Source organism: Roseiflexus sp., assembly GCF_057785375.1.
Window position 1 is genome coordinate 1 of the sequence record NZ_JBYNRX010000090.1, and the last position, 55,057, is coordinate 55,057.

The window sequence follows — 55,057 nt, forward strand, 5'->3', positions numbered from 1 at the left end:
GCCACGACCACCTTCCACCTTCCCACGTGCAATGCGCACCATGCAACGCAAGGGCGCGCCAGCGGCGCCCCTACGACAACCGGCAACCTTCGCACTGGAGACGTTGCGATGCAACGTCTCTACTGATTCACCTCTCGCCTCCCACCTCCCACCTCCCACCTCTCACCTCTCACCTCTCACCTCTCACCTCTCACCTCTCACCTGTCGCGCTCTTGCATATGCATTGTGTCACTTTTGTAAACCTTGACTTAACCTGCCAAATCTACTATAGTGAGCGCGGATTTGACAAGATTTGACTAGATTGATATGTCCATGACCGCGATGCATTCGACATCGAGGGTGGCGTTGTTCCCCGATGACCGGTCGCACATTGTTGTCATCGGCGGCGGGATCAGCGGTATGAGCGCAGCGTATGAACTGGGACGCGCAGCGTCCAACGGCGCTCCGCCGGTCGCCGTGACGCTCATCGAGCGCGAGGCGCGCCTGGGTGGCAAGATCGTCACCGAGCGCAACGGGTCGTTCATCATCGAAGGCGGACCCGACTCGTTCATGGCGCAGAAACCGTGGGCTGCCGAACTTGCGCGTGAGATCGGTCTAGGTGAGGAGTTGATGGTCGCTGCGCCGATGCGTCGCACTACCTGGGTGCTGACCCGTGGACGACCGCAACCGCTTCCTGAAGGCATGCTCCTGATCGTTCCGACGCGCATTGCGCCCTTTGCGTTTTCGCCGCTCATTTCGCCGTTTGGAAAGCTCCGCATGGCGCTCGACCTGTTCGTTCCGGCACGCCGCGATGATGGCGATGAGACGCTCGCCGACTTCATTCGTCGTCGCCTGGGGAATGAGGCGCTCGACCGTCTGGCGGAACCAATTCTCTCCGGCATTCACAGCGCCGAGTGTGAGCGTCAGAGCATTATGGCGACGTTTCCCCGCTTCCGCGATCTGGAAAAACGTCACGGTAGCCTGATCCGTGGCATGCTGGCGGCTCGTCGCTCTGCACCGCCATCTTCTTCGGCGCATCAGTCGCCCTTTATGACCCTGCGCGGCGGCATGGGCTCGCTGGTCGAGCGGCTGGAACAGCATCTGACCGCGCGTATCCTGACCAACCGCCGGGTGGTGGCGCTGGCATACGATCCAACTGCTGCGCGTCCGTATCGCCTGCGGCTGGACGATGGCGCCACCCTGGATGCCGATGCGGTCATCCTGGCGACGCCGTCCTATGCCGCTGCCGACCTTGTGGGCGAGTCGTTCCCGGCGCTGGCGGAGGCGCTGCGCGCCATCCGGTACGTTTCGACAGCAACCATCTCGCTGGTTTACCGACGCAGTGAGGTCGGGACGCCGCTTGATGGCTATGGGCTGGTCATTCCGCGCAGCGAACAGACCTGGATCAACGCCTGCACCCTCTCCTCGGTCAAGTTTCGCCATCGCGCTCCCGATGACTATCTCCTGCTGCGCTGCTTCGCCGGCGGGTCGCGGCGGCCAGAACTACTGGCATGCGACGATGACGAACTGATGCGTCTGGCGCAATCCGATCTGCGTGCCATCCTGGGCATTACTGCTGCTCCGCTGCTGACGCGCGTCTATCGCTGGAACAACGGCAACCCGCAGTACGACGTTGGCCATCTGGAACGAATCGCGGCGCTCGAAGCGCTCTGTCCCGACGGTCTGCTGCTGGCCGGTGCAGCGTATCGCGGCGTCGGCGTGCCCGACTGCATCAAACAGGGGCGCGAGGCGGCGCGTCGGGCGCTCGAGGTGGTCGCCGCTGCGCGACATACGTCGCCATAATCAACAGCGAATAAAGATTTCTCAACTTGCGATATGTTGTGAAAGTTGTAACATGTTATCGCCATGAACGATGCGGGGTCAGCCGACAATGAATGGCTTTCGCTTGCCGAGGCGAGCGCCCTCCTTGGAGTAGCGGCATCAACGCTGCGCCGCTGGGGGGACACGGGGAGGGTGCCGATGAAGCGCACCCTTGGCGGTCATCGTCGCTTCTCACGGACAGGACTGCTGAAGGCGATGGAAGAAGCGCAGCAGCATGATCGACCATCCACACCGCCGCCGCTGTCGTTGCTGCGCTTCGATGCGCACGCCATGGCGCGCGCCGACTGGCATTCACGCCTGATGACGCACTCGAATGCCGAGCGGATGCGCGGTCTTGGGCAGCGTCTTCTTGGCTTGTTGATCCAGTATATCAATCGCCAGGAAGAAGACGAACGGTTCCTCAACGAAGCGCGCGCGATCGGGTGCAGTTATGGGCGCGAAACGCGCGATGCCGGAGTCAGCATGCACGATACGGTGCAGGCATTCCTGTTCTTCCGCAATTCGTTTTCACGGCTGGCAATGCCGGTGCCTGGCATTGCCCAACCGAACGATCTCGATCAGGCAGTCGCTCTCCATGCGCGTATCGACCACTTCATGGACGCGGTGCTGCTGGGGGTGATTACCGGATATGAGCAACAAGAGCGAGGTGATCGGGTATGCAGATAACCCTGATCGGTGTGCATCAGCGCACAACGCCGGTGATCGTGCGCGAGCGACTGGCGTTCAGTCTGAATGAGTTGCCCGGTGCGCTCCTGGCGTTGCGCCAGCATGTCGATGAGGGGATCATCCTCTCGACATGCAATCGGGTCGAGGTGTGCGCCGTGACGCATGACGGTGTGGTTGGCGATGAGGTGTTGAAAACGTTCCTTGGTGAGCAGCGCGGCGTTGATCGGGAGGTGTTTGCGCCATCACTCTACACGTATCACAATGAAGCCGTTGTGCGCCATCTCTATCGGCTGGCCGCCGGTCTCGACTCGATGGTGCTCGGTGAGGATCAGATCGTCGGTCAGATCAAGGAGGCGCTTGCAATTGCGCACGCTGCTGGAGCGATCGGTCCGGTGCTGCATCGCGTGTTGCACGGGGCGCTGGCAGCGGGGAAGCGGGCGCGCACGCAAACCGGCATCGCCGCCGGTCACGTGTCGGTGGTGTCGGTCGCGGTCGATGCGATGCGTCAGTTCCCCGATCTGCTGAAACGGGGGCGCGTGCTGGTCATCGGCGCGGGGCATATGGCGGAACTGGCGCTGAAGCACCTGCTCGCCGAGGGGTGCAGGAACATCATCATCGTCAATCGCACGGAGGCGCGCGCGCGCGCACTGGCGCAGCGGCACGGCGTCGCCTGGCGACCGTGGGACGATCTGAGCGATGTGGTGGCGATGAGCGATATTGTGGTCAGTTGCACCTCGGCGCCGGGCATTGTGGTGTCACGCCAGATGGTGGAGCGCGCCGCAGCCGGGCGCTCCGCGCCGCTGCTCCTCTTCGACCTGGCAGTGCCGCGCGATATTGAGCAGCGTGTTGCGGATATTCTCCATGTTCATCTCCAGGACGTGGACGCCCTGGAGCCAATCTGCACAACCAATCGCGCGTTGCGCGCTGCCGAGGCGCAACGCGCCGAGGCAATCATCGATGGCGAAGTGGCGAAGTTTATCGAATGGTGGGCAGTGCAACAGGCGGTTCCAACCATCCGCGCTCTGCGCGAACGCGCCGAATCCATCCGCGATGCCGAAATCCGGCGGGCGCTGGCGCGTTGCCCCGAACTCTCGCCGCAGCAGCGCGAAACCGTGGTTGCGCTGAGCACGGCGATTATCAATAAACTGCTGCACGAGCCGATCGTTGCGCTGCGCGACCCGGAGGCGGGCAGTGAACTGGTGACGGCAGTGCGCCGGCTGTTCAATATTGATGATACTCCCTTTCATGCTCTGCACAGGTGACAGAACATACGCAATCCGCCTGGAGAGGAACACGAACATATGGCTGATCAGGAGAACATCAGCGCAAACACAACTCCCTGGTTTGTTCAGTTTACGGCGTTCAGGGTCGATCCTGCCTGGCGTCGTCTGCCACATAACGCGCGCGCCGATGGCCGTGAGGCGTTCGCCAGCGTGGCAGAGGAGTATGCCTCCACCATCACGACCTGGGCGTACAGCGGCATTGGCCTGAAGATCGGCGTCGATCTCCTGCTCTGGCGGCGCGGCGTCGATCCCGTATCAATGCAGGAGATGACCTCGCGGCTGCTGAAGAGCGGTATCGGGTGCTATAGCGAGATTTCCTATCAATTGTTCGGCTATACCCGCTCCTCGGTCTACACGCGCCGCCCAACCAGTCAGGAACAGGCGATCGATCTGAATGATCGCCAGACGTATCTGATTGTGTATCCGTTCAGTAAAACCACGGAATGGTATTTGATGAGCCGCGATGCTCGTCAGGGGATGATGAATGAGCATATGCGCGTTGGTCATGAGTATGCCGACATCCGGCAGGTGCTGTTGTACGCAACCGGTCTCGACGATCAGGAGTTTGTTGTTGCGTATGAAACGGAAGACCTGCCGCGGTTCAGTCAGCTTGTCACCGACCTGCGCGCAACTGAAGCGCGCCGGTACACCTTGCGCGATACGCCGATCATTACGGCGATTCATCGTCCGCTGCGCGAGGCGCTGGCGCTGATTGGATAACCTATGACGCTCCATCGTTTTCTGGCGGCATGCCGTCGCCAGCCAGCCGATGCCACGCCGGTCTGGTTTATGCGCCAGGCAGGGCGTTATATGGCGGAGTACCGCGCCATCCGCGAACGTTACGGCTTTCTTGATATGGTGAAAACGCCGGAACTGGCTGCTGAGATCACCATGCAGCCGCTCCTTGCCTTTCCGCTCGATGCTGCGATTATCTTTGCCGATATTCTGCCGCTGCTCGAGGGGATCGGGCTTCAGTTGACCTATGAACAGGGCGAGGGTCCGGTCATTCACAATCCACTGCGCTCATCCGCCGACATTGCTGCCCTGCACGACGCCGATCCGCGCGAGACGGCGGCGTACACCATCCAGGCGATTCGGTTGGTGAAACGTGAACTGGAAGGGCGCGCGCCGCTGATCGGGTTCAGCGGCGCGCCGTTTACGCTGGCGGCGTATGCCATTGAGGGCGGATCGTCGCGCGATCATCGTCTGACGAAGGCGCTCATGTATGCTGAGCCACAGGCGTGGCGCGACCTGATGGAGCGCCTGACGACCCAGGTGAGCGCCTACCTGATCGCGCAGATCGAAGCCGGCGCCGATGCGGTGCAACTCTTCGATAGTTGGGCGGGCGCACTGGCGCCTGGCGATTATGCCGAGTATGTGCTGCCGTTTGTGCAGAAGTGCATCATCCAGGTGCGCGCCGGTTGTGGCGTCGTTCCGCCGCCGCCGATTATCTACTTTGGCGTCGGTATGTCGGGGATGCTCGGTTTGCTCCGTCAGACCGACGCTGATGTGATCGGTCTCGACTGGCGCATCTATCTCGACGATGGATGGGCGCAGGTCGGTCCGGGCGTCGCTGTACAGGGTAACCTCGACCCGCATACGCTCCTGGCGCCCTGGCCCGAAGTCCGTCGTCGCGCCGCCGATATTCTCGACCGCGCCGCCGGTCGTCCAGGGCATATTTTCAATCTGGGGCACGGAATCGTTCCCGAAACGCCGGTCGATACAGTGCGCCGCCTGGCAGAGTTTGTGCATGAATATTCAGCGGAATAAGAACTATGACTGATCACACATCGCCAACGGGCATTTTCCTGCTTGCCTACGGCACGCCGGAGAGTCTCGACGATGTCGAGCCATACTTTACCCACATTCGCGGAGGACGCAAGCCGTCGCCCGAAGCAGTAGAGCATTTGCGTGAGCGTTACCGGCTGGTCGGCGGTCGCACGCCGCTCAAGGACCTGACCTTCGCCGTCGCCGACAAGTTGCAGGCGCGGCTCGATGCACGTCGGTATCGCGTCTATGTCGGCATGAAGCACTGGCATCCGTTCATTGCCGAGACTGTGCCGCGGATTGCGAGCGATGGCGTGCAGGATGTTGTTGCGCTCGCGCTTGCGCCGCACTATTCCAGAATAAGCATTGGCGGCTATCGCTCATATCTCGATGCGGCGAACGCCGCACTCGAACGACCGCTGCGGGTCACGTTCATCGAACGCTGGCACGACTATCCGGGTTTCCGGCGGCTGATTGCGGATCGGATTGCTGCGGCGCGCGCCGAATTACCCCCCGATCTGCGCAATGAGGCGCTGGTGCTCTTCAGTGCGCACAGCCTGCCGGAACGCATTCTGTCCTGGAACGACCCGTATCCTGATGAATTGCGCGAAAGTGCGGCGGGTATCGCTGCACTGCTGAAATTAACCGACTGGCGCCTCTGCTACCAGAGCGCCGGGATGACCGGCGAACCGTGGCTTGGTCCCGACATTCTCGATTATCTGGAAGAATTGCACGGTGAAGGGGTACGTGCCGTCATCAGCGCGCCATTTGGCTTCGTCGCCGACCACCTTGAAGTATTGTGGGACATCGACCGTGAGGCGCAGGAGAAGGCTGCGGAGTTGGGCATGACGCTCCGCCGTATTCGGATGCCGAATGCCGATGACGAGTTCGTTGATGTGCTGGCGTCGCTGCTGCACGATGTGCTGGAAAAGCGCGTATGAGGGAGACGCTGACTATCGGCACGCGCGCCAGCAAACTGGCGCTGGTGCAGACGCATATGATCCGCGATGCGTTGCAGGCGGCGCATCCTGGATTGACCGTCGCCGTTGAGCATATTACGACGCGCGGTGACATTATTCTCGACCGACCGCTGAATGCCATCGGCGACAAGGGGCTGTTCGTTGTCGAAATCGAAGAGGCGATGCGTGCCGGCAGGGTCGATCTGGCGGTCCACAGCGCCAAGGATCTGCCATCGACGCTGCCGCCCGATATGACGCTGGCTGCCTGCCCGCGGCGCGCCGATCCGCGTGATGCACTGGTGGCGCAGCCGGGCATGACGCTTGCGACGTTGCCGTCTGGAGCGCGTGTCGGCACGAGCAGCCTGCGGCGCGCCTGTCAGTTGCGCGCCTTGCGCCCCGATCTGACGCTGGTCGACCTGCGCGGGAATGTCGATACGCGGCTGCGCAAGTTGCGCGAAGGGCAGTATGATGCCATCGTGCTCGCCGCAGCCGGCTTGAAACGGCTTGGTCTCGAGGATGTTATCACGGAACTGATCGAACCGGATGTCTTGATCCCGGCGGTCGCTCAGGGGATCATTGGCGTCGAGGCGCGCGCCGGCGACGATACGGTGCTGCCTTTGCTCGTAGCGCTCGATGATCCGGCGGCGCGCGTTGCGATTACCGCCGAGCGCGCATTCCTGGCGCGCATCGGTGGCGGGTGCCAGGTGCCGGTCGGGGCGCTGGCGCAGCTCGAAGGCGACGAACTGCTCCTGTATGGCATGATCGGCGCGCGGGACGGGCGTATGGTGCGTGGTATGCGCAGCGGATCGGCAGCGGATCCGGCAGGTTTAGGATCGGCGCTGGCGGAGGAATTGCTCGACGCAGGCGGGCAGGCATTGCTTGCAGGGTGCGTTGGCTGAGCCTGTCGAAGCCAACATTCGCCAGAAACACCATCGTGTATCTCGAAACGGCGCCGGAATATGTGTTGGCTGAGCCTGTCGAAGCCAACGTTCGCCAGAGATGCGGATAGAGCGAGAAAAACGGCAGGTATGACAGAACCGACCGGTCGATTGCAAGGGAAACGGATCGCAGTTACACGCGCCGCCGAACGGGCTGAGGGTCTGGCGTCAGCGTTGCGCAATCAGGGAGCGGACGTGCTGGTCTGCCCGACAATTGCCTATGCGCCGCCTGATGATCCGACGCCGCTCGAAGCAGCACTGGAGCGTCTCGCCGGGTACGACTGGATTATCTTTACCAGCGCCGCCGCCGTTGATGCGCTCGCAACGTATCAGGCGCTGCCGCCGCCGCTGCACGTGCGGGTGGCGGCGGTCGGCAAAGCGACGGCTGCCGCCATCGAGTCGCACGGCGGGCGAGTCGATCTGCTGCCGGCGCAACAAAACGCGGAAGGGTTGCTGGCAGAACTGCGGAATGTCGCCGGGCAACGCTTTCTGCTGCCGGTCTCCGACATCGCACGCGATACGCTGGCGGTCGGTTTGCGAGCGCGAGAGGCGTTCGTCGATGTGGTGACCGCCTACCGGACGGTTCCCGGTCCGGGGGTGCGTGATCTGATCGATCCGCTCTGCCGCCGCGCCATTGATGCCGTCGTGTTCAGCAGCCCATCGACATTGCGCCACCTGATCGACGGCATGGAACAGTTCGGCATCGACCGTTCCGTGGCACGCGCCCTGTTCGACGGCGTTGCGTTGATTGCGATAGGACCGACGACTGCACAGGCGCTGCGGGATGAAGGGCTTCCCATAGCGGCGCAGGCGCCGAGTCCGGCGTTGGAAGGAGTGGTGGAGGCGGTGTGTGTGGGGTTGGAGGCGCGAGGCAAGAGGCGAGAGGTGAGAGGTGAGAGGTGAGAGGTGAGAGGTGAGAGGTGAGAGGTGAGGGGTGAGAGGTGAGGGGTGAGAGGTGAGAGGTGAGAGGTGAGAGGTGAGAGGTGAGTGACGCCTCTTTTTTGTGGCTTTCGCGCCTTTGCGCCTTTGTGTGAGTTTGTCAGTCATGATGGTGAGAAGTGCAGCTGTATCGAAATGCCAGCCCTTAACCCCTGATCCATAGGAGGCTTCCATGCTCATCAACCGTCCGCGGCGATTACGTCGCACACCTGCATTGCGTCGTATGGTGCGCGAAACTGTGTTGAGCGCCGATGATCTGATCGCACCGCTCTTTGTTGTCGCCGGTAGCGGCATTGTGCGTCCAATCCGTTCGATGCCAGGGCACGCGCAGCTTTCGGTCGATCAACTCGATCTCGAGATCAACGAAATTGCCGAACTCCAGATTCCGGCAGTCCTCCTCTTTGGCATTCCCGCGCACAAAGACCCGACCGGCAGCGGCGGGTGGGATCCAGAGGGTCCGGTGCCGCAGGCGATCCGTGCCATCAAGCGGCTTGCCCCACAGTTGACCGTGATTGCCGATGTGTGCGTATGCGAATATACCAGTCACGGGCACTGCGGCATCCTGGCGGAAACGCCTGGCAATGGCGACGTGCTCAACGATCCGACGCTCGACATCCTGGCGCGGTGTGCAGTGGCGTATGCTGACGCCGGCGCCGACATCGTCGCTCCCAGCGCTATGATGGATGGGCAGGTCGCCGCCATTCGCGCCGCTCTCGATGCCGCAGGCCATGCGCAGGTGGCGATTCTGTCGTATGCTGCCAAGTTTGCGTCCGCTTTCTATGGTCCGTTCCGTGAAGCCGCCGAGTCTGCTCCGGCATTCGGCGACCGGCGCGCCTACCAGATGGACCCGGCGAACGGGCGTGAGGCGTTGCGCGAAGTGGATCTCGATGTTGCCGAGGGCGCCGATATGATCATGGTCAAACCGGCAGGCGCGTATCTCGACGTTATCAGTGCAGTGCGGCAGCGCTACCATCTGCCGTTGGCGGCGTACCAGGTGAGCGGCGAGTATGCTATGATCAAAGCAGCGGCGCAGCTCGGCTGGCTCGACGAGCGCCGTGCCGCGCTCGAAAGCCTGGTTGCCATTCGCCGCGCCGGAGCGGATATGATCATCACCTACTTTGCCAAAGATGCCGCGCGCTGGATAGCCGCGGAATGAGACGAGAGGCAGGAAGCAAGAGGCGTGCAGGTAGAGATGTTGCACGGCAACGTCTCCACACATCGCACATTGTCCGTGTGAAGGTTTGCAGTCGGGAAGGTGGAAGGCGGTCGTTGCATGTTGCACGTGGGAAGGTGGAAGGTTACAGGCGGGAAGGGTGCAGATTGAGGAAAGCGATCTAACTCCTAACCCCTATCATTTGATGGTCTGGTCATACCTATGAATACTATTCGTTCCGAGTCACTGTTTACCGAAGCGCGCTCACTATTCCCTGGCGGCGTCAACAGTCCGGTGCGCGCCTTTCGCGCAGTTGGCGGCATCCCGCGCTTCATCGCACGCGGCGAGGGGGCGTTCCTCTTCGATGTCGATGGCAACCGCTATATCGATTACGTTCTCTCCTGGGGTCCTCTGATTTTGGGGCATGCGCACCCCGATGTCGTCGCCGCTGTCACTGAACAGGCGGCGCGTGGTACGTCGTTCGGCGCACCGACCGAACTCGAGAGCGAACTGGCGCGCCTGATCACGCAGGCGATGCCTGCTGTCGAAATGGTGCGGTTCGTTTCGTCGGGCACTGAAGCGGCGATGAGCGCGCTGCGCCTGGCGCGCGCGGCAACGCGCCGCGACAAGGTTATCAAATTCGCCGGATGCTACCATGGGCACTTCGACGGGTTCCTGGTACAGGCTGGCTCCGGTGTTGCGACGCTGGGGCTGCCCGATAGTCCGGGAGTCACGGCGGCGACTGCTGCCAGCACGTTGACCGCGCCGTACAACGACCTTGACGCAGTCGAGGCGCTGTTGAAGGCGAACCCTGGCGAAGTGGCGGCGATTGCCGTCGAGCCGGTCGCCGGAAACATGGGGCTGGTTCTGCCGCAACCCGGCTTCCTCGAAGGTCTGCGCCGCTTAGCCGACGAATACGGCGCCCTGCTTATCTTCGACGAGGTCATGACCGGTTTCCGCGTTGCGTGTGGCGGCGCCCAGGGGAAGTATGGCGTGACGCCCGATCTCACCTGTCTTGGAAAGGTGATCGGTGGCGGATTACCGGCTGCCGCCTATGGCGGACGACGCGAGTTGCTGGAACTGATCGCGCCTGCCGGTCCGGTCTATCAGGCAGGAACCCTTTCCGGCAACCCGCTGGCAATGGCAGCCGGGATTGCGACTCTGCGCGCGATTGGCGCACCCGGCGTCTTCGAGCAATTGGAACAGGCGACGGCAACCCTCTGCGCCGGTTTCGCGCAGGCTGCCGCTGAGGCGGGCATTCCGCTGCGCACGGCGCATGCTGGCAGCATGTGGGGCTTCTTCTTCACTAATGAGCCAGTTGTTGATTATGCGTCGGCGAAGAAGTCCGACACGCAGCGCTATGCGCAGTTCTTCCACGCCATGCTCGAGCGCGGCGTCTACCTGGCGCCAGCGCAATTCGAGGCGGCATTCGTGTCGCTTGCCCATCGTGACTCGCTCATTCAGGATACAATTGCCGCTGCCGCCGATGCAATGCGTTCAATCGCATACTCGTCCGCCGCTTGACCTTCGGGCTAATCGCGCGGTGGCTCTTGTCGTCCTGATCGTGCCCTGAACCAGTTTTTCCCTTGCAATGCGCACCTCCGTGTAGTACGATACGGGGTAAGCATTCACTGCGTGTCTGTAGATCATTCTCCTGTTTTGTCTCACAGATGCTGTCAGAGGTGCGCCCCGCGTTTACACGAAGAGAGGGTGCAGGTATATGAAGCAGGTCTACCGGTTTGTGTCGGTTCTGACGCTCATCAGCATCATCTGGTTCACCTCAGCATCGTTTGGACCGGCGCGTGCAAGCGCGCCATCGCACGAAGTCCTGGGAATATCCCCTGCATATGTGCTGGAAGCAGAGAGCACAGGCGCAGAACGTGAACCCGCGCTGACATCGGTCGCGCAGACCGGCTGGGGCGCCTGGGAGACGGTTCCCGGCGCAGTGCTGGCGACATCGGCGCCGACAGCCACAACCTGGAGTCGGGATCGCCTGGAAATCTTCGTTCGTGGCGATGGCGGCGCACTCTTGTGGCAGACGTTCGCCGGCGGACGCTGGTCGGGCTGGCGCAACCTTGGCGGCGGTCTGGCGTCGGCGCCATCGTGCGCTGCGTGGGGACAGAACCGCATGAGTTGCTTCGCATTGCGCGCTGGCAGCAGCGCCGTCTGGCACATCTGGTGGAATGGCGAGCGCTGGAGCGAATGGCAGAACCTGGGAGGCATCGCCACCTCCGCGCCGGCTGCCGTCTCGTGGGGTTCACAGCGGGTGGGCGTCTTTGTGCGCGGCAGCGACAATAAGATGTACCAGGCATACTACGATGGTCAGCGCTGGATCAACTGGATCAACCACGAAGGCATCCTTACCTCTGCGCCTTCCTGCACCTCGCCGGGCGACAATCAGGTGCAGTGTTTCGTGCGCGGCAGCAACAACAAACTCTACCGCCGCGTCTGGAATGGCGTCCAGTGGACCATCTGGGAGGACCTGGGGGTGAGCGGAACGTCGGCGCCGTCTGCAGCATCGTGGGGACCGAACCGGATCAGCCTGTTCGTGCGCGGCGACAATGGCAATCTGCTGCATCGCTACTGGGATGGAACGCGCTGGATCGGCTGGGAGGACCTGGGTGGCAACATCGCCTCATCGCCTGCCTGTGTCTCGTGGGGCGCCAACAGCCTCGACTGCTTTGCACAGACGGTTGATCCGGTTTTCAACACCGATCAGGGGCTGATCCGGCGGTTCTGGCGAGGGTAAGCGCCATTTCTACGGTATTTTCGTCGCACTCGTGTATAATTATCTCTCAGCTTAGAGCCTATCCGAAACATCGCTGACTGAAGTGCGACCGGGTAGGCGAAAGCAATGCCTTCGCTTACCCAACTTATGACGCCCGAAGGAGGATAATTGTGGTCGGACTTTCCGCCTCGAACACGCCAAACGCCGCCCGAATTTACAGTTATACCCTGGGCGGTTCGTACTATCTGCAGGTTGATCAGGCGGCTGCCGAGTACATGTTTTCTCTCGTGCCCTCCACACCAAAGTGGGTACGCATGCTGCGCATGTTTCTCCAGCACGCGGCGCGTCGGCTCTGGGAGGAAGGATTGACCCATTTTGTCGACTTCGCGTCTGGTCTTCCAACCGAGGATCATATCCATCACGTGCTTCCCGATGCTCGCGTCGTCTACTCGGATCTGGACCCCGATACCTGTGAACTGGCGCAGCAGTTAGTCGGATCCTTGCCGAATGTGCTCTACCTGAAGCATGATGTGCGTGAGGCGCGCTCGCTGCTCGAGTCGCCGGAGGTGCAAAACTTTCTTGGCGGCGAACGGCGGGTCGCGTTCGGGTTAAATGGGATCACCGTGTTTCTCTCGCCAGAAGAGATAGCACGGGTTTTTCATGATCTCTACGAGTGGGCGGCGCCGGGTTCCCGCCTCTATATCACCTATGAAACCAAACAACCGGGGTTGATGACTCCTCGGATGGAACAGTTTATCGAGATATTTCGTCAGGCAGGATCACCCTTCTGGCTCTACTCACTCGAGGAGTGCATCGCATTCAGCCAGCCATGGCAGATTCCTTCGTCGGGGTTGATGCCGCTGCACGAGTTTCTCGGGCTGCCGCCCGACTATGTCACTGAGGCGGATCACGAGGGGGTCGGATTGCAGTTCTACGCTGCTATTCTCGCAAAACCGCTGTAGCATCGAGACTATAGGCTGGATGACCGCCGTGCCTGAAGGCAAGATCATTGAAACGTAGTGCGGAATTAATTCTACGTATAGGACGCATAACCCTCGACTTCCGCGCCCGAAGGCGAGCAATCGTGGCTTGCTCTCCAAGCCGGCACGCGCTAGAATCAAGGAGGAGTCATCACCATGTTTCAATGAATATATGTCGCAATGCGATAGAATGACAGACGCTCCAGTTGTCCACATTGGCAGAGTTATTCGTTATGCTGTTGCATTCAATACGCAGCGCTGGCAGGGAACAGAGTTCAAAGTGGATCATTTACTCGATGCAGTAGCCGAATTATTTAAGGTACTGCGGGAGCGCCGGGTCAATTACGCTCTAGTTGGCGGCATTGCGCTCTTGAAGTATGTTCAGGGGCGAAATACTGAGGATATTGACCTGATCCTGAGTGTTCGTTCACTGAAGAAACTTCCTGAGATTGTCGTTACTCACAAGGATGTCTATTTTGCCCGCGGAAATTACAAAGGTCTCCAGGTTGATTTCCTCTTAACGAAGAACCGGTTGTTTTCCCACGTCAAGAAACATCACGTGATCACGCAAGATTTCTTTGAGCAATCTGTTCCTTCGGCCACAGTTCGTGGACTGATACTGCTCAAGCTCTACGCATTACCTTCGATCTACCGCCAGGGAGATTTTGTTCGTGTTGGGTTATACGAGAACGATATCGCCACGTTGATGTTTTATTACACGCCCAATATGCAGGAGATACTCGACGAACTGACCCCCTTTGTGAGTTCACAGGACAGAACTGCAATCCAGGATGTGATTGCTGACCTTGAGCGGCGAATCGCTCGCCTTCAAGGTGGGAAGGTGTAATTTGCGATGAGGCGGAGCGTTTGTGGCACAACACAAGACGTGAAAGAAGAGGAAAGTTTTACAGATTCGCCTCGAAGATCACTTCTTCGCTTGGTTGCGCAGCAGTATCGACCTCGTCCAGTGTAATCATCACCTGATTGTAGGCGTCCATCGGTTCAGGGGCGTCAACGACAAATTCAGCAACTCCGTCAGGTCCAACCGTCACCGTGCCGATTGCGATCGCCTGATCCTCTTTTGCCAGCCAGAGGCGGTAGACCTTGCCAGACTCAGCGGATTTCAACCCGTAGATCAATAACACAAGTCGGTTGTGTCCCGGTTGCATGAACATGCGCGCACTCGCCTCTTCAGGCGCCCGCTCGGTTGTTCCGAGCAATTGCGAAACCGTCTGTGGCGCAGCGATGAATGACACCAGTTGCTCGTCGGTGCTGCTCGACGCCTGGATTTCCTGCAACTCGCGCTGACTGGCGGCGAGTTGAATGCGCGTTTCGTTGAGTTCGCGCTGGCTGGCAGCCAGTTGCATCTGGGCAGTTTGTGCCGTCTGCCGCACCTCGGCGATCTGCGCCTCCATCGAACGCATGATCTGGCGGTTCGTCGCAAGTTCCGCTGCCATGGCATCGGCGCGTCCACGCGCCTCGAATGTCACCGCCCCCAATCCCACGATCAGCGCCAGCATGATCGCCAGCATTGGTGCAAACCAGCGTCCTGGCAGGGATGTTCGCGCGGCCGGTCGCTGCGGTTGCGCAACGGCGTGTGTGGAAGAGTTCTCGCTTACGGCAGCGATGCGTGCAAACAACTGGCGTTTAACGTGCGGCGGCGGATCGAGCGATCCTGCTGCATAGGGCAACAGCCCCATAACATCGCGGAACGATTCTGCTTCTGCGCGGCAGCGAGGGCATGCAGCGACGTGGGCTGCCACACGCGCGGCTTCGTCGGCATCAAGCACGCCCAGAACAAAAGCAGGGATGAGTTCTATAATCTCGTCGCAGTTCGGCAATGTCATTAAGGCGCTCGTTCATTCAATCGTGCAGATCGTCGGCCCCAATCTTCTGGTTGTGCAACAAGTCACGCATTTTTTGCAGAGCAAGCCTGGTGCGCGTTTTGACGGTGCCAATGGGGCTATTCAGGCGCTGAGCGATTTCGCTTTGCGAGAGTCCGCCAAAATACGCCAGTTCCAGCACTTCGCGCTGCTCGGACGGGATCTGCGCCAGCGCCTCAAGAATGATGCGTCGGCGCTCACGCTCGATAGCCGCGTCTGCAACATCACCCTGCAAATCTGGCTGTTCAAGCATTGCCTGCTCTTTGTGCTCGCTCTGAACGGTTGCCGGGCGTGCGCGCTGGCGACGCAATTCATCGATGCACAGGTTATGGGCAATGCCAAAGATCCACCCGGCGACCTGTCCGCGCCCGACCGTGAACGATGTACTTCGCCGCCAGACGCGCCAGAATGTTTCCTGGACGATGTCCTCAGCCAGTTCGGTATTGCCGAGCATGCGGAGCGCCGTGGCATACACGATGCGCGCATATCGATCATACAGGTGCTCGAGTGCGCTGCTATCGCGATGCGCAACACGTGTGATCAACACCTCGTCATTCAGCGCAGACGAGTCAGCGGCTGGCATCCTGACCTGACTCATCGCACTGCCCCGCAGTGTTGCACTGTTTCTTGCATAATCATACGGTTAATCTTTACAACCGGATGTCCGCCCTATTATAGCAAAAGCACAACCCTGCCATGTCGCTGTTATGGCAGGGTTGCGTCGGTTCTGTCAGGGCGCTCGCGCGCTGTCGGGGTCTGACGCGCGTGATGCTCATACGTCTGACTCCGAGGCGAAAGGAGCGTGCAGGCGACCAGTGGTTGTCCAGACCCGGCACAGCATTCGGAGCGCGTTGCTGCGTCGTTTGCCCATCATCGTGTGCTGGTCAGTTCATCCAGGAATGCGGTGATAATCGGCGATTGTTGATCAATATCGACAAGAAATGCGTCGTGACCGGCGAGTGAGTCGATTTCGACATGTTCAACCGGTTTCTGGACGCGGCGGAGCGCGTCGGCGATGGCGCGTGACTCCGCCGTTGGGTAGAGCCAGTCGCTGCTGTACGACAACACCAGGAAGCGTGACCAGGTACGGGCGAATGCCGCCTCCAGCGAACCATAGCGCGCCGGCAGATCCCAGTAGTCCATGGCTTTAGTGATGTAGAGATACGAATTGGCGTCGAAGCGTGCATTGAAACTGGCGCCCTGATGTTCGAGATAACTTTCGATGACAAATTCCTGTGCCATAGTGTACGACGGTCCGCCGCGCTGAAAGGCGCGTCCGAACTTGCGCTCCAGGGAAGGTTCGCTCAGATAGGTGATGTGTCCGATCATCCGTGCCGTCGCCAGACCATCGACCGGCGGCTCGTGACCGTAGTAGTCGCCGTTGCGCCAGCGTGGATCGGTCATAATGGCGCGCCGCCCGATGGCGTTCCACGCGACCGTTTGTGCCGATGAGCGCGCGGCTGTTGCCAGCAGAATGGCGCCGTGCACCCGTTCTGGATATGCTGTCGCCCATTCGAGCGCCTGGAAGCCGCCCATCGAACCGCCGACAACCGCGAGCAATTGATCGATCCCCAGGTGGTCAATCAGGCGTGTCTGGGCACGCACCATATCGCCGATAGTAATGACCGGGAAGCGCAAGCCATACGGTTTGCCGGTCGTCGGGTCGATGCTGGAAGGTCCGGTGCTTCCCTTGCATCCGCCGATGACATTCGAGCAGATGATGAAATAGCGGTCAGTATCGAAGGGACGCCCGGGACCAACCATTGCATCCCACCATCCCGGTTTGGGGTCAGTCGAACTGTGACGCCCGGCAACATGCGCATCGCCGGAGAGCGCGTGCAGGATGAGAATAGCATTATCGCGCGCCGGGCTGAGTTCGCCATAGGTCTCGAATGCCAGCGTCAGCGGCGCGAGGTGCGCGCCGCTCTCGAGCGGCAGCGGCTCAAGCCAGGTGGCGTAGCGCGTCTGAACGAGACCAACGCCAAGCGGTGCACGCTCTGTCGCACATGCAATCATAGGATGCCTTCCTGGTTCGATACACACATTTCCACGTTCGATATTCGACGCTTCCATCCCTCTGGTGGCGCCGTTGCATTGCAACGGCGCTGCTGCTTCTCTTATACCTGCGCCAGCGCCTGATCCAGATCGGCGATGATGTCGTCGATCGTTTCAATCCCTACCGACAGGCGCACAAAATCGTCGGTGACGCCGGTGAGTCGCTGTTCATCCGGCGTCAACTGGCTGTGGGTTGTGCTGGCGGGATGGATGGCGAGGCTTTTGGCATCGCCAATGTTTGCCAGGTGCGAGAAGAGACGCAGGCTATTGATGAACTTCGCCCCGGCTGCGCGCCCGCCTTTGATTCCGAAACCGAGAATGCCGCTCTGTCCTTTCGGCATATACTTCTGCGCCAGCGCATAACTGGGGTGATCGGGCAAACCGGGATACAGCACCCAATCCACCTTGCTGTGCTCCTTGAGGAACTGTGCCACTGCCAGTGCATTCTGGCTATGGCGCTCCATTCGCAGACCCAACGTCTCGATGCCCTGGAGCAGTAGGAAGGAGTTGAATGGGCTGAGGCATGCGCCGATGTCGCGCAGGAGTTGCACACGCACCTTCAGAATGTACGCCAGGTTGCCGAACGCCTGGGTGTAGACCAGCCCGTGGTAGGACGGATCAGGCGTGGTGAACTCCGGGTAGCGCCCGTTCGTCCAGTCGAATCGGCCGCTATCGACCAGCAGCCCGGCGATGCTGGTACCGTGCCCGCCAAGGTACTTCGTGCCGGAATGGATGATGATGTCGGCGCCCCACTCGAATGGACGGCACAGGTAGGGAGTCGCTGTCGTCGAGTCGACCATCACCGCCACACCGCGTTCGTGCGCAATAGCGGCAATGGTTTGAAGATCGACGATATCCAGGCGCGGGTTGCCGACCAGTTCGAGAAAGACCAGTTTCGTGCGGTCGTCGATTGCCTTGCGGAAGCCCTCGTGATCGCGTGCATCGACGAAGCGCGTTGTGATGCCGAGTTTAGTCAGCGTATGGCGAAAGAGATTATAGGTGCCGCCATACAGATCGCTCGACGACACGATGTTGTCGCCGGCGCCTGCCACATTCAAAATACCCAGCGTCTCCGCCGCCTGCCCTGATGCAAGCGCCAGCGCGCCAACGCCGCCTTCGAGCGCCGCGATGCGCTGCTCGAGCACGTCAGTCGTCGGGTTCATAATGCGGGTATAGATATTCCCGAATTCCTGCAACCCGAACAATCGTGCGGCGTGATCGGTGTCCTTGAACTGATACGAGGTCGTCTGATAGATTGGCACGGCGCGCGCGCCGGTGGCAGGGTCGGGTTGCTGGCCTGCGTGAAGCGCCAGCGTCTCGAAGCCGGTGAAGCGGATGTCGTTGCTCATGGGTATCCCGTCTCCTTCGTTACATTGAGTGTGCGATAGCATTTCCTGGCAACAGCAAAGCCAGGGCAGCGCACTGTATCTACAGTGCTATGACTGCCGTTCGCGCGAACAATCTCTCGTGCAGCGTGAGGGCGACAAATTTGCCCTCATCTGTACGATGAGGGCTTCTCTGTGAGCTTTGGGGGATACCGTCGTGTGGGCATCAACTCCCGCAGCGCACGCCTCTCATCTTCCAGATACACTCTGCCGGAATTGGCACCTTCCAGCCGAAAAAAGAAGTGTCAGATCACTCGCCAGGAGAGCGGCATCATAATTGATGCCTGTTGGCGCCTGCACTTCTTATCCCTGACCGGTGGTTGCCGAGGCTTCATCGGGCCGGTCCCTCCGCCTCTCTGGATAAGAGTTGCGCTTATTGACTTGTTATCGAGATAGTATACGACTCTGGCGGGATTGTCAAGTGGGATACGTCTGGCGCAAATCCTCGACGTATGCTATACTTGGTCATGTCTTTTCAAGGTTTGGTTTTTGCGGGCTGCTTCTGCACCTCCTGACTCCTGCAGGCGCGGTGTCTCCAGGCTCATTCCCCCCAAACCCCAAGGACTCGGTATCATACGGTTATCATCACACAAGGAGCAGGCAAGCGATGAGCTTTACAGACAAGACACTCACCTGTCGGGATTGTGGCGTGGATTTTGTGTTCACTTCCGGTGAGCAGGAGTTTTACGCCCAGAAGGGATTCGCCAACGAACCAACGCGCTGTCCATCGTGTCGGCAGCAGCGCAAAGCGTCGGGCGGCGGGCGCAGCTATGGCGGACGCGGCTACAGCGAACGCAATGAGTATGACCGACACGACAGTTATGGCAACGGGCGTGGCGGTTATGGCGGCGAACGCCAGATGCATACCACAACCTGCGCTGCCTGTGGCCGTGAGGCGCAGGTGCCGTTCGTTCCGCGCGGCGATAAGCCGGTCTACTGTTCGGATTGCTTCCAGGAGCAGCGTCGTAGCAGCAGTGGCCGCGGGCGCTGGTAAATCTTCGTCTCATAAGGGTGACGGTTGTGATATGACCGTCACCTTTGTTTTTCGCTCCGCACCTGTTTAGGCTTCTCCCGGGAGCGCGCACATCTCTCCTGTCAGTGACAGGACTTACACGGTGGTGCATTTTCTGGCTTCGCCAGAGCCTGTGGCAGCGTGGCGCTCCCAGTTAAGGCGGTGTGGTGCGGCGGCTTTGCCGCCGCAACGCACCGCAAAAGAAGGCAAGTACCGCTCTGCCGAAGGCAAAAAGAGCCGTCACGCGGCTCGTCGGTAAGGCGACTGCGTAACTCCTGTAAGATGAGCAGTATCGTTTCATCGCAGCGTCCATCCGTTGATCATGATCAAAGTCGATCACCTATGAGCGATGTGAGCCATGCAGCTAACCTCCGGTCCTGTCGATAGTGACCTGCTCTCTGCAATCTGGCAGCAGTTTGTCGCCACAGGCGAGCTCAACTCCGCACTCGACCCGATTGTAGCGATGTCCTGGCAGCGGTGCATCCTGCGCTGCAACCCGGACGCTGTCCGGGACCTTCCCTGCATATCCGGGACGGAACTTGCAGATCGTCGTTCCAAACTCGCAGATCTCATTGCGCTGGCGCGCCCCTTCATGGAAGACATCTACCAGTTCGTTGAAGGCGCTGGCTATGTCGTTGTGTTGCTCGATGCATCAGCCTGTGTGCTGGATGTCCTGGGCGATGTCGCCGCGCAGCGCCAGGCAGAGGCGTTGGGGTTGCGTCCCGGCGCTTACTGGAACGAGGGATACGCCGGCACAAATGCGTTTGGGCTTGCGTTGTATGAACGGTGTCCTATCCACGTTGTCGGCGCTGAGCATTTCTTTCGGCGTTTCCACGGCTTGAGCGCCTCGGCAGCGCCTATCTACCACTGGGAAGGGCGACCTATCGGCATCCTGGGGATGGCGAGTCTGACCTCTGCCAGCAATCCCTCAACGCTGGCGATTGTCCATGCCGCAGCCCGGGCCATCGAACATCAACTGCATGCCGAAAAACTCTTCAATGAGTTGAACACGCAGCGCACGCAGTTGAGCGCTATTGTGGAAGCGATGGCAGATGGGTTGATCGTGTGCGATCAGGCAGGGTTGGTCGTGCATATGAACTCGTGTGCAGCGCAGATCCTGGAGGTCAAGCGTGAGACGGCGGTCGGTCGTGCACTGGACGCCTCGGTGGAGTTGCCGCCGGTGGTGAGAGAGGCAATGCATCAGTGTGCGACGCTGACCGATGCTGAGGTCAGTTTTCAGGTTCAGGGGTTGCAGGTCGGGTGTCTGATCAGTCTGATCCCGATCCAATGGCAGCTCGACCGCATGAATAATGTCGAGGGGTTTATCCTGGCGCTGCGACGCCTTGAGCAGGTGCATCGGATGGTGCAGCGCATGGTCGGAGCGCGCTCCAATTTCACCCTCGCCAGCATTATCGGCTCGTCGCATGCGATCAATCAGGTGCGCCGGCAAGCGCAGGCGGCAGTCCGTAGCAGCGCGCCGGTTCTGATCGTCGGTGAGAGCGGCACGGGCAAAGGAGTGCTGGCGCGGGTGATTCACAATGAGAGCGTCCGCGCTGAAGGTCCCTTTGTGACCGTCAATTGCCGGGTCCTGCCACGCGACCTGATCGTGGGTGAGTTCCTGGGGTACGACATCGGTGCATTTCATGGCAATGGTCTTCAGGGGCGCCCGGGGAAGTTCGAACTGGCCCATGGCGGCACGCTGCATCTGGAAGAGGTCGAGGCGCTGCCGCTCGACATGCAGACAGCGCTGCTGCGCGTCATTGAGACCGGTGAGGTGATGCGCCTGGGTGGGCATCGTGTGACCTGCGTCGATGTGCGGCTGATTGTCACAACGTCCCTGAACCTGGAGCGACTGGTGCTGCATGGCGATTTTCGCGCCGATCTGTACTACGCCCTCAGCCGCATGACCATCCGGTTGGCGCCGTTGCGTGAACGTACGGCTGATCTTCCACTGCTCATTCGTGATGTACTGGAACGGATGCACCGTCAGACCGGCAGAGCCATCAGCATCTCGTATGACGCGCAGCAACTCATGCGCTGCTATCCCTGGCCCGGGAATGTGCGTGAGCTGGAAAATGTCCTCGAACGAGCAGCGAGTCTGTCGGACACCGGGATGATCGACGTCTGGCATCTCCCCGATGCCATTCGCGGACGCCCCTCTGAGCCGGACGCGGCGCCTGACCAGGATGTTCCGGCGCTGCACGAAGCGGAATACGATGCGATTGTCCGCGCCGCCCGCGTCTGCCAGGGAAATGCGAGCAGAATGGCCCGCGTGCTGGGCATTGGTCGCACCACCCTGTGGCGCAAACTGAAGTCCGCTAATATTTCTCTCGATGATTTTAAGGCGCCTTCCCCCACGAAACGCTCCTCCCGCCGCTCACGATAACTATCAGATTGTTTCATTATGGAACAATACCTGCCTCTGGAAGTTCCACCATGAAACGAATTGTTGAGATGGTATTGACAGCGTCTGCAGTCACCCATAGAATGTGAGCGTCTGGCATATTCGCAACGTCAATATCCCTGTCCGCGTCGACAAACGGTTCACGTTGCAATAGATCGCATCCGTCGTCAGAAATACGAATGGCTGGCCAGCGTTCCCGGATGCGTTCTATTGGCGTGAGGCGTTTGTGAGGGCAACGCAGGTGGTGTGTCCGACCTGGAAGTCGCTGATTCCGGATAATGCGCTCCAGTTGTGGGTGCTGCCTGTGTAACGCTCGTGCTCGGCGCCCGGGTTTCCTTTTGTTCGCCTGAACGCCAAGCGTCCATGCTCATGGGGTCATCAGTTCAGGCGGCAGGAGAGATATGTGATTCGCCTGTTACGCATACGGAGGACCACGGTATGTCACCGTTCCTTGGCGAAGTGATCGGGACGATGCTCCTCGTCCTGTTGGGCGATGGCGTGGTTGCGAACGTGGTATTGAGCAAGACGAAGGGTAATAGCAGCGGATGGATCGTGATCACCACAGCGTGGGCCCTGGCGGTGTTCGTCGGCGCCTACTCGGTTGCAGCGGTTAGTGGAGCGCATCTGAATCCAGCAGTGACCATCGGACTGGTTGTCGCAGGCAAGTTCGATGCCGCCAGTGCGCCGATCTACATCGCCGGGCAGTTCCTTGGAGCATTCATCGGCGCTGTGCTCGTGTTCCTGCACTACTATCCGCACTGGTCTGCAACGCAGGACCCTGGGCTGAAACTGGCAGTCTTCAGCACCGGACCGGCGATCCGCAACACGGCGTGGAACCTGGTGAGCGAGATTATCGGAACGTTCGTGCTGGTCTTCGGCATCCTTGCGATCGATGGCCCATCGATGCAGAATGGCAGTTTCGGCGCACTTGGCATTATCCCAGTGGCGTTTCTGGTCTGGGTGATCGGTCTGTCGCTAGGCGGCACGACCGGGTATGCCATCAACCCTGCACGTGATCTTGGCCCGCGTATTGCGCACGCGATCTTGCCCATTCCTGGAAAGGGCGACAGCGATTGGGGCTATTCCTGGATCCCGGTTGTCGGTCCGGTCATTGGCGGCTCGATTGCAGCCGGGTTGTATGTGGCTCTGGGTGCGTTCTAAGGAGTTCTGCGCCGTTGACTCAGCCCGCAGATGTGCAGGAGCCTGGCAGCATCACGCGCAATGGCGCTCCTGACCAGCAGTTCCTGCACATCCGTTCCGCTCAAGGCTTCGGACAATGTTAGAGGAGAGTGAGCATATGAAGAAGCTGATCAACAAGCCCGAGGATGTCGTCGTTGAGGCGCTGAAAGGCATCGAGCATGCACACCCCGATCTGGTGAAGGTGCACTACGAACCAAACTTCATCTACCGCGCCGACGCGCCGATACAGGGCAAGGTGGCGGTTGTCTCCGGCGGGGGCTCCGGTCACGAACCGATGCACGGCGGGTTCGTCGGCATTGGGATGCTCGATGCGGCCTGTCCGGGAGCGGTGTTTACCAGCCCGACGCCCGACCAGATGCTGGAAGCGACGAAGATGGTCCATGGCGGCGCGGGAGTGCTCCATATCGTCAAGAACTACACCGGCGACATCCTCAACTTCGATATGGCCGCCGATCTGTCGCGCGCCGAGGGGATCGAGGTTGAGTCCGTCGTGACGAACGACGATGTGGCGGTGCAGGATTCGTTGTATACTGCTGGTCGGCGTGGTGTGGGCGTGACGGTGCTGGCGGAGAAGATCTGCGGCGCTGCCGCCGAGGAGGGGCGCTCACTCAAGGATGTGGCTGATGTGTGCCGGAAGGTGAATGGGTGGGGGCGCAGTATGGGTATGGCGCTGACCAGTTGCACCGTGCCGCACGCAGGCAAGCCCACCTTCGACCTGCCAGACGATGAGATGGAGATTGGCATCGGTATTCATGGTGAGCCGGGACGCACCCGGATGAAACTGAAATCGGCTGATGAGATCACCGAAATGCTGATGGAGCCGATCCTGAACGATCTGCCGTTTCAGGCGGGTGACCATGTGTTGCTGTTTGTCAACAGCATGGGCGGCACACCGCTGATCGAGCTCTACATCGTCTATCGCAAGGCGTATGAGATCGCTACGAAGGCTGGTCTCAGAGTGGTGCGCAACCTGGTTGGCCCGTATATTACATCGCTGGAAATGGCGGGATGCTCTATCACGCTGCTGAAAATGGACGATGATCTGATCCGGCTCTGGGATGCGCCGGTCAAAACGCCTGCTCTGCGATGGGGGATGTGATCTATGCCTATCAGTCGCGACGACGTGATTGCCTGGCTCTCGGTGTATGGCAAGCTTCTGGAGGACAACAGGGACTATCTGACGCAACTCGACTCCAGCATCGGCGATGCTGACCACGGTGTCAACATGGACCGCGGGTTCAAAGCGGTGCTGGGGAAGCTGCCGACGGTCGCCGACAAGGATATCGGCATGGTCCTGAAATCGGTTGGCATGACGCTGGTGCAGACCGTCGGCGGTGCAAGCGGTCCGCTCTACGGAACGTTCTTCTTGCAGGCGGGCGTTGCCACAGCCAACAGAATGGAGCTCTCGCTCGCCGATTGGGCATCGGCGGTTGAGGAGGCTGTCAACGGCTTGATGGCGCGCGGGAAGGCGAATATCGGCGATAAAACCATGGTCGATGCGCTCGTGCCGGCGTTGCACGCGCTCAAGCAGGCAATCGCCGACGGGATCGACGAGAGTGAAGCGTTGCGTCAGAGCGCCTTCGCCGCCGAACAGGGCATGAAGAACACCATTCCGCTGGTCGCCAAAAAGGGGCGTGCGTCATACCTGGGAGAGCGTAGCGCCGGTCACCAGGATCCGGGCGCTACGTCGTCGTACCTGATGTTTAAGGCAATGGTGGACGCGTGGACGAAGTAGTCTTCCGCATGGTCGCTATGCTACGAAGGAGTCGCTACTATGGCAAAGTATGTCGCGGCAGTTGATCAGGGCACCACAAGTACGCGCTGCATGATCTTCAATCATGCCGGTCAGGTAGTGGCCGCCGATCAGAAGGAACATACACAGATCTATCCCAAACCGGGTTGGGTCGAACACGATGCGTTGGAAATCTGGGCGCGCAGCCGGGAAGTCGTCGAGGGGGCGCTGCGTAAGTCGGGCATTGATCGCAGCGATATCGCCGCGGTGGGTGTCACCAATCAACGGGAAACGACGGTTGTCTGGGAAAAGGCGACTGGCAGGCCCGTCTACAACGCGATTGTCTGGCAGGATACACGCACCGACCAGATCTGCAACGAACTGGCGCAGGATGGCGGGCAGGATCGATTTCGTGCCAAAGTTGGCCTGCCGCTGGCAACGTATTTCTCCGGTCCCAAGATTATGTGGATCCTGGAGAACGTTCCGGGTGTGCGTGAACGGGCGGAACAGGGCGAGGTGCTGTTCGGCAATATCGATACCTGGGTTATCTGGAATATGACCGGCGGGATGAACGGCGGTATTCATATCACCGATGTGTCGAACGCTTCGCGCACCATGCTCATGAACCTGGAAACGCTCGATTGGGACAGCGATATTCTGCGGTTAATGGGCATTCCGCGCGCCATGCTGCCGAAAATTGTACCTTCGTCAGCCGTGTACGGCACGGCGGTCGGGGAGCTGCAAGGGGTTCCTGTGTCGGGCGATCTCGGCGATCAGCAGGCGGCGCTCTTCGGGCAAACATGCTACAGCGTCGGCGAGGCGAAGAATACCTACGGCACCGGCTGCTTCATGCTGCTCAATACCGGCACGAAGCCGGTCCAGTCGCAGAATGGCCTGTTGACGACTCTTGGGTACAAGATCGGCAATCAGCCGGCAGTCTACTGCCTGGAAGGGTCGATTGCCATAACCGGTGCGCTGGTGCAGTGGCTGCGCGACAATCTCCGCTTCTTCGATTTCTCTTCGCATATCGAAGAACATGCAAAAGCAGTCGAGGATAGCGGCGGCATCTATATCGTGCCGGCCTTCTCTGGTCTGTTTGCACCGTACTGGAGAAGCGACGCGCGCGGCGCCATCGTTGGTCTGACCCGCTACATCAACAAGAACCATATTTGCCGCGCCGTGCTCGAAGCGACCGCCTATCAGACGCGCGAAGTGCTCGATGCTATGAATAAAGACTCGGGCGTTGACCTGACGGCGCTCAAGGTTGATGGCGGCATGGTGTTCAACAACACCCTCATGCAGTTCCAGGCGGATATTCTGGGTGTGCCTGTCATCCGCCCGACCGTTTCCGAAACGACGGCGCTGGGCGCCGCTTATGCCGCCGGTCTGGCGGTCGGATTCTGGAAAGAGGTCGATGATCTGCGCGCCAATTGGGGCAAGGACCATGAGTGGCTGCCGCAGATGGATGCGGAAAAGCGTGAACGTCTCTACAAAGGCTGGAAGAAGGCCGTCACCCGGACGTTTGATTGGGTCGAATAACCTTCTGGCACTGATGCACGCATGCCCGATTCGTCGACGGTGACTTCTGATCCGGCAAGGACCGATCGAAGTTGACCTATACGGATCGTGGGATGCTTTTTTTGCCATTCTTCAGCGCCTTACTCTGGTGTTATGCGCTGCTGCCAGAGAATCCGCCATGGCAGACCCGATCGATTGGGAAAGCCGGTGGTCGCCATACGATGAGGAGACGTACCGTTTTGTCCTGGAGGCGGCTCACCGGGATGATGTCGTCATCGATATCGGCGCCGGCGATCTGCGGCTGGCGTTGCGCATGGCGCCGCTGGTACAGCGGGTGTACGCAGTGGAACGTAATCCAGCCGTGCTGCAACGGTCGCAACGGTGGCGGACGGCTTGCGATAATCTGGTTGTCGTGTGCGCCGATGCACTCACGTGGCCCCTGCCGTCTGATGTGACGCTGGCGGTGCTCCTGATGCGTCATTGTACGCCCGATCATTTTGCAGCCTACATGCAGCGGCTCAAGGGTGTGGGATGTTGGCGTCTGGTCACCAATGCGCGCTGGAAAATGGGTGTGGAGATCATCGATCTGCGATGCCAGCGGCTGTATGATCCGCATCGAACAGGATGGTACGCCTGTCACTGCGGCATGGTCGGTTTCAACGCGCCTGATGTCGATCAGATAACGCCAGAAACCCTGATCGATGTTGCAGATGTGGCTGGATGTCCGCATTGTACGGTGTAAGGTTTGAGAACACGTATGGTAAGCATCGTACTCGTTTCGCACAGTTCGTTGCTGGCGGCTGGCATCGTCGAAATGGCGCGCATGGTTATGCAACAGGCGCGGGTGCCGATTGCAGTGGCGGCTGGCGCCGATGACCCGGAACATCCGCTCGGAACCGATGCGTCAAAGATCCGTCAGGCCATCGAAGAGGTGTACAGCGATGATGGCGTTTTGGTGCTGATGGATCTGGGCAGCGCGGTATTGAGTGCGGAAATAGCGGTTGATTTTCTTCCTGAAGACAAGCGCGCAAACGTGAAATTATGCGCTGCGCCGATTGTCGAGGGGACGATTGCCGCCGTGGTTCAGGCGAGTCTGGGCGCCTCGCTAGATCGCGTGACTGCCGAGGCGCTGGAGTCGCTGGCGGGAAAAAGCGAGAGTTTGAGCGATCACGTCGAGACGATCGTTGCAACGGCGCCGGTGCAGCCGGAAGGTGCAGCAGCCGATGTGTTGGAAACACGGCTGACCGTTCTGAATCGTCTGGGGTTGCATGCCCGTCCGGCAGCATTATTCGTGCAGACGGCGGGGCGCTTTCTTGCTGATGTGCGTGTTGCGCGCGCCGGTCAGGAGACCCGCCAGGTCAATGCCAAGAGTTTCAACGCCGTGGCATCGCTCGGCATCCGCCAGCACGAGGTAATCACTGTCTCTGCACGCGGATCGGACGCCGCCGAGGCGCTGGCGGCGTTGCGGCAACTCGCTGCGGATAAGTTTGGCGAAGCCGACGAACTGCCAGAGGCGCCGCCGCCGCCAGTGGCAGAAGCGCCTGCAGGCGCACTGCACGGCGCTGCCGCTTCCCCCGGGTATGCCATCGGTCCAGCCGTTGTGTTGCGTCAGGTGGAGCCTCAGATCGAACGCCGGGCGATCACGGATTCAGATGCAGAGATGATGCGCCTGCGGGCGGTTCTGGATGCTGTGCGCGAATCAACGCGGTTGTTGCGCGATCAGATTGCCCGCCAGCACCCCTACGAGGCGGCAATCTTCGATGCGTATCTGATGTTTCTCGATGATCCCGAGGTTCTGGCGCGCGTGCAGCAGATCATCGAGCATGAACACGTCAATGCCGAGTGGGCCTGGCGCGAGACAGTAAATGAATCCGCCAGAGCGTTCGAGGCCATCGAAGATGAATACATGCGGGCGCGAGCGGTTGACATCCGCGACATAGGCGTCCAGGTGTTGAGCCGGTTGACCGGGCAGACCCGGTCGCTCAGCCTGGATCAGTCTGGTATCGTGATTGCATCCGATCTCTCGCCATCCGATACAGCATACCTTGATCGGTCAATGGTCTCCGGTATCTGCACGGAGCGGGGCAGTCCGACATCGCACAGCGCCATTCTGGCGCGCACCCTTGGCATTCCTGCTGTCGTAGGGATAGGCGCTGCCATTACACGCGTCGCTCCTGGCACGCCGCTTGTGATTGATGGCTATGATGGTCTGGTATGGATCGCTCCTGATGAACGAGTCGTGACTGACTATGCTGATCGGCAGGCGCGATGGCGGGCTGAGCAGGAACAGGCGCGGCAATCGAGCGCGACGCCTGCCATCACGAAGGATGGCGCACACATCGAGGTTGCCGCCAATATCGGCAGCCTGGCAGATGCACGCGTTGCCGTCGAGCACGGTGCAGACGGCGTGGGACTGCTCCGCACCGAGTTTCTCTTTCTTGATCGCACGGCGGCGCCCGATGAAAACGAGCAGTACGAAGTGTATGTCGCGATTGCGCGTGCGATGGAAGGGCGCGCGGTCGTTGTGCGCACCCTCGATGTGGGAGGTGACAAACCGCTCGCGTACATTTCGCTGGAGCGTGAAGAAAACCCGTTTTTGGGGCAGCGCGCCATACGGTTGTGCCTGAACCAACCGGATCTCTTCACAACTCAACTGCGCGCCATCTTGCGTGCGAGCGCCGGATATCACCTCAAGGTGATGTTTCCGATGATCGCAGACATTGGCGAGTTGCGCCGTGCACGCGCCATTCTGGAGTCGGTGGCTGCCGGGTTGCGCGCTCAATCCACGCCGGTGGCCGACTCCATTGAGGTCGGGATGATGGTCGAAGTGCCCTCGGCTGCGTTGCTGGCGCACGTCTTTGCGCCAGAGGTCGACTTTTTCAGCATCGGGTCGAACGATCTGGTGCAGTATACAATGGCAGCGGAGCGGGGCAATGCAGCTGTCGCCCATTTGCAGGATGGTCTGCATCCAGCAGTGCTGGTACAAATCCAGCACGTGGTTCAAAGCGCGCAACGCGCCGGGAAATGGGTAAGCGTCTGCGGTGAACTGTCTGCCGATCGTGAGGCTGTGCCGCTCCTGATCGGACTGGGAGTGAACAAACTGAGCATGTCGCCCGGTGCGATCCCGCAGATCAAGGATCTTATTCGGCGATTGGCGCTGGAAGAAGCGCAACGATGGGCAAACCAGGCGCTGGCGATGGAGTCGGCGGATGCGGTGCGCCGGTTCATCCGTTTGCGACTGGAGGGGCTTGCTGGTTGATGTGAACATGCCATTCTGACGCACCGTCGCAGCGATGCACATCGGGCAGAACCCATTAGAAGCCAGAAAACGAAGTTGACTGCTTGCATCTGAGCATTGTCCGATGTGCAGCGGCGCTGGCTGAGCGTGTCGAAGCCAACGCCGCTTGCACGGCGGTCATGTGCGGTTCAAGGACGATGAGAACCGCTTTAGAATGGAACTTCCTCAGACTCCTCCGGGGCTTCGAGCGCGTCCTGATCGTTCGTATCCGGTCGGCTGTCCAGGAACATCACTTCGTCGGCGCGCACGAACGCCTTGTAGCGGCGCAGGCCGGTCTCCTTGTCTTCCCAGCTTTGCGTGCGCAGACTCCCGACGATCCGCACGCGGCTGCCTTTGTGCAGCGATCGCACACACTGATCGCCCAGTTTGTCCCACGCTTCAACCAGCGTCCAATCGGTTTCGATCTCACGCTCGCCGTTCTCGCTGCGTGGCCCGAAGTGCTTGGTGGCCACGTTGAAGCGGGACACGCGCGCTCCTGATGAGAAGACGCGCTGTTCGGGCTCGTCGCCGAGCCAGCCGATGAGTTCGATGGTGTTGACTGTCCCTCTGACCTGACGCATGTTCGTCTCCTTGTTGCGCCTACCTGAGCTGGCGAGATGCCTGTTCAGGCGATGCGCAGGTCAATTGAGGGACGCCTGCAGGAAAGCCGGGGAAGGACTCAGATAGGCATTGATGCGAATACCCGTGCAGCTCTATGACGTAAGCCGCACATCAGATGTACCGCATTGGTTGCGAAAAGGTTACGGGTCATTCGCCAACGGCGCGGCGGGAAGGTCGCTGCCATTCGCGCAGGAGCGCCGATGCCTGTCCGCTGGTCAATTCGGTGAGGGTAATGCTGAATCGCTGCTGCACTTCGGCGTCGAGATCGAGTCCATGCTGGTGCGCCAGGCGCCTGAGCGCATCGAGTTGCTTGTCGCTGGCAGGTGTGCTATCGGCGATGCGCGTTGCTCCTGCGCCTTCCTCGCCGGTGACATTGCGCTGGGCGCCAGGGTATGCCTGGCGTTCCTCGGCAAGTTTTTTCAGGCTGTCGATGAATGCGCTTGCCTGCCCTTTGGTCATGGTGACGAGATCGACGTGATGGTCCTGGGCGAACGCTGCCAGTTGCTCGTTGGTCCAGGAGAGGTCTTCCTGGAGCGCGGCGATGTAGTGGCGCTGCCGTTCGCTCGCGGGTGCATCGGGGTCGCGCACGGTCGGCGGTTGTGGCGCCGGTTGCGCCTCGCGGATGCTGGCCGTCTGCGCTTCGATGGCGTCGCGCTGCGCCTGGTAGATGCGCCAGCCAAGTTCCACTGCCTTCTGCACCTCTTCGTCGGTCGCATCGAGCGGCAGGACGATGGTTTCTTCGAGAGTGACGTAATCTTCGCCGATGCGGATGGCGGCGCGGTAGGTGCGCGAAACGGTCGACTCGGAACGGGTGGGTTCAGTCTTGCGGGGGGATGCCATATCTCGTACCTCCTGCCCTGCCAGCATGGGCGCTGCTGGGATGGGGCGTCGCTCGTACTTTCCGAATATACTCTTGCCCATGCACAGTATAGCACATCTGTTCCATTTTTGCAAGTGCGATTTTAGGTTGACAGGCGATGCAGGTTGCGCTATACTTTCCGATGCAGCGCCGAAGTGGCGGAATGGCAGACGCGACGGTCTCAAAAACCGTTGGAGATGACTCCGTGTGGGTTCGACTCCCACCTTCGGCACCATTCCACTGCGGCACAGAGGAACGGGGCGTGGCTCAGCCTGGTAGAGCGCAGCGTTCGGGTCGCTGAGGTCGGTGGTTCAAATCCACTCGCCCCGACCAGAGAGAGATCGCCGGTCATTGACCGGCGATCTTTTTATTTCTTCAGATGATCGCTTCCCAGCCAATGAATGCTGCGGCGACCAGCACAATGATGGCATAGGCTGCCAGCGCCTGTCGGTCGCGCAACGAGGGCGCTTCGTCCGTCCTGTCGTCAGGGCTGACTGCGGTCGCGCCCATCAGGAAACTGATGATCAGGAACGCGGTCAGCGCCATGAAGGGCACATTGATGAACCCCAGAATGTCCAGGTAATCAACGGTGCAGGGGATGCCGTCGATGCACGGCGGCGGCGGCAACCAATCGGTTTTGACCAGAAGATAATGGTAGAGCGAGATACCGGCGCCGAAGAGGGAGAGGGGCAGCACATACAGGTGCAGCCCGCGATCGCGGCGCAGAATGCCGATCAGGATCAGGAACACCAGCGGATACATCAGAATGCGCTGGTACCAGCAGAGCACGCATGGGGGCCAGCCGAGCGCCTCGCTCATGAACAGGCTGCCGCAAGTTGCCACCGTCGCCTGGAGTAGCGCCAGGTGCCTGCCGTATGTAGCGAAGAAGGCGCTCAGACGGTCTTCATCTTCCGTGATGTGGATGTGTTCCTCAGGAGCCGCAGCAATGCCGCTGCTCGATTGTGCGTCGGGTACGCTCATGTGAACCTCATCGTCTTCCGCTGCCCCGCCTGTGCCGGCAAAGCCGCGGATTAACACAACTTCATACCTGTGGTATACTGTGATACTCATTATAGGAAATCGTTTCTCTGTCCAGGACCTCGTATGTCAACCATGCTCGTCACCGGTTTCGAGCCATTCGGCGGCTTTCTCATCAATCCTTCAGCAGAAGTGGTGCGTCGCTTCGCAAACAACGGCAAACCGCCAGATGCCGCCACTGCCATTTTGCCGGTCGATGCCGTGCAGACGCCTCGCATGATAACCGATCTGCTGCTCAATCACCAACCCGATCTGTGTCTGATGCTGGGTCAGGCGGATGGATATGCTGCGCTCGCGGTCGAGCGTGTCGCCATCAATCTGTGTGATTTCCGCATCCCGGACAATGCTGGCATCCAGCGGGTCGATGAGCCGATTGTCGAGGATGGACCGGCGGCATACTTCTCGAATGCTCCGGTGCGCGATGTGGTGCAGGCAATCCGCGCCGCTGGCGTTCCTGCCCATCTCTCCCTGTCGGCAGGCGCGTATCTGTGCAATCTGGTGTATTACACCGCCTTGCACGTCTGTGCCACCTATCGGTTGCCGACGCGCTGCGTGTTTATTCATCTGCCCTCACTGCCGACGCAGGCGAGCGCCGATCATCATCCCTGCCCGACCATGGCGCTCGAGACGATGTATGCCGGGGTGCGCGCTGCACTGCAGGCAGCGATCAATACGCCCGGGCGAAAATGACCTGCTGCGTCGTTTCTTTGCCGGTGTAGATGCAGCGCCCTGCCTGCTGCGGTTGGTCGAGCGGGATGCAGCGAATGGTTGCGCGCGTCTCTTCCTGGATGCGCTTCTCGTCCTCTGTGGTTCCCGCCCAGTAGCAGCGGGCAAAACCGTGCTCAACCTGTTGTTTCAATTCCTCGTAGGTGGTCACATCGGCGGTGCGCGCATCGCGGAATGTCAGCGCGCGCCGGTAGAGCGCCTGCTGAATCTCTTCGAGCAGCGCCGTGAGCCGGTTGGTCAGCCCTTCCTGGGGAACGAACGATTTGCCTTCGCGTCCCGGCTGGTCGCGCCGGGCAATTGCGACGCTCCCTTTTTCGATGTCTTTGGGTCCGATCTCAACGCGGATCGGAATGCCCTTCAATTCCCACTCGTTGAACTTGAACCCCGGCGTCAGATTGTCGCGGTCATCGACCTTGAAGCGCAGGCGTCCTTTCCACTCAGCGGTCATGCGCTGCACTGCTTCCATGACCGTGCTGCGCTCGGCGTCGTTCCGGTAGATCGGCACCACGACAACCTGTGTCGGCGCCAGGTGCGGCGGGATCACCAGCCCTTCGTCATCGGAGTGCGTCATGATCAGCGCGCCGATCAGTCGTGTGCTGACGCCCCAACTGGTCGTCCAGGCGTACTGGATGGTATTGTGCTGATCGGTGTAGGTGATGTCGAAGGCGCGGGCGAAGTTCTGCCCCAGGTTATGCGATGTTCCCGCCTGAAGCGCCCGCCCGTCCTGCATCATGGCTTCGATACAGTAGGAGCGCAGCGCGCCGGGGAACTTTTCTTTCTCCGATTTCAGCCCCCTGATTACCGGGATCGCCATTTCTTTTTCGACGAAATCGGCATACACGTCGTGAAGGATCAGGAGCGTTTCGCGTTCGGCATCTTCCTCGGTGGCGTGCACCGTGTGCCCTTCTTGCCAGAGGAACTCGGTGGTGCGCAGGAAGGGACGGGTGCGCATCTCCCAGCGCATCACATTCGCCCATTGATTGATCAACAGCGGCAGGTCGCGGTAACTCCGCACCCACTTGGAATAGAAGTAGCCGATGATGGTTTCCGAGGTCGGGCGGATGACGTAGGGTTCGGCGAGGTCTTCGCCGCCAGCGCGGGTCACTTCCGCCACTTCCGGCGCGAAGCCTTCGACGTGCTCGGCTTCTTTCATCAGAAAACTTTTCGGAATGAGCAGCGGGAAATACGCATTGACGTGACCGGTCGCCTTGATCCGGTCGTCCAACCCGCGCTGGATCGCCTCCCACAGCGCATAGCCGGTTGGTTTGAACACAATGCACCCTTTGACAACCTCAGCATAATCGGCGAGGTCCGCCTGTTGCACAATATCGAGGTACCACTGCGAGTAATCCTGTGCGCGGGGAGTGATTCCTTCCTTGGGCACGTTCGTTGCACCTTTCTATGTTCCAGAATCAACAGGCTATAGCTTTGCTCAGAAAGGTTGACGCAAAGACGCAAAGGCGCAAAGTATATCCGGGTAAAGATCTGGCGGACGTCCGGACGTCCGCTGCGATGTTGGAGCGTTGATCTTTACTTTACACCAACTGCTCTAGAAGGTTGTATCTGGCGCACCCTCGAACAGATCGCTTACGGTGACTGCCAGACCGGGCAGGCAATCAAAAGTCAGCACATCGCTCGACGACGCCTCACGCGGCGCTGCGTACCGTCCTAATCGATCCAGGCGGTAAACGCTCACCGAGCGCGTCATCGGTCGAACCAGGGCGCATTCAGGGACACCTGCAAGCGCATACGCGGGAACCTTCACCCGCTCATCATACGCGGTATTTCCTGGTGAAAGCACTTCGATGATGAGATCTGGCACGCCATGGATGCGACCGTCGTGAATAATCGTGCTATGTTCACGCCGCACAAACAGGAAATCCGGTTGCACCGGATCACACCCTGGCATGAGCACGCCAACCGGCGCCGTAAACGCATACCCAAGCCTTTGATTCACCGCTGGCAGACCGAAGCGCTCCATCAAACGCATGATGATCCACTGGTGAAACGTGCTCGGAGCAGTGGTCATGTACAGCACTCCGTCGATGATCTCATAGCGCCGTCCATCGTCGGGCAACGTCTGCCAGTCCGCAAAGGTCCAGTGACCTTGCGGAGGTCCGGCGACCACGGGAGCGTCGGTTGGCACGATCAGCGCAGTCATAGGCGGCATCCTTGATATGTCGATAATCATCGCACGATCTGCGCCTTGCAGGATTGGTATTGTACCACAATGCGCATGCGATGCCTGGCGTTCATGACAGGACTTACGCGGTCGCCTCACGGACGAGCCGCGTGATGGCTCTTTTTGCCTTCGGTAGAGCGGTACTTATCTTCTTTTTTGGTGCGGTACGGCGGCTTTGCCGCCGCACCGCGCCACCTTCGATCGGGAGCGCCACGCTGCCGCGGGCTCTGGCAGCGCCAAAAAATGCCACCGCTTAAGTCTTATTAATGAGTGGAGGGCGATTACGCGCTATTCGGAAAGACGTGCGCCACTACCGCCTCGACCTCGATGCGAGCGATCTCCAGGCGCAGCGCCCACTCGCGCGGGTTGGCGTCGATGTACGCTTTCCAGGCGTCGATGCCGCCGGCAGCGGCGACTTCTTCGGGAAAACGATCAGCCGTCTCGTACTCGAGTCCTTCGGTCTCGACGGCGCCGATGGCATACAGACCGGTGCGTTGGAGGAAGAGGGGCCACGATACATCGGTGCCGATGGTTTCATCGAGGCAGCCATCGAGGAGTGCAGCGGCAGCCCGCCGGGAGACGCCGCGTGCGGCTGCGGTCACGTCCCATCCCTGCCCGCTGACCTGCGCGAAGACTCGGTTGACAATCGCCTCGGTATCGCACTGGGCGCGTGGATGGCTGTCGAAGGCGCGCTGTGTGCGCCCCAGGATCAAGAAATCGTAGGCGGGAATCAGTCCGGCGACGGACATGAGTTCAGCGGGGTGGTATTCCGCCCAGTGGAGCGCGCGATCAAGATCGCAGAAGAGCACGTGATGCGCACCCGCCTCGATTCCCAGACGCAACGCTTCGCGGCGCGCTTTCCCAAGGCGGAGATGACCGCACGACGGTGCGCGATGAATGGTTGCGCCCACCTGTACCAGCGGCGCCAGTGCATTGTCAGGAGTGACATCAGTGGCACGGACGACAATGCCAGCAAAGATGTGTTGCAATACAGACGCAACCCGTTCCGACTGATCGCGCAACCGACCTTCCGGGTCGTGATGGGTGCAGGCAAGCGTGATGGGTATGGTCATATCACCCTGAGCAACGATGTTGAATCGCCTGACGCAGCACCTGCATGGTTTCTGCTATCGGAAGCGAGTTGAACACCCCTGAGCCGGCGACGATATTGGTGGCGCCGGCGCCGATGACATCGGCGACATTGGCGGCGCTGACGCCGCCATCGACTTGCAGGTCGATATGGTGCAACCCGCGTTCATCAAGCAGGCGTCGTAATCGAACAATCCTGGCCGTACTGCCTGGAATGTAGGTCTGCCCGCTGAAACCCGGATTGACGCTCATGATCAGTACCAGGTCGAGGTCGGGCAAAATCTCTTCAATGGCGGTCAGCGGGGTGGCCGGGTTGAGCGCAACGCCTGCCGTAACCCCCAGATCGTGGATCTGTTGAATGGTGCGGTGGAGGTGACGACAGGCTTCGACGTGGACGGTGATATGGGTTGCGCCGGCGGCAACGAATGCTTCGAGGTAGCGTTCAGGTTCGACGATCATGAGATGACAGTCGAGCGGTAAATCGACGCTGCGGCGCAGTGCCGCGACGACCGGCATGCCGATGCTAATGTTGGGCACGAATACGCCATCCATCACGTCGATGTGCAGACCGTCGGCGCCGGCTTCGGCAACCTCGCGCACCTGCTCCCCCAGCCGCATAAAGTCGGCGGCGAGAATGGACGGCGTCAGGCGGATCGCACATTGATTGGCGGTGATAACAGGCACAAACGCTCCTCGAAAACCAATGTCTTGCGGATTACACAAAGGCGCAAAGACCAGGTCCCAGGAATCTCCTGACTATGGCGCTTGCTTTCCCTTCTGTGAACGATAGTCTTTATAGGTACGGTCATTATATCATACTGCCCTTCATGACCTGTGCATACTCCTGAACGGTATCTTGACACGATGCGTTGCGTGCAGTACAATCCTTACCGACCGGTAAGAAAACCTTTGAGGTGACATATGGAAGAAGGTAAACGCAACCAGACTCTAATGGTTCTGTTCTTTGGCGTCCTGATGGCAGCGCTCGATATTGCCATTGTGGGACCCGCGCTGCCGGCGCTGCGCGAGCATTTTCAGATCGACGCACGCGCGGCGTCGTGGATGTTCGTGATCTATGTGCTCTTCAATCTCGTTGGAACGCCGTTTATTGCCAAGTTATCGGATCGATTCGGCCGGCGCATGCTGTATACTGCGAGCATCGCGCTCTTCGGTCTGGGATCACTGATCGTCGTGGCGGCGCCGGTCTATGTAGTGGTGCTTGCCGGTCGCGCCATTCAGGGGCTTGGCGCCGGTGGCATTTTCCCGGTCGCCAGTGCAGTGATCGGCGATACTTTTCCGCCAGAGAAGCGGGGGAGTGCGCTTGGTCTGATCGGCGCTGTGTTCGGCATTGCATTCTTGATTGGTCCCATTATCGGCGGATTGCTGCTGCTGCTTGGCTGGCAGTGGCTCTTCCTGATCAATCTGCCGATCGCGGCAGCGCTGATTGGGTTCGGCGTGAAGCTGCTGCCCGCCATACGCGCAGCCACGCCGCGTCCCTTTGACTGGGGCGGGATGGTTGTGCTGGGGGTGTTGCTGGCGGCGCTAGCAGTGGCGCTCAGCGATCTTGCCTATCTGCTGGACGACGCGAGCGTGACCGGTCTGGTCAATGCGTTGCGCACGTCGCCGGCGGCGCCGCTGCTGCTGTTGGCGCTGGCGCTCATACCGGTCTTCTGGTGGATTGAACGTCGCGCTGAGGACCCGGTGCTGGACCTGAACCTGTTCCGCAACCGGCAAATTGTGCTGGTCGGCGCGCTTTCGTTTGGCGCGGGGTTGAGCGAAGCAGTGACGCTGTTCGTGCCGTCGTTGCTGGTGGCGGCGTTTGGCGTCACGCCATCGACGGCAAGTTTTATGCTGGTTCCGATGGTGCTGGCGATGGCGATCGGTTCGCCGCTGTCGGGGCGCGCGCTTGATCGGGTTGGGTCGAAGATTGTGGTGTTGACCGGAACGGCTTTAATAGCCGTTGGTTTGGTGCTGGAAGGCATGCTGGCGAATGCCATGCCGGCATTTTACGGCTTCTCTGCGCTCTTCGGCATTGGCATCGGCGTCTTGCTCGGCGCGTCGCTCCGGTATATCCTGTTGAACGAAGCGCCTGCCGAAGAGCGCGGCGCGACGCAGGGGGTGCTGACAGTATTCATCAGCATTGGGCAGTTAATCGGCGCTGTGCTGCTGGGTGCGGTGGCAGCCGCGCGCGGCGGCGACGTTGGCGGGTATGCGGCGGCGTTCCTGATTGTCGGTATCCTGATGCTCCTGTTGTTCATCGCATCGTTTGGTTTGAAGAGCCGCGCCGAAGAACTTGCGACGCAGCAGCGCCTGCAACGCAGCGCCTCGGCAGCGTAACTGAGAGCCTATCCAGAAAAGATCGCTGGGTGGGCGAAGGCATTGCCTTCACCCACCCACGGTGCGCTTCTCTGGTTCTGCCAAAACTTGCGGCAATGCGCTCCTCCCGATGAAGACGGTGCAGGGCTAAGCCGCCGCACTGCAAAAGAAGACAAGCACCGCTGCTCTGCCAAAGGCAAAAAGGTCCGTCATATGGCTCGTTCGTGAGGCGACTGTGTAAACGAGATATGGGGAGACATCATGAATCCGTACAGCATCACACTCTATGCACACTCTTACGTGCGGTGGGCAGTCGTTATTCTCGGGGCGCTGCTTATTGTGCGCGCTCTCGCAGGTTGGCTGGGCAGGCGTCCGTGGGATGCGTCGGTTGGACAACTTGGATTGTTCTTCACAATTGCCATGGACATTCAGTTACTGCTCGGTCTGCTGCTCTATGGGGTATTCAGTCCCACGATGCAACGGGCATTCGATAATTTCGGCAGCGCGATGGGTGATGCCCGCTTACGCTTCTGGGCTGTCGAGCACATTCTGGTGATGGTGGTCGCGGTCGTACTGGCGCATGTCGGGCATGTCACGGCAAAGCGCATGGCGGAAGAGAAGCGCTACCGGCGCTACGCGATCTTTGCCGTTCTGGCGATGCTGGCGGTGCTCCTGGCGATCCCGTGGCCCTTCAGCGGCGCCGATCCGCGTCCGCTCTTCCGGGTGTGAGCAATCGCCCTAACCGTTCACCAGGCGCAACTCGATGCGCCCGACGCGGATGATGTCGCCTTCTTCGACGACGGTGGCGCCACGGACTTCGATATCGTTGACGAAGGTGCCATTGGTGCTGTTGAGGTCTTCGAGCACCCACTGGTTGCCGCGCAATTCGAGGCGAGCGTGCTGCTGCGACAGGAACGAGTCGTTCAGGGCGATCTCGCAGTGCTCCATGCTGCGCCCGATGATCGTGCTCGGGCTGAGCGGGAACATTTTGCCGACAGCCACTCCGCTCTGGCCGCTGCGCAGCACGACCAGATGACCATACGGGCTATGCGCTGCTGGAACCTGACCGGTCTGCCCGATCACTGCGAGTTCGCGGATCATGACGCGCAGCGCCTGCCAGAGAAAGAAGTAGAGGAGCAGCACGACGGCCACGCGCAGCACGAGCAGCACAGCGTCAATCGAGGCGTTGGCAAAATCGAACATAGGTATGCCAGCAGTTCGCAGCGGTTGACCGGCGCTTAACGCTCCGCGTGGCGAAACGTCAGTTCCAGCCCGCCAAGCGAGATGATGTCGCCGTCCCGCAAGGCGCGTTCCGTTACCGGCTCGCCGTTGACGAAGGTGCCGTTCGTAGAGCCAAGGTCGGTCAGCCAGAAACGGCGCGATTTATAGCGCAATTGGGCGTGGTTGCGTGATACACGCGCATCTTCCAGAATAATATCGTTGTTCAGCCCGCGTCCAATCGTCATGGATGTGCTATCGAGCGGAATGACATGCGTGCCGGTGGGCGTCGCCAGCAGCAGGCGAGCGCGCGCCGCCGGCGCCGCCGCGACCTGCGCCGGAATGACCTGGGTGTCGCCGCTCTGATCTGGCATGGCCGGCGCTGCCTGTGTTTCCGCCACCACCTGGATCGTCCGTCGCGGCACGCCAGCATCGGCGACCAGTTCGACGCGCGGGTGTTCGACCATGCTGAACCCGCGTTCCTGCGCCAGTTCCGCCAGATAGGTCGCCATCTCGCGCTCGACCTCGATGCGGATCGGCTTGAATGCCTCGAAGTCCTGCGGGTGCAGGAAGGCGCGATAGTAGTTTGGTACCAGAATGCGCCGGATGCTCACTGTCTGATTGGCTTCCATTGCTCGTTCGAGGCGTTTGGCGATCTCGGCAGGCTGCACCGGGCTACGGAACAGCCGCGCGACTGATCCCTCGACGATATTCTCCATGAACGCTTCAAAGCGACTGAGGGCTGACATAGAGAGCCACATTGCACAAGAACGCCGATACCACGCGCATATTGTACAGGAGTTGCGCGTTCGCGGCAACCGCCCCGGAGTGCTACGATCCGGTTCTCAATTCTCAGTTCTCAGTTCTCAGTTCTCAATTCTCAGTTCTCAGTTCTCAATTCTCAGTTCTCAGTTCTCGACGCCCCTCAAATGCCGCCTGAAGAAAGACGCAACCCGATCAACATACTGTTGTGGATCAGTCTCGTAGGATCGGGCATGTCCGGCGCCGGGCACTTCCCAGTATTCGGCGTCGGGTGCTACGGCAGCCAGGGCGCGACCATGCTCCACCGGAGTAAATGCGTCGGCGCTGCCGTGGATGATCAGCACCGGTCGCGGCGCAATATCGTCAATCTCGGTGACCGGCTGCGCGGTCGTCAGGTCCATCCCCAGAACGAATCGTCCCATGAAAAGGGTCGAGGGAAGGAAAATATCCGGCAAGCCACTGGCAGTGCTCCAGTGGCGCTGCATAAGCGGTGCGATCTCGGCGTAGCTGCAATCCGCCACAAGCGCACCGATCGCCGGGTCTTCGGCCGCAGCGCCGATCGCAGAGGCGGCCCCCATTGATACGCCAAGTACGCCGATGCTTCCGGCGCGGAACCCCTGCGCCATCAACCAATCGACGGCGCCAAGAATGTCGCGCCGTTCAGCCAGCCCAAAACTGAAGCGCGCGTCGCCGCTTGCGCCGTGCCCGCGCAGGTCGATCATCAGGACGACAAACCCGCGTTCGTGGAGGCGAGCAGCAAATTCACTGAAGCGCCCCTGAAACTCTGTCGAGCGGCTGCTGTCTTTGCCGTGGACGAGGATTACGGCGCGCGAGGCGTCTGGCTGCGGCAGGTACCATGCAGCAATGTCCACATCTCCGCCGCGCGCCGGGAAACGCACCTCCTCGAAGCGTGCGCCAAAGGTTGCGGGCGTGTTGACCGTTGCATCGCGCTGTGGCATGGTCAGAATGCTGGCGGCATAGGTCGAGATGCCGAGGTAGAGCGTGAGTACGAGCGCAACCAGGATCGCAGTTGCAGAGACTGCTATTCGCCGCAGGCGTCCGGCGCGGCGGGCGACAGGTGCAGGCGCCATCGTTTCCATATGAGGTTGCCTCCTTCATCATCGAACAAACTGCGGCAGCCATGCCGCTTGCGCTGCCAGCATCTCATCGACCATAGCGCGAATCTGGGGCAACGTGCAGACGGCGCCGGTCAACGGATCGAGCGAGACTGCATGGTACACTGCTTCGATGCTTCCGCTCAGCGCCGCTTCGACGGTCAACTCCTGAACGTTGATATTGGTGCGATTCAGCGCCGCCAGTTGGGGAGGATAATCAGCGATCCGGGTGGGCTGAATGCCATTGCCATCAACCATACACGGCACTTCGACGCAGCAACCGTGGGGAAGGTTGGGAATCAAACCGTCGTTGGGCACATTGCCATTGATTCGGATAGGATGGTTCGTCTCGATTGCTTCGAGAATCAACGCGCCGTACTCCTGGCTCCGTTGAGTGGGCAGCGGCGTTTGACCGGTGATGAACGACCCGATGTCTTCTTCTGCCCGATCCAGGCGTTCGCGGCAGTGCCGCAGGTACCCGCCCGTGCGCCCGAAGTCGAACCAGCGGTCGTGCGGATTGGTGAAGCGCGGGACGAGTTCTTCGTTGACCATCTGCGCGTGTTTGCGGAAGAACGGCGTATATTCGCTTGCGTGGCCGCTCGACTCGGTCACGAAGTAGCCGAAATGCCGCATCAGATCGATGCGTACCGGTTCTGCGCCATAAATGTCGGGGCGTTCAGCGGCGGCAAAAATGCGTGGGTAGAGGTCTTCGTCACCGTGGCGAAATTCGAGAAAGAATGCCTGATGGTTGATCCCCGCACAGCGGAAGACCACCTCTTCATACGGCACGCCGATCCAGTCTGCCAGCATTGCACTCGTGCCCTGAACACTGTGGCACAACCCGACGCAGGGGCGACCTGTGCCCTGTTCGATAGCCCAACAATTGATCGCCATCGGGTTGACATAGTTCAGAATTAGCGCATCCGGAGCGACATCATCGAGGTCGTTGCACAATTCGAGCAGTACTGGAATAGTGCGCAGACCGCAGAAGACGCCCCCCGGACCGAGCGTATCGCCGACACACTGCTCGATGCCGTACTTCTGCGGGATTTCGATATCGAGCGCATACGCCTCCAATCCTCCCTGCTGGAACGTTGTGATGACGTAATCGACATTCCGCAACGCATCGCGCCGATCGGTCGTGGCGAGTAGCGTCGCCTTGAGACCGCGCCGGTCGATCATGGTCTGAACCAGGTCGCGCGCCTGACGCAGACGTCGTTCGTCGATGTCCATCAGGCGAATGTCGCTCTCCTGCAACGCTGGCGTCAGCAGCACGTCGTTCATCAGATTGCGGGTGAAGACGATGCTTCCCGCTCCAATGACCGCAATCGAAGGCACTGGTGGAGTCCTTTCTGGGATAGATATCAGACAACGCATATGATACCGGAAGATGTCAATCACGCAAAAAAGGACTGCGGAAGCCTTGCCTCCGCAGTCCAGGATGAGCGGAACCACATCCTGATCGTATGGGGTGTGAGAAGCCTCAAGGTCCTACCCGAAGGAACTCAGCGCTCTGATGTAATTCGCCCGCTCGAAGGCTAATGGGTTCTCGACGGCTTGCTGGCTCATGCTTCCCTGCATCTGCTCAACCGACTCATATTCGTGCTCTTCCATCCACGCGCGCATATCGTTCAGAATGGCGGGAATACGATCAATGCCGTGCGCCAGCAACTCGGATGTCATCATCGCCACGCGAGCGCCGGCCATCACGGCTTTCAACACGTCTTCCGCCGTATGGACGCCGCTGGTCAACGCCAGATCCGCCTTGACGCGCCTATAGAGGATGGCGATCCAGCGCAGCGGCAGGCGTAGTTCGTCAGAGGTGCTCAACTTCAGATTTGGCACGACTTCCAACGCCTCCAGGTCGAAGTCCGGCTGATAGAAGCGGTTGAAGAGCACGAGTCCTCGTGCGCCTGCTTCACTGAACTGCTTCGCAATATTCGCAATGCTGCTGAAGAACGGACTCATCTTGACCGCTACCGGTATCGTCACCCGGCTGCACACGTCGCGGACGAGGCGCAGGTACTGCTCTTCGATGGCGGCGCCGGTGATATCCGGGTCGGTCGTCAGGAAATACAGGTTCAGTTCCAGGGCATCGGCGCCCGCCTGTTCCACCTTGTTCGCATATTCCACCCAATCGCCGTCCGATGGCCCGTTGAGGCTGGCGATGATCGGAATGCTGACCCGCTGCTTCAGCGTGTGGATGTGCTCGAGGTACGGCTCGACCCCCAGGTTGTACTGTTCCAGATCGGGGAAATACGTCAGCGATTCGGCGAAACTGTAGGCGCCCCGGTCGAGGTAGTAGTCGAGTTCGCGCGCCTCGTGCGTGATCTGCTCTTCAAACAGCGAGAAAAGAACAATGGCTGCGGCGCCGGCTTCTTCCAGGCGACGAACATTGTCGATGCGCTTTGAGAGCGGCGATGACGAAGCGACAATCGGGTTCTTCAATGACAAACCAAGATAGGTTGTCTGAAAATCAATCATGGTCAACACCTCGATCTAAGCCATGCGCGGATCGGCCTCTTCAGTATGCCGCATCGCAGGGTTATCTTCAAGTCGCAATCGCTTCCCTCTTCGTTGCTGAACCACAACATGCCCCTTTTTCCGGCGATTATGTTATTGTTTTGTAAGCCGATGCCCTGTACCCGGCGTCTGCAATTTCCTACAATCAGTGATAGAGAGGAGGGTCGGCGCTTTGCCGGATCGAGAGAGAACGGGACGACCCTATGGCGCTGTATACCATCGACGACCAAACGATCTATCTCGAAGAAACCGGTCCTGAGAACGCTCCGTATGCATTTCTCATCCACGGCTGGGCGAGTTCGTCGTATACGTGGAAACCCATCCTGCCCGCGCTGAGCCGTCGGTATCGCTGTGTTGCCATCGACTTGCCCGGCTTCGGACGTTCGCCGGCGCCATTGCACCCGCCGACGATCAGGGGGTATGCCGATCTCGTCGCGCACCTGATCGAGTATTTCAGCCCAAACCAACCGGTGTTGCTCCTGGGTCATTCGATGGGCGGGCAGATCAGCGCAACGCTGGCGCTGTGTTACCCGCTGTTCGTCGAGCGCATGGTGCTGCTCAATCCGGCGTTGAGCGGACGACTCTCGACACGGGTGAACATGCTGATCGGTCCGCATGTCCTGGCAGAGCGGTTCCCGCCGCTCGAATGGCTGTTGCACCTGCTCGCCAAAACGCCGCTTGATTACACCGATTTCCTGCTCAAGCCGTCGAACTTTGCCGAGCGCGCGCAGGTGTCGGAAGAGGACTATCAGCGCATCCGCGCCGATGCGCGCCGTCCCGGACAGGGGCGTATGCGCGGCGTCTGTTTTCAGGCGATGCGTCAGGGCGATCTGCGCGGGAGGCTTTCGGCGGTCGAACCGCCGACGCTCGTCATCTGGGGCGCGGAGGACAACATTGTTCCACTGCGCGATGCCGGAGTAGTCGCTGCCGAGTGGCCCGCCGCCGACCTGCGGATCATTCCGAATGCCGGTCACTGGCCCCAATTCGAGCAGCCGGATGCGACGTTGCGTCACATTGCCCTTTTTCTCGGTCTGCCGCCGGCGGGGGTTGCGTTGCCTGCCGATTCGCGCGATATTGGTGAACTGCGTGCCATCGCACAGTTTCTCAACAATTCCGAGATCGGCGGGCATCTGAACGAGGCGCAACGCCTGCGCCTGGCGACGCTGTTGCAGCGGCGTGTGCTGGCGCCGCGCGAACGTCTGGCTGCCGCTGGTGCGCGCAGTGATGAGATGTACATTGTTCAGGACGGGTTGCTCGAAGTCTGGCTCGATCCTGTCCCGATCGGCGGGGTGCGGCAGCCGCCGGTGCGGATCGCCTTCATGCAGAATGGGCAGGTCGCCGGGGAACTGGGATTGCTCGAAGATGTGGAGCGCAGCGCCGATCTGCGCGCTGGTGATCAACCGACGACGGTGCTGGCGCTGACGCGCGAGGCGTTGAACACGCTCGCCGAAGATGACCCGGCGCTGGGGATGCGCCTGATGCAGAACCTTGCGGTATCATTAGGGCGTCGCCTGCGCCACCAGAACTGGCTGGCGCAGCGTCTCGAACAGCGCACGTTGCAGGGAGGCAGCGTGACGCGGCTGTTGGAATGATTGCGGGGCAAGAGGGGAGAGGGGAGAGGGGAGAGGGGAGAGGCGAGAGGCGAGAGGCGAGAGGCGAGAGGCGAGAGGGGAGAGGGGAGAGGGGAGAGGCGAGAGGCGAGAGGCGAGAGGCGAGAGGGGAGAGGCGAGAGGGGAGAGGGGAGAGGCGAGAGGCGAGAGGCGAGAGGGGTGCGCGGTAGAGACGTTGCACCGCCACGTCTCCGTTGCACCGCCACGTCTCTACAGGTTGAGGGTATGAAGGTGTGAAGGTGTGAAGGTTGAAGGTGTGAAGGTTGAAGGTTGGCACGATGACAAATATCATGTGACAGAATGACGTTTGTCGCTTGAACAAGGAGAGTATCGATGGAAACAATGACTCCGCGACTGTCTGCCTTGTTGTTGAGTATCACTGTCATGCTGCTTATTCTTATCCTTGGGCAATTCGTGCGGCAAGCCGCTTTTGTGGTATGGTTGCTGGCAGTGGTGGTTGTTGCAGTGGCGCTCATGATATCGTTTCGGCAGCAATCGCTTCCCAACGTGCTGTTTGCGACAGGAGTCTTTGTGGCGGCGTTGCTGGCGGGGTATTCCTGGCGAGTGGACCTGCCATTCCATAGGGAACGGAGACATCGGGCTAGCAGCGCGTGACTTCAATGCGTGCATCGCATTGGCTCCTTCCACCCGTGTGCGATAGAAATGATGACTATGCTTTACCATCAGAAAGCCGCTCAAGCGGAGGCGTTGCTTGCCGAAACCGGTCTCGATGCCTGGCTTATCTTTGTTCGCGAGAGCGTGATTCGCCCTGATCCCGGCATCGAACTCGTGGTTGGCGTTGATGTGACGTGGGACTCGGCGTTTATCTTTGGGTGCGATGGGCAGCGCGTTGCGATCGTCGGGCGCTACGACGTTGCTGGTGTGCGTGCGTCGGGTCTGTTTCAGACGATCATCGGCTATGACGAAAGCATCCGTGATCATCTGGTCGATGCCCTGCGCCGCCTCGATCCGCTGACGATCGGGTTGAACTATAGTCTCGACGATCCGACGGCTGATGGTCTGACCCACGGCATGTTCCTGCATCTCTGCGACCTCCTGGCAGATACGCCATTTCCGGCGCGTTTCGTGAGCGCCGCGCCGTTGCTGGCGAAGTTGCGTTCACGCAAGACGCCTGCCGAGGTCGAGCGTATTCGCGCTGCTGTCGCCGTCACTGAAGAGATCGTCAATCTGGTCGGGCAACAGATCCGTCCTGGCGTTAGCGAGGCGCAGATCGCCGCCTTCGTTCACGAGGAGTTCCGCCGCCGCGGCCTGGCGAGCGCCTGGGCATGGGACGCCTGCCCGATCGTGAACAGCGGTCCTAAATCGGAAGCCGGTCACGGCGCTCCACGCGACGACATTGTGGTTCAGCCGGGGCATCTGGTGCATATCGATCTTGGTGTGCAGCTTGAAGGGTATTGTTCGGACATTCAGCGCATGTGGCATGTGCGACGTCCTGGCGAAGCAGCGCCACCGCCTGACGTTCAGCGCGCTTTCGACACCGTGGTGCGGGCGATCGAGGCAGGCGCGGCGGCGCTGCGCCCTGGCGTGCGCGGCTACGAAGTGGACGCAGCGGCGCGCCGGGTCATTGTCGATGCCGGGTATGAAGAGTACCGGCATGCACTGGGGCACGGGCTGGGGCGCGCCTGTCACGACGGCGGTCCGTTGCTCGGTCCGCGCTGGCCACGCTATGGTTGCACGCCGGAGATGCAGGTCGAGGCAGGGAATGTCTACACCCTCGAACTCGGCGTCGTCACTTCTGCCGGATATATCGGCATCGAAGAAGATGTGCTCGTGACCGACGAGGGTGTGGAGTTTCTCTCGACGTTTCAGCGTCGGTTGTGGGAGGTGTGAGCAGCCAGGAGCGGACGCATGCCTCCCTGACTGAGGATCAGGGCGCCGATGCCGGGCATCGCCAGCAGGTAGAGCGTCAGAAACGCTGCGGATGCGGAGAAGAGCATTGCGAGGGCGGCTGGCAAGGCCAACGCTGCGGCGGCTGCGATCAGGTTGCGGTCGAAATCGTGAGTCGGATAATGACCGGAAAGGCGCAGCCCCAAAGCGCGTGCGCCGACTGCAATGCCGAGTGCGATGGGGATGTGCACCAGCAATACCACCAAAGCAGCGACCGGCAGCCCAATAACGGTGGCGGTGAGCAGAAACAGCAACAATGCAGCGACCACACCCAACGCAGCGGTTGCCAGAAAACCGATTCCCAGCGCTTGCAATGGCGCCGTCAACAACGTCATTCCGGCAGCAGCGCTACGGCGCGGCCAGAACCCGATGGTCAGCACGACTGCCGCCATCTGCACGAGCCAGGACAACGCGACAACCAGCCCGCGGATCACCGAAACGTCAAAACGCTGACCGGTTGCTGCAAGGAGTGCGGCGCGCACGTTCACCTGACCGGCGGCACTGGCAATCGTTCCCATTGGACTCTCAGTACCACGCATCACATTGAACGCACCGATTGTTGTCGGAGCAAGCAGCAGCACTACTGCCAGGAGGGTGATTGCCCGGCGGAGGATCTGGCGAGCCGCGGCGCGTCGAGCGACGACACGGGGCGGCGCCTTGGGCAGGCGACGCATCGTAGACGCCACCAGGTCAACAGTTGGTTCGTGATGCTCGAGCGCGCCGCTGCGTGCCAGCACATCACGGAATGTATCGTCGTGATCAATCGAAGCCATACAGTCCTCGCCAGGTTCTACGATGGCAGTTCTTCCTGAACCACGCTCTCGGCGCGGAGCGCATCGGCAAGCATACGGCGCGCGCGGTGCAATCGTGTCTTGATCGTGCTCTCCGGCAAGCCGGTCACGTCACAGATCTCTTCATACGACAGGTCGTTCCAGTAGCGCAACACAGCGATTTCGCGGTAGGCGGGCGGCAGGCGCAGGAGCGCTTTTTGGACGGCATCGCGTTCCTCACGCTCGATGGCGCTGTGTTCTGGTCCTTTCCCTGGATTGGGAATGGTCAGTACTGTGTCGTCCAACGTCAACCACGCGAAGCGTCGCCGCCGCAGCCGATCAATACAATAGTTTGAACCGATCGACAACAACCATGTCGAGAACCTTCGCTCCTGATCGAAGCGCGCCAGATTCGTATAGACTCTCAGAAATATCTCCTGACTGGCGTCTTCCGCCTCGTGCGCATTCCCCAGCATACGGTACGCCAGATTGAACACTGCGCCTGCATAGCGTTCCATCAGTTGCGCGAAGGCGGCGTGATCCCCGTCGATAGAGCGTTTGATCAGTGTATCTTCGTCAGCATGCTCCGCCATGCGCTTTTACCATCCCGCAAGAAGTACGCACATGCACCGTGCAAGGTTTCGTCTCACATATCATGCCTGCACCCAACTCGAAATCCGGGCGGTCCCGCTGTGTCGCCCGGCGCTGAAGCGCCCTCGCCCCAGCGGGTTGGATGCCAGGCGCCAGCCCCGCTTCGGGAGGGGCGCGATAGCGCCGGTCACATCATGCCTGCACCTCGTGAGTGGTGTCTGCGTTTGCATTACGAACCTCTATCGTATACCATGAGCAGCATCGCTCGTCGGTCATTGCACACTGCGTGCTGACGGATAATACGAGAAATGCCGCAGACGAGGCGGCGCTGCAAGGGAGGATAGAGCGTGGCAGCGACATATAATCGAGAGCAAATTCGCATCGCTTTGGCGCTTACAGACCCGGCAATCAGTTCATTTCTCGATCTGCAGACCGGGAATGTTGTATCCATCACCGAAGGCGATCAAAGCCAGGCGAACCAGGAACTCAGCGCGCTTATCATGGAAAGCTACGGCGACCGATTTCGCTATATTCCAGGCGGGAATCCTGCCGCCGATGATGCGGCTGTGAACGCCTGGCTCGAAAATGAAGGGCTGGCGTGAAACGGTTGCAGCGGAGAGGGGCTGCGCCCTTTCTCCGCTGTGCTCTCTGAACGTTATGCGTCGTTCAGTGCTGCGACGCCAGGAAGTACGCGCCCTTCCAGCAGTTCGAGCGAGGCGCCGCCGCCGGTCGAGATATGGCGGATCTTGTCGGCAAGCCCCATCTGCTCCACTGCCGCAACCGAGTCGCCGCCGCCAATGATCGTCATTCCCGGACAATTCGCCATTGCCTGGGCAATGGCGCGGGTTCCTTCGGCGAATGGCGCTAGTTCGAACACCCCCATCGGTCCATTCCAGATGACGGTTTGCGCGCCTGTGATCACCTCAGTGTAGGCGCGGATCGTTTCAGGACCAATATCGAGCGCGCGCCAGCCGGGCGGGATTTCGCCAACCGGCACAATCTTGCGGTTGGCATCGGCGCTGAAGGCATCAGCGATCACAACGTCGGTCGGCAGCATCAGGCGCACTCCGCGGCTTGCCGCTTTCTCCAGCAGATCTCTGGCGGTTGGAACCGAATCCGGCTCGACCAGCGAGTCACCCATCTCATACCCCTGGGCAAGCAGGAAGGTATTGGCCATGCCGCCGCCGATCAGCAGCGCATCGACTTTGCCGAGCAGGTTCTCGATCACGCCGATCTTGTCGCTGATCTTGGCGCCGCCGATGATCGTGACGAAGGGCCGGGCCGGGTTTTCCAGCGCGCCCTGGAGTGCGGCCAGTTCGGCTTCCATCAGAAAACCAGCGACAGCAGGGAGGAATCGCGCCACGCCTTCGGTCGAGGCATGCGCACGGTGCGCTGACCCAAACGCATCATTGACGTAGACATCGCCGAGTTTCGCCAGTTCGCGCGCCATGCTCTCGTCGTTGGCTTCTTCACGTGCATCGAAGCGGGTGTTTTCGAGCACCAGCACTTCGCCCGGCTTGAGGTCCTGCGCCGCTGCCTCAGCCGCCGGACCGGTGGTGACCTGGGCGCCTTTGACCGCCTTCGCTTCAGGGAGCAGCTCTGCCAGACGCGCTACGACCGGCGCCAGACGCATGCTTTCAACGACCTTGTTCTTTGGTCGCCCCAGGTGCGACATCAGAATGACTGCCGCGCCATGTTCCAGCAGATAGCGGATTGTTGGAAGAGCTGCGCGAATGCGGGTATCATCGGTGATCTGTCCATTCTCCAGCGGCACGTTGAAATCAACTCGAACAAGGGCGCGTTTGCCGCTCCAGTCGATGTCGCGGATCGTCTTTTTCGCCATGGCTGTTCTCCTTCTCGTCCACCAGACGCTTCAAGGTGCAGCGCTATTGTAGCATAGTGCGTCGCAAGGTTTGCGCGGCTCCTCTTGCCAGAGAAGACTTACGCGGTGGCGCGTTTTCTGGCTTCGCCAGAACCTGCGGGAGCGTGGCGCTCCCGATTAAGGCGGTGTGGGGCGGCGGCAAAGCCGCTGCCCCACACCGGGTGCAGGCATGAGTTGTCAGGACACGACGCGCCGGCTGCCAGCGATTGAAATCGCCCCTGATGGACCTGTGGCCGACCGTCCGCCTGCGCGGACGGGACCGGCGGTGTCCACGCAGGTGGACGCCCGGCGGAACGCCCGCCCGGCGCGACTTCAGTCGCCAGCCGAGGCGCAGCGCAGCAGAGACGCGCTTGCTTGCCGTCTGACAATTCATGCCTGGACCCCCACACCACAAAAGAAGAACGGAGTTGCCGCTTTCTGCAGCGACAGGTATAATCTTCTCAGGAGAATTGTGCACCAATGCGGGAGAGATGTATGCGGCTTCAAGGGCGAGTAGCCATTGTGATCGGGGCGTCGAGCGGCGTGGGCTATGAAACATCCCGGCGATTGGCGCGTGAGGGGGCGACGGTCGTTGCTGCAGCGCGGCGTCGGGAGCGGCTTGAAACGCTCGTGTCGGAAATTGCCGGAGAAGGGGGCAGAGCGGTCGCCATTCCGACCGATGTGACCGACTCAGAACACGTTGATCGGTTGGTCGAGAGTACATTGAACCTGTTTGGACGGATCGATGTTCTGGTGAACTCGGCGGGGGTCACGCACAAGATTGCGCCGCTCGAGCAGTTCAGCAACGATGATTTTCGCCTGGTCATCGAAACCAACCTGCATGGCGCCTTCTATGCAGCGCGCGCGGTTATTCCCCATATGAAGCGGCAACGTTCCGGCACAATCATCAACATTGCGTCGCGTGTGGGCAAAATCGGTATCGCTAATATTGCGCCGTTCTGTGCCGCCAAGTTTGCGCTCGACGGTCTCAGCCAGGCGCTTGGCGCAGAATTGCGCCCGTACAATGTGTTTGTGACGACCATTTTCCCCGGTCTGATCAACACTGAACTCGAGCCGCTCAACCCGCCTGAAGAACTCCGCCGCCGACTGATGACGGCGACGGACGTGGCGGAGGTTATTCTGTGGACCTGCACGCTTCCGCCGACGGTGCGCGTCGATGAACTGCCGGTTATGCCGCGGCAGGTGGATATGTAGCCGCTTACGCACGGTAGGCGTTGCGAATGGCGGTTGAGGAGAGATCGACACGGAACAGGCGCTCTGGCAGTTCACGGAAGAGCGGACGCAGCAGAGAGGGGAGATCGATGTCCGCCAGGGTGCGGAAGACGCCGTTTTTCACGCGCCCGGCAACCAGGAATGAGCATCCCTGTGCGGCGATTAAGGCGAAGGCGGCGTCGCGTCCGGCTTCACCATCGTAGTAGCGTGGGTCGATAATCCGAATGGCGGTATCGTAGCCGATTACAAAGGTGCAACCTGGAAACAGGCGCGCTTTTTGCACGAAGAGCGGCGCGCGGCTCAGCACTACAGGGTAGCGCCGACGAAACTGATCGAGACGACGTTCCAGTTCAGCATATCCCAGAGGCGGCTTATCGGCGTTCAGGACAGGAAGCTCAAATGCAACCGGCGCGCCAAGCAGGGTTGCCGCCGCCTGCGCCAGTTGTTCGTGTCCGGCGTGGAGCGGGTTGAATGAGCCGGATAACAGTGCAACTGGTGGCGCGCTTTCGAGATGAACGCGCCCGTCCATGCTGACAAAAACGCGCTCAATATCTCCCCGTAAGAGGAGCGTCAGCGGATCGGGGTGTGTCTCCTCATGCGCGTTCAGCGTTTCGGAGGGTTCCAGCGCAAGATCGGGCGCTGTGACGCTACAAGCGTCGGCGATTGCGCATATAATCAGCAGGCTGATGAGGCGTTCCTCGCCGGCGCGGTCGCGTGCGCCTTTGGTGAGCGTAAGGTCGAAGGAGCGCAGTGTCGCGCCATCGTATACAGCAATCGAACAACCGTGCGATCCACGTTTGGCGCGTTCGGTGGCGATCGTAGCGGTACAGGCGACGCCGAGGCAAGGTGTGCTGCCATCGGTCAGGCGCATGGCGCGTCGGTAGGCAAACTCGGCCATCATGCGCGCTGTATCGGCAGATACGAACTTTTCCGGCATTCTGCCGATCAGGTCGGCGAGTGATGCGCCTGCATACCGGTCGGTCGCTTCGAGCACGGTGCGCGATGATCCGGGAACGGAGTGCAACCAGTAAAGCGCCAGGCTGCCGGCGCCGGCGAACTCGAATACCAGCCGATGCGGTGTATCGTGGATTGCCGCAATCGTTTCTGATGGCATTGTAATCATAATTTCAGTGTACCACGACTCGCAAGGGTTGCGCAGGAGCAGTGTGTCTGGTATGCACCAGTGCGTTTGTAGAGCGATCAACCAGGTGTTGCCCATTGCCCGTGTTGACCGTCTTGCGGCGGACGTTGGCTGAGCCTGTCGAAGCCAACGCCAGCCGCTCCACATAAGAGCCTATCTGAAAAATCGCTGACCGAAGTGTGGCCGGGTAGGCGAAGGCATTGCCTTCGCCTACCCAAGAATCTTTTCTGGACAGGCTCTAAGGCGAGTTTTCCGACACGCTTTGTGTCTTGCGCCCGCGTAGGGCAGGTGGTGTTTCTGGCAATGGAAGGCGGACGCAATGAATGGACGTTCTTCACTGACTCGTTTCGCCTGGCTCTCGATTGCGGCAGCAATTATCACGATTGCGCTGAAAGCGGGCGCCTATCTGGTGACTGGCTCGGTCGGTTTGTTATCGGATGCGCTGGAGTCGCTGGTCAACCTGGTAGCAGCGGTCATTGCACTGGTTGCGTTGACGATTGCGGTACAACCGCCCGATGAGGATCATACCTACGGTCATGAGAAAGCGGAATACTTTTCTAGCGGCGTCGAAGGGGCGCTGATTCTCATTGCCGCCGTGAGTATTGCGTTTGCGGCGGTGCAGCGCATTCTGCACCCGCAACCGATTGAGCAAGCGGGTCTGGGTCTGACGATTGCGATCATCGCGTCGCTGGTGAACCTGGTGGTGGCTCAGATTCTGTTGCGCGCCGGTCGACGCTACGAGTCGATCACGCTCGAAGCCGATGCGCATCACCTGATGACCGACGTCTACACGTCTGCTGGCGTGATCGCGGGTGTGGCGCTGGTCAGTCTGACGGAGTGGTATGTCCTTGACCCGCTGATCGCGCTGATAGTCGCCGGGCATATTGTCTGGTCGGGAGTGCAGTTGTTGCGCCGTTCGGTTGCGGGGTTGATGGATACGGCGCTGCCGACGGCGGAACGCAACGTGCTCGATGCGACGCTGGCGCCATTCCGTGATGAGGGAATCGTGTTTCACGCCCTGCGCACGCGACAGTCGGGGGCGCGGCGTTTTGTGTCATTCCATGTGCTGGTGCCAGGAACGTGGAGCGTCCGCCGTGGGCATACGCTGCTCGAGCGTGTCGAGCGCGATGTGCGCAGGGCGCTGCCGAATACAACGGTGTTTACCCACCTCGAACCGCTCGAGGACCCTGCGTCGTTTCAGGATACGACGCTGGATCGGGCGGAAGAAGGCAGGGAGGAGCCGCACAGGTGAAACGAGCCGCCTGACGTCGCGGTTTGGGGGAAACGAAGGGCGTCTGCGTGAGCGCGACGCATGCGGTCGCGGGGGGTGGCAGGGGGGCGGGCGTTGGCGGCGTGCAGGTCGTGGCGCAGGTGACGGGCACGCCTGCGGGCGGTATCGCGGGGGGTGGCGGTGGTGAGCGGGCTGCGGGATTATGAGCGCGACGTGCAGGAGACGCTGGCGTTGTTGCGCGCGCAAATGCAGGCCACGGCGCCGGGCGAACCCGGGCCGGACCCGGCCGCGGTGGGCCGGCGGCTGATGGCCTTGGCGGAGCGTTACCCTGAACTCAAGGCGCAGGAATCGTTTTTGCGTGTGCAACGGGAGCTGGCGGATACGGAAACGCGGATTGCGTTGGCGCGCGGTTATTACAATGAAATTGCCACGCATCACAATCTGCGGCGGGAATTGATCCCGGACCGTTTCCTGGCGCGGCTGGCCGGGATGCAGCCGCGGCCGTTGATGCTGGCGAATGATTTCCAACGCCCGCCGGTGTTGGTGGACACGACGCCCGGGGC

51 protein-coding genes, 2 tRNA genes and 1 riboswitch are annotated in these 55,057 nt (G+C 60.4%); of the genes, 33 read left to right on the top strand and 20 right to left on the bottom strand.

The features are described from left to right. Window positions 1–312 precede the first annotated feature (312 nt). The 13 genes from hemG (at window position 313) to AC3EA7_RS17145 (ending at window position 14,081) form a co-directional block, all read left to right on the top strand. Window positions 313–1,782, top strand: a complete 1,470-nt coding sequence (hemG, locus tag AC3EA7_RS17085) for a protoporphyrinogen oxidase (protein ID WP_488615281.1) — start codon at window positions 313–315, stop codon at window positions 1,780–1,782. 63 nt (window positions 1,783–1,845) lie between these two features. Next, window positions 1,846–2,487 carry a MerR family transcriptional regulator gene (locus AC3EA7_RS17090; protein WP_488615282.1) on the top strand — a complete coding sequence of 214 codons (642 nt, stop codon included), beginning with the start codon at window positions 1,846–1,848 and terminating at the stop codon, window positions 2,485–2,487. Continuing rightward, complete coding sequence (gene hemA, locus AC3EA7_RS17095) at window positions 2,478–3,749, top strand: glutamyl-tRNA reductase (RefSeq protein WP_488615283.1); 1,272 nt, start codon at window positions 2,478–2,480, stop codon at window positions 3,747–3,749. Before AC3EA7_RS17090 ends, hemA begins: the two co-directional genes overlap by 10 nt. Before the next feature lie 39 nt (window positions 3,750–3,788). After that, window positions 3,789–4,490 carry a chlorite dismutase family protein gene (locus tag AC3EA7_RS17100; protein ID WP_488615284.1) on the top strand — a complete coding sequence of 234 codons (702 nt, stop codon included), beginning with the start codon at window positions 3,789–3,791 and terminating at the stop codon, window positions 4,488–4,490. A 3-nt stretch (window positions 4,491–4,493) separates the two neighbouring features. Then, window positions 4,494–5,540: a uroporphyrinogen decarboxylase gene (gene hemE, locus AC3EA7_RS17105; RefSeq protein WP_488615285.1), complete on the top strand. Its 1,047-nt coding sequence runs from the start codon at window positions 4,494–4,496 to the stop codon at window positions 5,538–5,540. A gap of 5 nt (window positions 5,541–5,545) precedes the next feature. Continuing rightward, window positions 5,546–6,478 carry a ferrochelatase gene (gene hemH / locus AC3EA7_RS17110; RefSeq protein WP_488615286.1) on the top strand — a complete coding sequence of 311 codons (933 nt, stop codon included), beginning with the start codon at window positions 5,546–5,548 and terminating at the stop codon, window positions 6,476–6,478. Further along, a complete protein-coding gene (gene hemC, locus AC3EA7_RS17115) occupies window positions 6,475–7,395 on the top strand; it encodes a hydroxymethylbilane synthase (protein WP_488615287.1) in 921 nt (306 codons plus the stop codon). The genes hemH and hemC overlap by 4 nt, the downstream gene beginning before the upstream one ends. A 129-nt stretch (window positions 7,396–7,524) precedes the next feature. Further along, window positions 7,525–8,337 carry a uroporphyrinogen-III synthase gene (locus AC3EA7_RS17120; RefSeq protein ID WP_488615288.1) on the top strand — a complete coding sequence of 271 codons (813 nt, stop codon included), beginning with the start codon at window positions 7,525–7,527 and terminating at the stop codon, window positions 8,335–8,337. 208 nt (window positions 8,338–8,545) lie between these two features. Then, window positions 8,546–9,529, top strand: coding sequence for a porphobilinogen synthase (gene hemB / locus AC3EA7_RS17125; RefSeq protein WP_488615289.1), 984 nt, complete (start codon window positions 8,546–8,548; stop codon window positions 9,527–9,529). 219 nt (window positions 9,530–9,748) lie between these two features. Continuing rightward, window positions 9,749–11,050, top strand: coding sequence for a glutamate-1-semialdehyde 2,1-aminomutase (hemL, locus tag AC3EA7_RS17130; RefSeq protein WP_488615290.1), 1,302 nt, complete (start codon window positions 9,749–9,751; stop codon window positions 11,048–11,050). Window positions 11,051–11,246: 196 nt separating this feature from the next. Continuing rightward, entirely contained in the window at window positions 11,247–12,275 is a 1,029-nt protein-coding gene (locus AC3EA7_RS17135; RefSeq protein WP_488615291.1) for a PLL family lectin, read from the top strand. A gap of 149 nt (window positions 12,276–12,424) precedes the next feature. Further along, the gene (locus AC3EA7_RS17140) at window positions 12,425–13,216 is read left to right on the top strand and encodes an SAM-dependent methyltransferase (RefSeq protein WP_488615292.1); all 792 of its coding nucleotides are present in this window, start codon (window positions 12,425–12,427) and stop codon (window positions 13,214–13,216) included. Window positions 13,217–13,424: 208 nt separating this feature from the next. Continuing rightward, window positions 13,425–14,081 carry a hypothetical protein gene (locus AC3EA7_RS17145; protein ID WP_488615293.1) on the top strand — a complete coding sequence of 219 codons (657 nt, stop codon included), beginning with the start codon at window positions 13,425–13,427 and terminating at the stop codon, window positions 14,079–14,081. A gap of 58 nt (window positions 14,082–14,139) precedes the next feature. On the opposite strand, the gene AC3EA7_RS17150 is transcribed toward AC3EA7_RS17145, so the two are convergent. The 4 genes from AC3EA7_RS17150 to AC3EA7_RS17165 all read right to left on the bottom strand — a co-directional run bounded on the left by AC3EA7_RS17150 (window position 14,140) and on the right by AC3EA7_RS17165 (window position 18,521). Then, window positions 14,140–15,081, bottom strand: a complete 942-nt coding sequence (locus AC3EA7_RS17150) for an anti-sigma factor (protein WP_488615294.1) — start codon at window positions 15,079–15,081, stop codon at window positions 14,140–14,142. A 16-nt stretch (window positions 15,082–15,097) separates the two neighbouring features. Next, window positions 15,098–15,700: an RNA polymerase sigma factor gene (locus AC3EA7_RS17155; protein WP_488615295.1), complete on the bottom strand. Its 603-nt coding sequence runs from the start codon at window positions 15,698–15,700 to the stop codon at window positions 15,098–15,100. A 287-nt stretch (window positions 15,701–15,987) separates the two neighbouring features. Continuing rightward, window positions 15,988–17,133, bottom strand: a complete 1,146-nt coding sequence (metX, locus tag AC3EA7_RS17160; RefSeq protein WP_488615296.1) for a homoserine O-acetyltransferase MetX — start codon at window positions 17,131–17,133, stop codon at window positions 15,988–15,990. Window positions 17,134–17,234: 101 nt separating this feature from the next. Continuing rightward, the gene (locus AC3EA7_RS17165) at window positions 17,235–18,521 is read right to left on the bottom strand and encodes an O-acetylhomoserine aminocarboxypropyltransferase/cysteine synthase family protein (RefSeq protein ID WP_488615297.1); all 1,287 of its coding nucleotides are present in this window, start codon (window positions 18,519–18,521) and stop codon (window positions 17,235–17,237) included. A 222-nt stretch (window positions 18,522–18,743) separates the two neighbouring features. Beyond that, window positions 18,744–18,924: riboswitch (SAM riboswitch) on the bottom strand. A 240-nt stretch (window positions 18,925–19,164) separates the two neighbouring features. Here AC3EA7_RS17165 and AC3EA7_RS17170 point away from each other — a divergent pair. The 8 genes from AC3EA7_RS17170 to ptsP all read left to right on the top strand — a co-directional run bounded on the left by AC3EA7_RS17170 (window position 19,165) and on the right by ptsP (window position 29,682). Next, window positions 19,165–19,551, top strand: a complete 387-nt coding sequence (locus AC3EA7_RS17170) for a zinc-ribbon domain containing protein (protein ID WP_488615298.1) — start codon at window positions 19,165–19,167, stop codon at window positions 19,549–19,551. A 376-nt stretch (window positions 19,552–19,927) separates the two neighbouring features. Next, complete coding sequence (gene dhaR, locus AC3EA7_RS17175) at window positions 19,928–21,955, top strand: dihydroxyacetone kinase operon transcriptional regulator DhaR (protein ID WP_488615299.1); 2,028 nt, start codon at window positions 19,928–19,930, stop codon at window positions 21,953–21,955. 456 nt (window positions 21,956–22,411) lie between these two features. Continuing rightward, entirely contained in the window at window positions 22,412–23,134 is a 723-nt protein-coding gene (locus AC3EA7_RS17180; protein WP_488615300.1) for an MIP/aquaporin family protein, read from the top strand. Between the two features lie 136 nt (window positions 23,135–23,270). After that, window positions 23,271–24,272 (top strand): dihydroxyacetone kinase subunit DhaK, encoded by a 1,002-nt coding sequence (gene dhaK / locus AC3EA7_RS17185; protein ID WP_488615301.1) that lies wholly within the window; start codon window positions 23,271–23,273, stop codon window positions 24,270–24,272. Window positions 24,273–24,275: 3 nt separating this feature from the next. Beyond that, window positions 24,276–24,908, top strand: coding sequence for a dihydroxyacetone kinase subunit DhaL (gene dhaL / locus AC3EA7_RS17190; protein WP_488615302.1), 633 nt, complete (start codon window positions 24,276–24,278; stop codon window positions 24,906–24,908). Between the two features lie 39 nt (window positions 24,909–24,947). Then, window positions 24,948–26,444 (top strand): glycerol kinase GlpK, encoded by a 1,497-nt coding sequence (gene glpK / locus AC3EA7_RS17195; RefSeq protein WP_488615303.1) that lies wholly within the window; start codon window positions 24,948–24,950, stop codon window positions 26,442–26,444. Between the two features lie 157 nt (window positions 26,445–26,601). After that, window positions 26,602–27,165, top strand: a complete 564-nt coding sequence (locus AC3EA7_RS17200) for a class I SAM-dependent methyltransferase (RefSeq protein WP_488615304.1) — start codon at window positions 26,602–26,604, stop codon at window positions 27,163–27,165. Window positions 27,166–27,180: 15 nt separating this feature from the next. After that, entirely contained in the window at window positions 27,181–29,682 is a 2,502-nt protein-coding gene (ptsP, locus tag AC3EA7_RS17205) for a phosphoenolpyruvate--protein phosphotransferase (protein ID WP_488615305.1), read from the top strand. Window positions 29,683–29,870: 188 nt separating this feature from the next. Here ptsP and AC3EA7_RS17210 read toward each other — a convergent pair whose 3' ends face one another. Together AC3EA7_RS17210 and AC3EA7_RS17215 are read right to left on the bottom strand one after the other, a co-directional pair. Beyond that, window positions 29,871–30,281 (bottom strand): single-stranded DNA-binding protein, encoded by a 411-nt coding sequence (locus AC3EA7_RS17210; protein WP_488615306.1) that lies wholly within the window; start codon window positions 30,279–30,281, stop codon window positions 29,871–29,873. 187 nt (window positions 30,282–30,468) lie between these two features. After that, on the bottom strand, window positions 30,469–31,161 hold the full coding sequence (locus AC3EA7_RS17215; protein WP_488615307.1) for a hypothetical protein: 693 nt from the start codon (window positions 31,159–31,161) through the stop codon (window positions 30,469–30,471). A 168-nt stretch (window positions 31,162–31,329) separates the two neighbouring features. Between AC3EA7_RS17215 and AC3EA7_RS17220 the strand changes: the two genes are divergently transcribed. Both AC3EA7_RS17220 and AC3EA7_RS17225 read left to right on the top strand, forming a co-directional pair. Then, window positions 31,330–31,415: transfer RNA gene (locus AC3EA7_RS17220), tRNA-Leu, on the top strand. Window positions 31,416–31,436: 21 nt separating this feature from the next. Next, window positions 31,437–31,513: transfer RNA gene (locus AC3EA7_RS17225), tRNA-Pro, on the top strand. A 42-nt stretch (window positions 31,514–31,555) separates the two neighbouring features. Here AC3EA7_RS17225 and AC3EA7_RS17230 read toward each other — a convergent pair. Further along, window positions 31,556–32,251 (bottom strand): disulfide bond formation protein B, encoded by a 696-nt coding sequence (locus tag AC3EA7_RS17230; RefSeq protein WP_488615308.1) that lies wholly within the window; start codon window positions 32,249–32,251, stop codon window positions 31,556–31,558. 33 nt (window positions 32,252–32,284) lie between these two features. Here AC3EA7_RS17230 and AC3EA7_RS17235 point away from each other — a divergent pair, with 33 nt between their 5' ends. Then, complete coding sequence (locus AC3EA7_RS17235; protein WP_488615309.1) at window positions 32,285–32,908, top strand: pyroglutamyl-peptidase I; 624 nt, start codon at window positions 32,285–32,287, stop codon at window positions 32,906–32,908. On the opposite strand, the gene proS is transcribed toward AC3EA7_RS17235, so the two are convergent. From proS to rpe, 4 genes are all read right to left on the bottom strand, one after another. Next, window positions 32,886–34,328: a proline--tRNA ligase gene (proS, locus tag AC3EA7_RS17240; protein WP_488615310.1), complete on the bottom strand. Its 1,443-nt coding sequence runs from the start codon at window positions 34,326–34,328 to the stop codon at window positions 32,886–32,888. The genes AC3EA7_RS17235 and proS overlap by 23 nt on opposite strands. Before the next feature lie 165 nt (window positions 34,329–34,493). Beyond that, window positions 34,494–35,105, bottom strand: a complete 612-nt coding sequence (locus tag AC3EA7_RS17245; protein WP_488615311.1) for a Uma2 family endonuclease — start codon at window positions 35,103–35,105, stop codon at window positions 34,494–34,496. 302 nt (window positions 35,106–35,407) lie between these two features. Then, a complete protein-coding gene (locus AC3EA7_RS17250) occupies window positions 35,408–36,199 on the bottom strand; it encodes a hypothetical protein (RefSeq protein ID WP_488615312.1) in 792 nt (263 codons plus the stop codon). Window position 36,200: 1 nt separating this feature from the next. Beyond that, window positions 36,201–36,899, bottom strand: coding sequence for a ribulose-phosphate 3-epimerase (rpe, locus tag AC3EA7_RS17255; RefSeq protein WP_488615313.1), 699 nt, complete (start codon window positions 36,897–36,899; stop codon window positions 36,201–36,203). 237 nt (window positions 36,900–37,136) lie between these two features. Here rpe and AC3EA7_RS17260 point away from each other — a divergent pair, with 237 nt between their 5' ends. Continuing rightward, window positions 37,137–38,552, top strand: coding sequence for an MFS transporter (locus AC3EA7_RS17260; RefSeq protein WP_488615314.1), 1,416 nt, complete (start codon window positions 37,137–37,139; stop codon window positions 38,550–38,552). 240 nt (window positions 38,553–38,792) lie between these two features. Then, the gene (locus tag AC3EA7_RS17265; protein WP_488615315.1) at window positions 38,793–39,260 is read left to right on the top strand and encodes a hypothetical protein; all 468 of its coding nucleotides are present in this window, start codon (window positions 38,793–38,795) and stop codon (window positions 39,258–39,260) included. 9 nt (window positions 39,261–39,269) lie between these two features. Here AC3EA7_RS17265 and AC3EA7_RS17270 read toward each other — a convergent pair whose 3' ends face one another. The 5 genes from AC3EA7_RS17270 to AC3EA7_RS17290 all read right to left on the bottom strand — a co-directional run bounded on the left by AC3EA7_RS17270 (window position 39,270) and on the right by AC3EA7_RS17290 (window position 44,110). After that, window positions 39,270–39,734 carry an FHA domain-containing protein gene (locus AC3EA7_RS17270; protein WP_488615316.1) on the bottom strand — a complete coding sequence of 155 codons (465 nt, stop codon included), beginning with the start codon at window positions 39,732–39,734 and terminating at the stop codon, window positions 39,270–39,272. A gap of 35 nt (window positions 39,735–39,769) precedes the next feature. Further along, a complete protein-coding gene (locus AC3EA7_RS17275; protein WP_488615317.1) occupies window positions 39,770–40,498 on the bottom strand; it encodes an FHA domain-containing protein in 729 nt (242 codons plus the stop codon). A 159-nt stretch (window positions 40,499–40,657) separates the two neighbouring features. Then, on the bottom strand, window positions 40,658–41,611 hold the full coding sequence (locus AC3EA7_RS17280) for an alpha/beta hydrolase (protein ID WP_488615318.1): 954 nt from the start codon (window positions 41,609–41,611) through the stop codon (window positions 40,658–40,660). An 18-nt stretch (window positions 41,612–41,629) separates the two neighbouring features. Next, window positions 41,630–42,964 (bottom strand): alpha-galactosidase, encoded by a 1,335-nt coding sequence (gene melA, locus AC3EA7_RS17285; RefSeq protein ID WP_488615319.1) that lies wholly within the window; start codon window positions 42,962–42,964, stop codon window positions 41,630–41,632. A 153-nt stretch (window positions 42,965–43,117) separates the two neighbouring features. Then, window positions 43,118–44,110, bottom strand: a complete 993-nt coding sequence (locus AC3EA7_RS17290) for a dihydroorotate dehydrogenase-like protein (protein WP_488615320.1) — start codon at window positions 44,108–44,110, stop codon at window positions 43,118–43,120. Window positions 44,111–44,352: 242 nt separating this feature from the next. Here AC3EA7_RS17290 and AC3EA7_RS17295 point away from each other — a divergent pair, with 242 nt between their 5' ends. The 3 genes from AC3EA7_RS17295 to AC3EA7_RS17305 all read left to right on the top strand — a co-directional run bounded on the left by AC3EA7_RS17295 (window position 44,353) and on the right by AC3EA7_RS17305 (window position 47,610). Continuing rightward, entirely contained in the window at window positions 44,353–45,741 is a 1,389-nt protein-coding gene (locus AC3EA7_RS17295; protein ID WP_488615321.1) for an alpha/beta fold hydrolase, read from the top strand. Between the two features lie 351 nt (window positions 45,742–46,092). Continuing rightward, complete coding sequence (locus tag AC3EA7_RS17300; protein ID WP_488615322.1) at window positions 46,093–46,374, top strand: hypothetical protein; 282 nt, start codon at window positions 46,093–46,095, stop codon at window positions 46,372–46,374. Between the two features lie 57 nt (window positions 46,375–46,431). Next, on the top strand, window positions 46,432–47,610 hold the full coding sequence (locus tag AC3EA7_RS17305) for a M24 family metallopeptidase (protein ID WP_488615323.1): 1,179 nt from the start codon (window positions 46,432–46,434) through the stop codon (window positions 47,608–47,610). On the opposite strand, the gene AC3EA7_RS17310 is transcribed toward AC3EA7_RS17305, so the two are convergent. Both AC3EA7_RS17310 and AC3EA7_RS17315 read right to left on the bottom strand, forming a co-directional pair. After that, a complete protein-coding gene (locus AC3EA7_RS17310; RefSeq protein ID WP_488615324.1) occupies window positions 47,586–48,440 on the bottom strand; it encodes a hypothetical protein in 855 nt (284 codons plus the stop codon). The two genes, AC3EA7_RS17305 and AC3EA7_RS17310, sit on opposite strands and share 25 nt — an antisense overlap. Before the next feature lie 17 nt (window positions 48,441–48,457). After that, a complete protein-coding gene (locus AC3EA7_RS17315) occupies window positions 48,458–49,030 on the bottom strand; it encodes a sigma-70 family RNA polymerase sigma factor (protein ID WP_488615325.1) in 573 nt (190 codons plus the stop codon). 345 nt (window positions 49,031–49,375) lie between these two features. On the opposite strand from AC3EA7_RS17315, the gene AC3EA7_RS17320 reads away from it, so the two are divergent. Continuing rightward, window positions 49,376–49,630, top strand: coding sequence for a hypothetical protein (locus AC3EA7_RS17320; RefSeq protein ID WP_488615326.1), 255 nt, complete (start codon window positions 49,376–49,378; stop codon window positions 49,628–49,630). A 53-nt stretch (window positions 49,631–49,683) separates the two neighbouring features. Here the strand turns inward: AC3EA7_RS17320 and AC3EA7_RS17325 are convergent, their stop codons facing one another. Beyond that, window positions 49,684–50,871: a phosphoglycerate kinase gene (locus tag AC3EA7_RS17325; RefSeq protein WP_488615327.1), complete on the bottom strand. Its 1,188-nt coding sequence runs from the start codon at window positions 50,869–50,871 to the stop codon at window positions 49,684–49,686. Between the two features lie 513 nt (window positions 50,872–51,384). On the opposite strand from AC3EA7_RS17325, the gene AC3EA7_RS17330 reads away from it, so the two are divergent. Continuing rightward, window positions 51,385–52,104: an SDR family oxidoreductase gene (locus tag AC3EA7_RS17330; RefSeq protein WP_488615328.1), complete on the top strand. Its 720-nt coding sequence runs from the start codon at window positions 51,385–51,387 to the stop codon at window positions 52,102–52,104. Between the two features lie 4 nt (window positions 52,105–52,108). On the opposite strand, the gene AC3EA7_RS17335 is transcribed toward AC3EA7_RS17330, so the two are convergent. Next, entirely contained in the window at window positions 52,109–53,236 is a 1,128-nt protein-coding gene (locus AC3EA7_RS17335; RefSeq protein ID WP_488615329.1) for a nucleotidyl transferase family protein, read from the bottom strand. Between the two features lie 346 nt (window positions 53,237–53,582). On the opposite strand from AC3EA7_RS17335, the gene AC3EA7_RS17340 reads away from it, so the two are divergent. Beyond that, window positions 53,583–54,515, top strand: a complete 933-nt coding sequence (locus AC3EA7_RS17340; protein ID WP_488615330.1) for a cation diffusion facilitator family transporter — start codon at window positions 53,583–53,585, stop codon at window positions 54,513–54,515. Window positions 54,516–54,677: 162 nt separating this feature from the next. Beyond that, the coding region (locus tag AC3EA7_RS17345) for a LemA family protein (RefSeq protein ID WP_488615331.1) at window positions 54,678–55,057 on the top strand (380 nt) is incomplete at its 3' end.

Bases quoted from the DNA above. Each gene is read 5' to 3' on its own strand.
- hemG (WP_488615281.1), top strand. From the start codon at position 313: ATGACCGCGATGCATTCGACATCGAGGGTGGCGTTGTTCCCCGATGAC.
- AC3EA7_RS17090 (WP_488615282.1), top strand. From the start codon at position 1,846: ATGAACGATGCGGGGTCAGCCGACAATGAATGGCTTTCGCTTGCCGAG.
- hemA (WP_488615283.1), top strand. From the start codon at position 2,478: ATGCAGATAACCCTGATCGGTGTGCATCAGCGCACAACGCCGGTGATC.
- AC3EA7_RS17100 (WP_488615284.1), top strand. From the start codon at position 3,789: ATGGCTGATCAGGAGAACATCAGCGCAAACACAACTCCCTGGTTTGTT.
- hemE (WP_488615285.1), top strand. From the start codon at position 4,494: ATGACGCTCCATCGTTTTCTGGCGGCATGCCGTCGCCAGCCAGCCGAT.
- hemH (WP_488615286.1), top strand. From the start codon at position 5,546: ATGACTGATCACACATCGCCAACGGGCATTTTCCTGCTTGCCTACGGC.
- hemC (WP_488615287.1), top strand. From the start codon at position 6,475: ATGAGGGAGACGCTGACTATCGGCACGCGCGCCAGCAAACTGGCGCTG.
- AC3EA7_RS17120 (WP_488615288.1), top strand. From the start codon at position 7,525: ATGACAGAACCGACCGGTCGATTGCAAGGGAAACGGATCGCAGTTACA.
- hemB (WP_488615289.1), top strand. From the start codon at position 8,546: ATGCTCATCAACCGTCCGCGGCGATTACGTCGCACACCTGCATTGCGT.
- hemL (WP_488615290.1), top strand. From the start codon at position 9,749: ATGAATACTATTCGTTCCGAGTCACTGTTTACCGAAGCGCGCTCACTA.
- AC3EA7_RS17135 (WP_488615291.1), top strand. From the start codon at position 11,247: ATGAAGCAGGTCTACCGGTTTGTGTCGGTTCTGACGCTCATCAGCATC.
- AC3EA7_RS17145 (WP_488615293.1), top strand. From the start codon at position 13,425: ATGACAGACGCTCCAGTTGTCCACATTGGCAGAGTTATTCGTTATGCT.
- AC3EA7_RS17150 (WP_488615294.1), bottom strand. From the start codon at position 15,081: ATGACATTGCCGAACTGCGACGAGATTATAGAACTCATCCCTGCTTTT.
- AC3EA7_RS17155 (WP_488615295.1), bottom strand. From the start codon at position 15,700: ATGCCAGCCGCTGACTCGTCTGCGCTGAATGACGAGGTGTTGATCACA.
- metX (WP_488615296.1), bottom strand. From the start codon at position 17,133: ATGATTGCATGTGCGACAGAGCGTGCACCGCTTGGCGTTGGTCTCGTT.
- AC3EA7_RS17165 (WP_488615297.1), bottom strand. From the start codon at position 18,521: ATGAGCAACGACATCCGCTTCACCGGCTTCGAGACGCTGGCGCTTCAC.
- AC3EA7_RS17170 (WP_488615298.1), top strand. From the start codon at position 19,165: ATGAGCTTTACAGACAAGACACTCACCTGTCGGGATTGTGGCGTGGAT.
- dhaR (WP_488615299.1), top strand. From the start codon at position 19,928: ATGCAGCTAACCTCCGGTCCTGTCGATAGTGACCTGCTCTCTGCAATC.
- AC3EA7_RS17180 (WP_488615300.1), top strand. From the start codon at position 22,412: ATGTCACCGTTCCTTGGCGAAGTGATCGGGACGATGCTCCTCGTCCTG.
- dhaK (WP_488615301.1), top strand. From the start codon at position 23,271: ATGAAGAAGCTGATCAACAAGCCCGAGGATGTCGTCGTTGAGGCGCTG.
- dhaL (WP_488615302.1), top strand. From the start codon at position 24,276: ATGCCTATCAGTCGCGACGACGTGATTGCCTGGCTCTCGGTGTATGGC.
- glpK (WP_488615303.1), top strand. From the start codon at position 24,948: ATGGCAAAGTATGTCGCGGCAGTTGATCAGGGCACCACAAGTACGCGC.
- AC3EA7_RS17200 (WP_488615304.1), top strand. From the start codon at position 26,602: ATGGCAGACCCGATCGATTGGGAAAGCCGGTGGTCGCCATACGATGAG.
- ptsP (WP_488615305.1), top strand. From the start codon at position 27,181: ATGGTAAGCATCGTACTCGTTTCGCACAGTTCGTTGCTGGCGGCTGGC.
- AC3EA7_RS17210 (WP_488615306.1), bottom strand. From the start codon at position 30,281: ATGCGTCAGGTCAGAGGGACAGTCAACACCATCGAACTCATCGGCTGG.
- AC3EA7_RS17215 (WP_488615307.1), bottom strand. From the start codon at position 31,161: ATGGCATCCCCCCGCAAGACTGAACCCACCCGTTCCGAGTCGACCGTT.
- AC3EA7_RS17230 (WP_488615308.1), bottom strand. From the start codon at position 32,251: ATGAGTATCACAGTATACCACAGGTATGAAGTTGTGTTAATCCGCGGC.
- AC3EA7_RS17235 (WP_488615309.1), top strand. From the start codon at position 32,285: ATGTCAACCATGCTCGTCACCGGTTTCGAGCCATTCGGCGGCTTTCTC.
- AC3EA7_RS17245 (WP_488615311.1), bottom strand. From the start codon at position 35,105: ATGACTGCGCTGATCGTGCCAACCGACGCTCCCGTGGTCGCCGGACCT.
- AC3EA7_RS17250 (WP_488615312.1), bottom strand. From the start codon at position 36,199: ATGACCATACCCATCACGCTTGCCTGCACCCATCACGACCCGGAAGGT.
- AC3EA7_RS17260 (WP_488615314.1), top strand. From the start codon at position 37,137: ATGGAAGAAGGTAAACGCAACCAGACTCTAATGGTTCTGTTCTTTGGC.
- AC3EA7_RS17265 (WP_488615315.1), top strand. From the start codon at position 38,793: ATGAATCCGTACAGCATCACACTCTATGCACACTCTTACGTGCGGTGG.
- AC3EA7_RS17270 (WP_488615316.1), bottom strand. From the start codon at position 39,734: ATGTTCGATTTTGCCAACGCCTCGATTGACGCTGTGCTGCTCGTGCTG.
- AC3EA7_RS17275 (WP_488615317.1), bottom strand. From the start codon at position 40,498: ATGTCAGCCCTCAGTCGCTTTGAAGCGTTCATGGAGAATATCGTCGAG.
- AC3EA7_RS17280 (WP_488615318.1), bottom strand. From the start codon at position 41,611: ATGGAAACGATGGCGCCTGCACCTGTCGCCCGCCGCGCCGGACGCCTG.
- AC3EA7_RS17290 (WP_488615320.1), bottom strand. From the start codon at position 44,110: ATGATTGATTTTCAGACAACCTATCTTGGTTTGTCATTGAAGAACCCG.
- AC3EA7_RS17295 (WP_488615321.1), top strand. From the start codon at position 44,353: ATGGCGCTGTATACCATCGACGACCAAACGATCTATCTCGAAGAAACC.
- AC3EA7_RS17300 (WP_488615322.1), top strand. From the start codon at position 46,093: ATGGAAACAATGACTCCGCGACTGTCTGCCTTGTTGTTGAGTATCACT.
- AC3EA7_RS17305 (WP_488615323.1), top strand. From the start codon at position 46,432: ATGCTTTACCATCAGAAAGCCGCTCAAGCGGAGGCGTTGCTTGCCGAA.
- AC3EA7_RS17310 (WP_488615324.1), bottom strand. From the start codon at position 48,440: ATGGCTTCGATTGATCACGACGATACATTCCGTGATGTGCTGGCACGC.
- AC3EA7_RS17315 (WP_488615325.1), bottom strand. From the start codon at position 49,030: ATGGCGGAGCATGCTGACGAAGATACACTGATCAAACGCTCTATCGAC.
- AC3EA7_RS17325 (WP_488615327.1), bottom strand. From the start codon at position 50,871: ATGGCGAAAAAGACGATCCGCGACATCGACTGGAGCGGCAAACGCGCC.
- AC3EA7_RS17330 (WP_488615328.1), top strand. From the start codon at position 51,385: ATGCGGCTTCAAGGGCGAGTAGCCATTGTGATCGGGGCGTCGAGCGGC.
- AC3EA7_RS17335 (WP_488615329.1), bottom strand. From the start codon at position 53,236: ATGCCATCAGAAACGATTGCGGCAATCCACGATACACCGCATCGGCTG.
- AC3EA7_RS17340 (WP_488615330.1), top strand. From the start codon at position 53,583: ATGAATGGACGTTCTTCACTGACTCGTTTCGCCTGGCTCTCGATTGCG.